This is a genomic window from Tateyamaria armeniaca, assembly GCF_045797845.1.
Classification (GTDB): Bacteria; Pseudomonadota; Alphaproteobacteria; order Rhodobacterales; family Rhodobacteraceae; genus Tateyamaria; species Tateyamaria armeniaca.
Genome location: NZ_JBHDIY010000002.1, coordinates 1,585,836 through 1,642,005 on the forward strand (window position 1 = coordinate 1,585,836; position 56,170 = coordinate 1,642,005).

General features: G+C 60.5%; 53 protein-coding genes, 1 tRNA gene, 1 other RNA gene and 5 pseudogenes (2 of these 60 only partly in view). 37 read left to right on the plus strand and 23 right to left on the minus strand.

Annotated features, from left to right (window positions below):
- Positions 1–440 (minus strand): annotated as a pseudogene (locus ACERZ8_RS07940) (DNA polymerase III subunit gamma/tau) (it extends 1,304 nt beyond the left edge of the window).
- A 152-nt stretch (positions 441–592) separates the two neighbouring features.
- On the opposite strand from ACERZ8_RS07940, the gene ypfJ reads away from it, so the two are divergent.
- Entirely contained in the window at positions 593–1,435 is an 843-nt protein-coding gene (ypfJ, locus tag ACERZ8_RS07945; RefSeq protein WP_407591704.1) for a KPN_02809 family neutral zinc metallopeptidase, read from the plus strand.
- Here the strand turns inward: ypfJ and ACERZ8_RS07950 are convergent.
- A complete protein-coding gene (locus ACERZ8_RS07950) occupies positions 1,432–1,980 on the minus strand; it encodes a TetR/AcrR family transcriptional regulator (protein WP_407591705.1) in 549 nt (182 codons plus the stop codon). The genes ypfJ and ACERZ8_RS07950 overlap by 4 nt on opposite strands.
- An 88-nt stretch (positions 1,981–2,068) precedes the next feature.
- Between ACERZ8_RS07950 and ACERZ8_RS07955 the strand changes: the two genes are divergently transcribed.
- Positions 2,069–2,938: an alpha/beta hydrolase family protein gene (locus tag ACERZ8_RS07955; protein ID WP_407591706.1), complete on the plus strand. Its 870-nt coding sequence runs from the start codon at positions 2,069–2,071 to the stop codon at positions 2,936–2,938.
- Positions 2,939–3,019: 81 nt separating this feature from the next.
- Here the strand turns inward: ACERZ8_RS07955 and ffs are convergent.
- The 3 genes from ffs to ACERZ8_RS07970 all read right to left on the minus strand — a co-directional run bounded on the left by ffs (position 3,020) and on the right by ACERZ8_RS07970 (position 4,962).
- Positions 3,020–3,109: signal recognition particle sRNA small type (ffs, locus tag ACERZ8_RS07960), an RNA gene on the minus strand.
- 120 nt (positions 3,110–3,229) lie between these two features.
- Positions 3,230–3,769 carry a 5'-nucleotidase C-terminal domain-containing protein gene (locus ACERZ8_RS07965; RefSeq protein WP_407591707.1) on the minus strand — a complete coding sequence of 180 codons (540 nt, stop codon included), beginning with the start codon at positions 3,767–3,769 and terminating at the stop codon, positions 3,230–3,232.
- Entirely contained in the window at positions 3,712–4,962 is a 1,251-nt protein-coding gene (locus tag ACERZ8_RS07970) for a metallophosphoesterase (RefSeq protein ID WP_407591708.1), read from the minus strand. The genes ACERZ8_RS07965 and ACERZ8_RS07970 overlap by 58 nt, the downstream gene beginning before the upstream one ends.
- Before the next feature lie 153 nt (positions 4,963–5,115).
- Between ACERZ8_RS07970 and nudC the strand changes: the two genes are divergently transcribed.
- Both nudC and ACERZ8_RS07980 read left to right on the plus strand, forming a co-directional pair.
- Positions 5,116–6,084: an NAD(+) diphosphatase gene (nudC, locus tag ACERZ8_RS07975; RefSeq protein WP_407591709.1), complete on the plus strand. Its 969-nt coding sequence runs from the start codon at positions 5,116–5,118 to the stop codon at positions 6,082–6,084.
- Positions 6,085–6,122: 38 nt separating this feature from the next.
- On the plus strand, positions 6,123–6,590 hold the full coding sequence (locus ACERZ8_RS07980) for an SRPBCC family protein (protein ID WP_407591710.1): 468 nt from the start codon (positions 6,123–6,125) through the stop codon (positions 6,588–6,590).
- 67 nt (positions 6,591–6,657) lie between these two features.
- On the opposite strand, the gene ACERZ8_RS07985 is transcribed toward ACERZ8_RS07980, so the two are convergent.
- Positions 6,658–7,488, minus strand: a complete 831-nt coding sequence (locus tag ACERZ8_RS07985) for a prephenate dehydratase (protein ID WP_407591711.1) — start codon at positions 7,486–7,488, stop codon at positions 6,658–6,660.
- 140 nt (positions 7,489–7,628) lie between these two features.
- Between ACERZ8_RS07985 and ACERZ8_RS07990 the strand changes: the two genes are divergently transcribed.
- From ACERZ8_RS07990 to ACERZ8_RS08010, 5 genes are all read left to right on the plus strand, one after another.
- On the plus strand, positions 7,629–8,138 hold the full coding sequence (locus tag ACERZ8_RS07990) for a c-type cytochrome (protein WP_407591712.1): 510 nt from the start codon (positions 7,629–7,631) through the stop codon (positions 8,136–8,138).
- Positions 8,139–8,331: 193 nt separating this feature from the next.
- Positions 8,332–10,284, plus strand: a complete 1,953-nt coding sequence (locus tag ACERZ8_RS07995; protein WP_407591713.1) for an extracellular solute-binding protein — start codon at positions 8,332–8,334, stop codon at positions 10,282–10,284.
- A gap of 4 nt (positions 10,285–10,288) precedes the next feature.
- Positions 10,289–11,380, plus strand: coding sequence for a microcin C ABC transporter permease YejB (locus tag ACERZ8_RS08000; RefSeq protein WP_407591714.1), 1,092 nt, complete (start codon positions 10,289–10,291; stop codon positions 11,378–11,380).
- Positions 11,380–12,549 carry an ABC transporter permease gene (locus ACERZ8_RS08005; RefSeq protein WP_407591715.1) on the plus strand — a complete coding sequence of 390 codons (1,170 nt, stop codon included), beginning with the start codon at positions 11,380–11,382 and terminating at the stop codon, positions 12,547–12,549. Before ACERZ8_RS08000 ends, ACERZ8_RS08005 begins: the two co-directional genes overlap by 1 nt.
- On the plus strand, positions 12,546–14,126 hold the full coding sequence (locus tag ACERZ8_RS08010; RefSeq protein ID WP_407591716.1) for an ABC transporter ATP-binding protein: 1,581 nt from the start codon (positions 12,546–12,548) through the stop codon (positions 14,124–14,126). The genes ACERZ8_RS08005 and ACERZ8_RS08010 overlap by 4 nt, the downstream gene beginning before the upstream one ends.
- A 47-nt stretch (positions 14,127–14,173) precedes the next feature.
- On the opposite strand, the gene ACERZ8_RS08015 is transcribed toward ACERZ8_RS08010, so the two are convergent.
- Positions 14,174–14,410, minus strand: coding sequence for a DUF6552 family protein (locus ACERZ8_RS08015; protein WP_407591717.1), 237 nt, complete (start codon positions 14,408–14,410; stop codon positions 14,174–14,176).
- A 232-nt stretch (positions 14,411–14,642) separates the two neighbouring features.
- Here ACERZ8_RS08015 and ACERZ8_RS08020 point away from each other — a divergent pair, with 232 nt between their 5' ends.
- Both ACERZ8_RS08020 and ACERZ8_RS08025 read left to right on the plus strand, forming a co-directional pair.
- Positions 14,643–15,518 (plus strand): LysR family transcriptional regulator, encoded by an 876-nt coding sequence (locus tag ACERZ8_RS08020; protein ID WP_407591718.1) that lies wholly within the window; start codon positions 14,643–14,645, stop codon positions 15,516–15,518.
- Between the two features lie 114 nt (positions 15,519–15,632).
- The gene (locus ACERZ8_RS08025) at positions 15,633–16,073 is read left to right on the plus strand and encodes a hypothetical protein (RefSeq protein ID WP_407591719.1); all 441 of its coding nucleotides are present in this window, start codon (positions 15,633–15,635) and stop codon (positions 16,071–16,073) included.
- A gap of 13 nt (positions 16,074–16,086) precedes the next feature.
- On the opposite strand, the pseudogene ACERZ8_RS08030 reads toward ACERZ8_RS08025, so the two are convergent.
- Positions 16,087–17,533, minus strand: a pseudogene (locus ACERZ8_RS08030) (D-alanyl-D-alanine carboxypeptidase family protein).
- Between the two features lie 202 nt (positions 17,534–17,735).
- On the minus strand, positions 17,736–18,434 hold the full coding sequence (locus ACERZ8_RS08035) for an HAD family hydrolase (protein ID WP_407591720.1): 699 nt from the start codon (positions 18,432–18,434) through the stop codon (positions 17,736–17,738).
- A 90-nt stretch (positions 18,435–18,524) separates the two neighbouring features.
- Here ACERZ8_RS08035 and clpS point away from each other — a divergent pair, with 90 nt between their 5' ends.
- The 4 genes from clpS (at position 18,525) to hemF (ending at position 21,618) form a co-directional block, all read left to right on the plus strand.
- Positions 18,525–18,866: an ATP-dependent Clp protease adapter ClpS gene (gene clpS / locus ACERZ8_RS08040; RefSeq protein ID WP_407594212.1), complete on the plus strand. Its 342-nt coding sequence runs from the start codon at positions 18,525–18,527 to the stop codon at positions 18,864–18,866.
- 3 nt (positions 18,867–18,869) lie between these two features.
- Positions 18,870–19,850, plus strand: a complete 981-nt coding sequence (locus tag ACERZ8_RS08045; protein ID WP_407594214.1) for a class I SAM-dependent methyltransferase — start codon at positions 18,870–18,872, stop codon at positions 19,848–19,850.
- Positions 19,851–19,852: 2 nt separating this feature from the next.
- Positions 19,853–20,656 (plus strand): SDR family NAD(P)-dependent oxidoreductase, encoded by an 804-nt coding sequence (locus ACERZ8_RS08050; protein WP_407591721.1) that lies wholly within the window; start codon positions 19,853–19,855, stop codon positions 20,654–20,656.
- Between the two features lie 68 nt (positions 20,657–20,724).
- A complete protein-coding gene (gene hemF / locus ACERZ8_RS08055) occupies positions 20,725–21,618 on the plus strand; it encodes an oxygen-dependent coproporphyrinogen oxidase (RefSeq protein WP_407591722.1) in 894 nt (297 codons plus the stop codon).
- Positions 21,619–21,622: 4 nt separating this feature from the next.
- On the opposite strand, the gene ACERZ8_RS08060 is transcribed toward hemF, so the two are convergent.
- The 3 genes from ACERZ8_RS08060 to hemC all read right to left on the minus strand — a co-directional run bounded on the left by ACERZ8_RS08060 (position 21,623) and on the right by hemC (position 25,338).
- A complete protein-coding gene (locus ACERZ8_RS08060; RefSeq protein ID WP_407591723.1) occupies positions 21,623–23,254 on the minus strand; it encodes a tetratricopeptide repeat protein in 1,632 nt (543 codons plus the stop codon).
- A gap of 73 nt (positions 23,255–23,327) precedes the next feature.
- Positions 23,328–24,266: a fatty acid desaturase family protein gene (locus tag ACERZ8_RS08065; protein ID WP_407591724.1), complete on the minus strand. Its 939-nt coding sequence runs from the start codon at positions 24,264–24,266 to the stop codon at positions 23,328–23,330.
- A gap of 115 nt (positions 24,267–24,381) precedes the next feature.
- A complete protein-coding gene (hemC, locus tag ACERZ8_RS08070; protein WP_407591725.1) occupies positions 24,382–25,338 on the minus strand; it encodes a hydroxymethylbilane synthase in 957 nt (318 codons plus the stop codon).
- A gap of 67 nt (positions 25,339–25,405) precedes the next feature.
- Here hemC and hemE point away from each other — a divergent pair, with 67 nt between their 5' ends.
- Positions 25,406–26,449, plus strand: a complete 1,044-nt coding sequence (hemE, locus tag ACERZ8_RS08075; protein ID WP_407591726.1) for a uroporphyrinogen decarboxylase — start codon at positions 25,406–25,408, stop codon at positions 26,447–26,449.
- Positions 26,450–26,503: 54 nt separating this feature from the next.
- A tRNA-Met gene (locus ACERZ8_RS08080) sits at positions 26,504–26,580 on the plus strand.
- Between the two features lie 209 nt (positions 26,581–26,789).
- On the opposite strand, the gene ACERZ8_RS08085 is transcribed toward ACERZ8_RS08080, so the two are convergent.
- On the minus strand, positions 26,790–27,200 hold the full coding sequence (locus tag ACERZ8_RS08085) for an ACT domain-containing protein (protein WP_407591727.1): 411 nt from the start codon (positions 27,198–27,200) through the stop codon (positions 26,790–26,792).
- 182 nt (positions 27,201–27,382) lie between these two features.
- Here ACERZ8_RS08085 and ACERZ8_RS08090 point away from each other — a divergent pair.
- The 17 genes and pseudogenes from ACERZ8_RS08090 to ACERZ8_RS08170 all read left to right on the plus strand — a co-directional run bounded on the left by ACERZ8_RS08090 (position 27,383) and on the right by ACERZ8_RS08170 (position 45,072).
- A pseudogene (locus ACERZ8_RS08090) lies at positions 27,383–29,796 on the plus strand (GcvT family protein).
- Between the two features lie 115 nt (positions 29,797–29,911).
- Positions 29,912–30,949 (plus strand): TRAP transporter substrate-binding protein, encoded by a 1,038-nt coding sequence (locus ACERZ8_RS08095; RefSeq protein WP_407591728.1) that lies wholly within the window; start codon positions 29,912–29,914, stop codon positions 30,947–30,949.
- 62 nt (positions 30,950–31,011) lie between these two features.
- The gene (locus ACERZ8_RS08100) at positions 31,012–31,569 is read left to right on the plus strand and encodes a TRAP transporter small permease (protein ID WP_407591729.1); all 558 of its coding nucleotides are present in this window, start codon (positions 31,012–31,014) and stop codon (positions 31,567–31,569) included.
- A gap of 40 nt (positions 31,570–31,609) precedes the next feature.
- Positions 31,610–32,929, plus strand: coding sequence for a TRAP transporter large permease (locus ACERZ8_RS08105; RefSeq protein WP_407594216.1), 1,320 nt, complete (start codon positions 31,610–31,612; stop codon positions 32,927–32,929).
- A gap of 121 nt (positions 32,930–33,050) precedes the next feature.
- Positions 33,051–33,765 (plus strand): annotated as a pseudogene (locus tag ACERZ8_RS08110) (crotonase/enoyl-CoA hydratase family protein).
- Positions 33,765–34,226, plus strand: a complete 462-nt coding sequence (locus ACERZ8_RS08115; protein ID WP_407591730.1) for a MarR family winged helix-turn-helix transcriptional regulator — start codon at positions 33,765–33,767, stop codon at positions 34,224–34,226. Before ACERZ8_RS08110 ends, ACERZ8_RS08115 begins: the two are co-directional and overlap by 1 nt.
- Positions 34,223–35,494 carry an AMP-binding protein gene (locus tag ACERZ8_RS08120; protein ID WP_407591731.1) on the plus strand — a complete coding sequence of 424 codons (1,272 nt, stop codon included), beginning with the start codon at positions 34,223–34,225 and terminating at the stop codon, positions 35,492–35,494. Before ACERZ8_RS08115 ends, ACERZ8_RS08120 begins: the two co-directional genes overlap by 4 nt.
- A 31-nt stretch (positions 35,495–35,525) precedes the next feature.
- Complete coding sequence (locus ACERZ8_RS08125) at positions 35,526–35,999, plus strand: hypothetical protein (RefSeq protein ID WP_407591732.1); 474 nt, start codon at positions 35,526–35,528, stop codon at positions 35,997–35,999.
- Positions 35,996–36,868, plus strand: coding sequence for an amidohydrolase family protein (locus ACERZ8_RS08130; protein WP_407591733.1), 873 nt, complete (start codon positions 35,996–35,998; stop codon positions 36,866–36,868). Before ACERZ8_RS08125 ends, ACERZ8_RS08130 begins: the two co-directional genes overlap by 4 nt.
- A gap of 86 nt (positions 36,869–36,954) precedes the next feature.
- Entirely contained in the window at positions 36,955–38,481 is a 1,527-nt protein-coding gene (locus ACERZ8_RS08135) for a benzoate-CoA ligase family protein (protein WP_407591734.1), read from the plus strand.
- Positions 38,481–39,299, plus strand: coding sequence for an alpha/beta fold hydrolase (locus tag ACERZ8_RS08140; protein WP_407591735.1), 819 nt, complete (start codon positions 38,481–38,483; stop codon positions 39,297–39,299). Before ACERZ8_RS08135 ends, ACERZ8_RS08140 begins: the two co-directional genes overlap by 1 nt.
- 107 nt (positions 39,300–39,406) lie before the next feature.
- Positions 39,407–41,065 (plus strand): 2,3-epoxybenzoyl-CoA dihydrolase, encoded by a 1,659-nt coding sequence (gene boxC, locus ACERZ8_RS08145; RefSeq protein ID WP_407591736.1) that lies wholly within the window; start codon positions 39,407–39,409, stop codon positions 41,063–41,065.
- A 39-nt stretch (positions 41,066–41,104) separates the two neighbouring features.
- Positions 41,105–42,553 (plus strand): benzoyl-CoA 2,3-epoxidase subunit BoxB, encoded by a 1,449-nt coding sequence (gene boxB, locus ACERZ8_RS08150; RefSeq protein ID WP_407591737.1) that lies wholly within the window; start codon positions 41,105–41,107, stop codon positions 42,551–42,553.
- 278 nt (positions 42,554–42,831) lie between these two features.
- Positions 42,832–43,221 carry a flavodoxin domain-containing protein gene (locus ACERZ8_RS08155; protein ID WP_407591738.1) on the plus strand — a complete coding sequence of 130 codons (390 nt, stop codon included), beginning with the start codon at positions 42,832–42,834 and terminating at the stop codon, positions 43,219–43,221.
- Position 43,222: 1 nt separating this feature from the next.
- Positions 43,223–43,645, plus strand: coding sequence for an acyl-CoA thioesterase (locus ACERZ8_RS08160; protein WP_407591739.1), 423 nt, complete (start codon positions 43,223–43,225; stop codon positions 43,643–43,645).
- A gap of 93 nt (positions 43,646–43,738) precedes the next feature.
- Positions 43,739–44,599, plus strand: a complete 861-nt coding sequence (locus ACERZ8_RS08165) for a helix-turn-helix transcriptional regulator (protein WP_407591740.1) — start codon at positions 43,739–43,741, stop codon at positions 44,597–44,599.
- Positions 44,596–45,072, plus strand: coding sequence for a 3-hydroxyacyl-CoA dehydrogenase family protein (locus ACERZ8_RS08170; protein WP_407591741.1), 477 nt, complete (start codon positions 44,596–44,598; stop codon positions 45,070–45,072). Before ACERZ8_RS08165 ends, ACERZ8_RS08170 begins: the two co-directional genes overlap by 4 nt.
- Here ACERZ8_RS08170 and ACERZ8_RS08175 read toward each other — a convergent pair.
- The 6 genes from ACERZ8_RS08175 to ACERZ8_RS08200 form a co-directional block, all read right to left on the minus strand.
- A complete protein-coding gene (locus ACERZ8_RS08175; protein WP_407591742.1) occupies positions 45,069–45,557 on the minus strand; it encodes a DUF2165 domain-containing protein in 489 nt (162 codons plus the stop codon). The two genes, ACERZ8_RS08170 and ACERZ8_RS08175, sit on opposite strands and share 4 nt — an antisense overlap.
- Positions 45,558–45,643: 86 nt before the next feature.
- Complete coding sequence (locus ACERZ8_RS08180) at positions 45,644–47,299, minus strand: ABC transporter substrate-binding protein (protein WP_407591743.1); 1,656 nt, start codon at positions 47,297–47,299, stop codon at positions 45,644–45,646.
- A 506-nt stretch (positions 47,300–47,805) separates the two neighbouring features.
- A complete protein-coding gene (locus tag ACERZ8_RS08185; RefSeq protein WP_407591744.1) occupies positions 47,806–49,209 on the minus strand; it encodes an FAD-binding oxidoreductase in 1,404 nt (467 codons plus the stop codon).
- A complete protein-coding gene (locus tag ACERZ8_RS08190; protein ID WP_407591745.1) occupies positions 49,206–50,384 on the minus strand; it encodes an amidohydrolase family protein in 1,179 nt (392 codons plus the stop codon). Before ACERZ8_RS08190 ends, ACERZ8_RS08185 begins: the two co-directional genes overlap by 4 nt.
- Entirely contained in the window at positions 50,381–51,151 is a 771-nt protein-coding gene (locus tag ACERZ8_RS08195; RefSeq protein WP_407591746.1) for a creatininase family protein, read from the minus strand. Before ACERZ8_RS08195 ends, ACERZ8_RS08190 begins: the two co-directional genes overlap by 4 nt.
- Complete coding sequence (locus ACERZ8_RS08200; protein ID WP_407591747.1) at positions 51,148–51,852, minus strand: glutamine amidotransferase-related protein; 705 nt, start codon at positions 51,850–51,852, stop codon at positions 51,148–51,150. Before ACERZ8_RS08200 ends, ACERZ8_RS08195 begins: the two co-directional genes overlap by 4 nt.
- A 113-nt stretch (positions 51,853–51,965) precedes the next feature.
- Between ACERZ8_RS08200 and ACERZ8_RS08205 the strand changes: the two genes are divergently transcribed.
- On the plus strand, positions 51,966–52,355 hold the full coding sequence (locus ACERZ8_RS08205; RefSeq protein WP_407591748.1) for a RidA family protein: 390 nt from the start codon (positions 51,966–51,968) through the stop codon (positions 52,353–52,355).
- Here ACERZ8_RS08205 and ACERZ8_RS08210 read toward each other — a convergent pair.
- The 4 genes and pseudogenes from ACERZ8_RS08210 to hmgA form a co-directional block, all read right to left on the minus strand.
- Complete coding sequence (locus ACERZ8_RS08210) at positions 52,352–52,561, minus strand: hypothetical protein (protein WP_407591749.1); 210 nt, start codon at positions 52,559–52,561, stop codon at positions 52,352–52,354. The two genes, ACERZ8_RS08205 and ACERZ8_RS08210, sit on opposite strands and share 4 nt — an antisense overlap.
- Before the next feature lie 50 nt (positions 52,562–52,611).
- A pseudogene (gene fahA, locus ACERZ8_RS08215) lies at positions 52,612–53,867 on the minus strand (fumarylacetoacetase).
- Between the two features lie 18 nt (positions 53,868–53,885).
- Positions 53,886–54,056 (minus strand): hypothetical protein, encoded by a 171-nt coding sequence (locus ACERZ8_RS08220; RefSeq protein ID WP_407591750.1) that lies wholly within the window; start codon positions 54,054–54,056, stop codon positions 53,886–53,888.
- 156 nt (positions 54,057–54,212) lie between these two features.
- Positions 54,213–55,568, minus strand: coding sequence for a homogentisate 1,2-dioxygenase (gene hmgA / locus ACERZ8_RS08225; protein WP_407591751.1), 1,356 nt, complete (start codon positions 55,566–55,568; stop codon positions 54,213–54,215).
- A 77-nt stretch (positions 55,569–55,645) separates the two neighbouring features.
- Between hmgA and ACERZ8_RS08230 the strand changes: the two genes are divergently transcribed.
- Both ACERZ8_RS08230 and ACERZ8_RS08235 read left to right on the plus strand, forming a co-directional pair.
- Positions 55,646–56,086 carry a MarR family winged helix-turn-helix transcriptional regulator gene (locus tag ACERZ8_RS08230; RefSeq protein WP_407594218.1) on the plus strand — a complete coding sequence of 147 codons (441 nt, stop codon included), beginning with the start codon at positions 55,646–55,648 and terminating at the stop codon, positions 56,084–56,086.
- 78 nt (positions 56,087–56,164) lie between these two features.
- Positions 56,165–56,170, plus strand: partial view of an alpha/beta hydrolase family esterase gene (locus ACERZ8_RS08235; protein ID WP_407591752.1) — the beginning only. Its footprint extends 825 nt past the window's final position; only the first 6 of its 831 coding nucleotides appear in the window; the start codon lies at positions 56,165–56,167; the stop codon falls past the right edge of the window.

The following is a 56,170-nucleotide window of genomic DNA, read 5'->3' on the forward strand; positions in this document are numbered from 1 at the left end:
TTGAAAGCGCTGGTCGACAACATGTGCACTTCGTCGATGATGTAGATCTTGTAGCGGGCCGAAGCCGCGCGATAGTGCACCGAGTCGATGATTTCTCGGATGTCATTGACGGAGGTGTTGGAGGCGGCGTCCATTTCCAGCACGTCGACATGACGCCCTTCCATGATCGCGCGGCAGGGCTCGCACTCCCCACACGGCTCGGTTGTCGGGCCGCCAGTGCCGTCAGGGCCTACGCAGTTCATGCCTTTGGCGATGATCCGTGCAGTTGTGGTTTTGCCCGTCCCGCGAATGCCTGTCATCACAAACGCCTGCGCAATCCGGTCTGCCTGAAACGCGTTTTTCAGGGTGCGCACCATGGCGTCCTGCCCAACCAGATCGGCAAAGGTCTCGGGGCGGTATTTGCGCGCGAGGACTTGGTATTTGGGGGCTGCGTCTGACATGGGCCTCGGGCTGGATTCGGTGTGACCTGCCAAGACTAGGGGGCGGGCGGCGCGGCGTCCACCGCTGGTCGGCGTTCTGGCATTTCATTTTTTGCGCCGATGCAACTATCCTGAGCGGAATGCGTTAACCGCTGACGATCAGGAGAAACCACATGCGCCTGCGCGGGATCACGAGAAGCCGGAACATCGAGGACAGACGCGGACGCCGTGGCCGACGCGGCGGTGCAGTTGGGGGCCTTGGCATCGGGGGTATTCTGGTCGTGCTCGTGATCGGCTGGTTGACGGGTGTGGACGTTATGCCGCTGTTGTCGGGCGGCTCCGCCCCAGCCACCACCAGCCGTCCATTGAGCGAGGCGGACGTGCGTGAGGGCGAGTTAGCCGCCCGTGTTCTGGCCACGACCGAGGCTGTGTGGTCACGCGAGTTTCCCGAGCAGGTTGGCCGCCCATATACCCCGCCTGTCATGGTGCTTTTCTCGGGAACCACATCCAGCCCGTGTGGCGGTGCGTCCGGTGCGACGGGTCCGTTTTACTGCCCTGCGGACAATAAGGCCTATCTCGACACCGCCTTTTTCGACACGATGCGGGACCGGCTTGGGGCGGGGGGCGATTTTGCCGCTGCCTATGTGATTGCCCACGAAGTTGCCCATCATGTGCAAAACCAGTTGGGCGTTCTTGGGCAAGTGCATCAGGCCCGCCAGCGCGCGGGTCAGGCCGAGGCGAACGCCCTGACTGTCCGGAGTGAATTGATGGCAGATTGCCTGTCTGGCATATGGGCGCGCAATGTCGGTGACCTGATGGAGCGGGGCGATCTGGAGGAGGCGCTGAACGCCGCCCGCATGATTGGGGACGATCATCTGCAACGGCAGGCAGGACGTGTGCCGCAACCCCATACCTTTACCCATGGCACGTCAGAACAGCGTGCGCGCTGGTTCGAGCGTGGCTATGATTCGGGCTACATCCGCGATTGCGACACGTTTGCGGCGACGCGGATTTAAAGCTGGCTGGTCAGCGTGCGCAGAACGTCTGAACTGCGCCGTGCCCGTGCCAGCATCCACCCGCCCTGGATCAAAACGAACAGGTGTTCGGCCTTGGTCTTGGCATCGGATTCCGTCAGACCCAGACGCCCGGCGTGGTCCAGCACCTCGGCAATCCACCCTTCGTATATGTGGCTCGCATGGTCCCGCATCTCGGTACTGTCCGGCCCCTCGAACAGTGTGGCCGCAATCGGGCAGGTGTCCCACCCCGTTTTGTCGAACAGTTTCGCGAGCTTAAAACACAGCGTGGTCGCGCCTGCCTCGAAGGTTTCAGCGCCATCAAAGCTGGCCGCGATCAGGCGCAGCATTTCATCCGAGGCCCACGTGGCGGCGGCGATGGCGAGGTCTGATTTCCCGTTCGGAAAGTGGTGGTAAAGCGAGCCCTTGGGGGCCTTCGCATCTGCCAGCACATCTGCCAGCCCGACGCCGTGATAGCCCCGCGTGCGAAACAGCGTGGCAGCGGCGAGGATGAGGCGGTCTTTCGTCGGGCGTGCAGTATTGGACATAAACGCATCTTGACAGGAGTAGACCGATTGGTCCAGCGTGTGAATTAGACCAACTGGTCTAGCCTGCTTCTGTGAAGAGGACCCTGCAATGCTTGATATGAACACAGTGAAACTCGGTGTCACCGAACGCTCCATCATGTTCAAAACGCAGGACGGCGCGGAACTTGTCGGGCGTCTTTACCTGCCGGATGCCCCCCCGATGGCCGCGGTTGTTCTGAACAGCGCGACGGGCGTGCTGCAAACCTTCTACACCCACTTTGCAAGGTGGCTTGCAGCGGAACGAGGTATCGCATGTCTGACCTATGACTACCGGGACATGGGGCGATCCTGGTCGGGACCAATGCGTGCCTCATTGGCGGACATGTCCGATTGGGGAATCCGTGATCAGGTGGCCGCGCGGCGCGTGATGGCACGCACCATTCCGGACACGCACTTGTGGATCATCGGCCATTCGCTTGGGGCCATGCTGCTGCCCAATCAGCCCGAAACTGACACCCTCACGCGGGTGATCGGGGTCGCATCCGGCATGGTCCACTATACAGACCACCCTTGGCCCTACCGCGCATTGGCGATGAATTTCTGGTTCACTGCAGGCCCGTTGGCGACGGCGCTGTGTGGTTATATGCCGGGCAAGCGCCTGCGCTTTGGAGAGGATTTGCCAAGTGAAGTGTTCTGGCAGTGGCGCCGGTGGTGCACCTCGCGCGGCTTCAACGCGGCAGATTTCGGCCCAAAGTTGCCTGCCCCGAACTGGACCAGCCGCGCATCTGTGCGACTGCATGCCTTTACCGATGATGATTTGATTCCACCCCATTGCGTTGAACGTCTGGCGCGCAATTACGGTGGCGCGGCAAAGGTCGTGCGCATTAATCCAAAGGATCATGGGCTGGATACAGTCGGGCACCTCAGTGCGTTTTCGCGAAAAAATCGTGCCCTTTGGCCGGTCTTGCTGGAGGAGTGAAGCGCTTTGCCCGTCTGGCGCCTCTTGCTGAAACACCTTTCGGATCTCGCCAAAAATCAAACATGATTTTTGGTCTTGGGTGAGAGATTGACAACGACCCAAGCGGGGCTCGTTACGGCTGCTTCCTTCCGGATCTGACCGGGTTGGCGAGGCGCCTGCCCGCGCCAACCTCTCGACAAGTGATATAGTCGCCGCACCGTGCGGGTGCAAGCGCCTGATCAGATCAAGACACTGAGCTCAAGAAAACCTGCGCTGTTCTTTCCAATCACGCACGGTTCGTATGCGGCGATCTCATCCAGATGATCGCGCGCATCTGGCGATGTTTCGATAATCACCCGCTCGTTGGTGGACAGAATCAAACCGCCAGACGGACGGAGTCTGATCAAACGCGACAGCGCCATGTGTGACGGCGCGATGCAGGGCTTCGGTCAGATCATGGTCGGTGCGCAGGATGTCCGCATTGCCAGATATCCCCGGGAAGTTGCCGCCGCCCGCGCCGCGATAGCTGGTCATGGAAACCAGAAATTGTTCATCCAGATCGACCGGAGCGTCCTGATACAGCAGTTTTCTGACCCGCTTGGCCGTTGGATTGATGAGGTTGCCGATAGGGTCGAACATCGCCGGTTGGAACGGGTCGATAACCGCCTCGACCCCGTGCAACATATCGAAGTTGAAAGATGGTGCGTCCGGGTTTGCGAGACGCGCGCAACCGTCCTTGGTCGGAGAAAAGAACGTGGCGGCCCGTTCGACCCAGGATATCAGGTCACCCCCGGTCAACACCGCCGCCCAAATGGCGTTGGGATAAGGTGCCAGCATCGCCATATGGCGCATTTGAACCGATCCCGCAGGCACATCGACAAAGTTGCCCGGCCCTGCGCGCCCCCCATTGTCATGGGCGCCACCGAGGCAATCAGGGGAAGGTCCGCCAGGTCCGATCCGGCGACCTGTTCTGCGATGACATTTATCATTGCGCGGGCGATCAGGGCGTCAGACGGGCCGGACATCAGCATGCCGAAATAGGTGTGAAACCCGGAAGTGGTTTGCGCCAAAGTTTGATCCAGTGTCTCTTGCGTTTTGGCAAGGGCGGGGGCGGCGAGGGCGGTGATGGCCGGGACGGGCTGATCCTCTGCCCCGGGCAAGCGCAAGGTCGCGTCATGACCGGCGACGTGCCATCCGACATCAGTCCAGCCCAAGCGCAGGTCGATCTGACCCAGCACTTCTGCCGCGTAACCGGGCATTACGGCCGGGACGCCGTTCAGATCCTTTGGCCCGGCCGTTTTTGGCAAACGCTCGTGGGTGTGACCAAGAATGATGGCATCAATGCCCTCGACCTTGGCGGCGATCTCTGCGCCGAAATTTTCGTCATCCTTTGTGCCACTTGCACCCGCACCACTGTGGCAAAGCATCACGATGATGTCCGCCCCCTGCGCCTGCAACGCAGTGACGGCGCGTCGCGCTGCACTGACACCACCCTCTAATTCGATCAACCCGGTCAGGTAACGGTGATTCCAGATTGCCGTTTGTGGTGGCAAAACCGACGTCACACCAATCACGAGCGGGCGGACCTGTCCGTCGCTACACGTGACTTTTCGCTGGATCAATAACGTCGGAACGACGCCCGCGACGGACCCGGATGCCAAGCTGGCGCAGACCGTGGGTGCATCCATGTGCGCCACGGTGCGTTCCAAAAACGGAACACCAAAATCGAAATCGTGATTCCCCAAACCGATGGCGTCATAGGACAGCGCGTTGACGATATCTGGCCATGGATGGCGCACGTCTGACGCATATGCCGCACAGATTGCACCGACGGGCGTGCCTTGCAAAAAGTCACCGTTGTCAAAGAGCAGGCACGCCCCGTTTGCAGTGTTGCGCGCCGTTTCAATCGTGTGCGCCAGCACATCCATGCCTCTGCCCGCCACGTTCCGGTCACGCAGTGCGTCCCAGCCCGTGATGTGCATATGTACGTCGCTGGTCGCGAGAATGCGCAGGTCGGCAAAAGCATAGGGCGAGTTCATGCTCATATCTGCTCCCATAGGTAGAAAAATGACAACCCCGCACGGCGTCGGATGGCGATTTTCGATGCGTGCTGTGGGGTGCACGCCACCATTGCGCCCTTGCGGCGACCGTGCGAAGCCTGCGCGAAGTTAAGTCACAGGGATTGCGGGGAAAAGGCAATGCGTCACGCCGAAACAGTTACCTTCGGGGGCTCAGCGCTGGATCGTGCCGGCGAAGTGCGTGGGGATGTTGATGCGCTGGCTGCGGCAATGGCTGACCCCGATGCCCGGACCGTCCTGATTTGGCGCGGCAAGCCGCTGATCAACCGCGCCCGTCCCGCCATGCTGATGCGTGTGCGGCTGGACCATCCAGCGCTCGCACAGGCCGACGCGTCCCCGATCTTTCTGGGACGCGAGGACGGGGCGCCGCGTTTTGCGCACGATCTGTCCGGCTGGCAGCCGGAAGATCTGGATGCAAGCCAGCTGGGTGGGTTCCTCGACCCAAGTGAACAGCACCATCCCGCATTTGCGTCAGACGAGGTTTTTGTAGAGTTGCGGCGAGTCATGACGTGGCTGTCTGCGCGCGACGCCGAGATGGCGGCAACGGCCAAGGCGGTGTTCGGCTGGCACACAACTCACATGTTTTGCGCCAAGTGTGGGGCTGCATCAGACGTCAGCATGGGCGGATGGCAACGCACGTGCCCGGCCTGCGGGGCACACCACTTTCCGCGCACCGACCCGGTGGTCATCATGCTGATCACACACGGGAATTCAGTTCTGATGGGCCGTTCCCCAGGGTGGCCGGAGGGGATGTATTCGCTGTTGGCCGGTTTCGTTGAACCCGGCGAAACACTGGAAGCCGCCGTGCGCCGCGAAGTCTTTGAAGAAGCAGGGGTGCGAGTTGGGCCGGTTGATTATCTGTCGAGCCAGCCATGGCCGTTTCCGGCGTCCTTGATGTTTGGCTGTCGGGGTCAGGCAACGAGCCATGACATCACGATCGACCCCGTCGAAATCGAAGCAGCGATGTGGGTCAGCCGCGAAGAAATGATGACCATATTCGCCGGAGAGCATCCAACGATCCTGCCTGCGCGCAAAGGGGCCATTGCGCACTTTTTAATTGAAAACTGGCTTGCGGACACATTGGATTAGACCGACACTGCGCGCAAAATATCAGGCAGGCACCCGCAATGAAATTCTCGGCACGAGAAGATATTTCCGCCCCGATCCAACAAGTATTTGACGACTTGTGCGATTTCGAGACGTTCGAGCGTTTGGCGATGCGCCGCGGCGCGCAGCTGCAACGCACGGATACGTTGACGCGGCCGGGCGTCGGGATGCAATGGCACGTGACATACAGGATGCGTGGGCGCAAACGAGAATTCGATCTGGAACTTGTGGAGTTCGAAGCGCCAAACCAGATGGTGTTTGATGCCAAGTCCTCGGGCATCGATGCCACGTTTTCCGTAGATCTGATCGCGCTGTCGCAAAGCCGGACGCGGATGGCGATTGCGCTGGATATGACGCCGCTCAACCTGTCTGCGCGGCTTTTGATCCAATCGCTGAAACTGGCCAAGTCGAATTTGTCCAAGCGGTTCAAGGACCGCGTGGGGGAATATGCCAAGGGCCTCGAAGACCGGCTTCAGCGAACGGCATGACAACTCTGTGGCGCCGGGCGGCTCTGTTCGGTCCGTTCAGGCCAAATGCCGCCGCTCGCAGACTCCGTCAGTCCCGCTTGGCCGCTGCCGGATACACGCCCAGTATATCCAACCGGTTGGTAAAGAATGACAATTCCTCCAACGCGCGGGCAAGGGCCGGATCGTCTGGATGCCCTTCGACATCCGCGTAAAACTGCGTTGCGGTAAAGGCGCCACCGACCATATAGCTTTCGAGCTTGGTCATGTTCACGCCGTTTGTGGCAAAGCCGCCCATCGCTTTGTAGAGCGCGGCGGGGATGTTGCGCACTTCGAACACGAATGTCGTAATGATGGTGTCGCCGCGCCGCGACATGTCCGCCTTGGGGGACATCAGCAGAAATCGGGTGGTGTTGTGCCCCTGATCCTCGATGTCGCGCGCCAGTATTTCGAGGCCATGAATGTCCGCAGCCACCGCCGACGCAAGCGCTCCAACGCCCATTTCAGCGGACTGCGCGATGGCGGCGGCGGCCCCTGCGCTGTCTGCTGCCGGTTCTGACGTGATCCCGTGTGCGTCCAGAAACGCGCTGGCCTGCGGGATCAGCACAAGATGCGCCCGGACATGGCGGATATCGCTGAGCGTCTGTCCCGGCATTGCCATCAAGGCGATGCGCACGCGTATGAAGGCCTCGTCCACGATGTGCATCCCGCTTTCGGGCAGCAGGCGATGGATGTCGGCGACCCGCCCATAGGTCGTGTTTTCGACGGGCAACATGGCCATATCGGCGCGTCCTTCGCGCACGGCGGTAAAGGCGTCTTCGAACGTGGTGCAAGGCACTGGAATCGCGTCAGGGCGCGCCTTGGCGACGGCCTCGTGACTGTAGGCCCCCAGTTCCCCCTGAAACGCAATTCTGTCTGCCATGGTCTCGTCCTCGTGCGCGGCCCGGTGCGCAGCAGAGGGCCGGCAGGGCGATTGGTCGCGGTATCTATACCTTGCCAGCCGCAAGGGGAAGCCGTAGATACCCGCGGACAACAAAGGCCGACACGGGGAACCGATTCCAAATGTTCGACACGATGACCTTCACCAAAATCGCAGGCAGCTTGTGTGGTGCGCTGCTTATTTTCCTGTTGGGCAAATGGGCCGCTGAGGAACTCTATCATACCGGCGGACATGGCGGTGAGCAGGCCTATGTGATCGACACCGGCGTCGAAGAAGTCGACGAAGACGCCGTCGAAATCCCCTTTGCCGAAGTGTTGGCCAGCGCGGATGCGGGCGCGGGTGCCCGCGTTTTCCGTCAGTGCAGCGCATGTCACAAGCTTGAGGCTGGCGAAAACGGCGTTGGCCCGTACCTGCATGGCATCGTGGGCCGCGATGTGGGTGCCGCCGAAGGATATGCCGCCTATTCCGGTGCCTTGTCCGAAGTCGCCGAAGTCTGGACTGCAGAAAACCTGAACGGCTTTCTTGAAAACCCACGCGGCTGGGCACCCGGGACCTCAATGGGCTACAACGGGCTGCGCAGCGTCGAAGACCGCGCCAACCTGATTGCGTATCTGGACAGCGTTGACGACTGATCGGCAGCGCCGCTTATGATCAAATACAGCCGTTCGCACCCCGCGAGCGGCTTTTTTGTTGCCCGCATGGCCGTCTGCTCACGCACAAGCGCGCGACATCACATATTCTCAAGTTGCATATTGGCAGCGGGCGTCATTAGCTTATGTCACAAAGACAAGACGGCCCTGAATGCCATCAATCGGAGGATCAGCAATGCGCAAGACCCAAAATCAATACAAAGCACAGGCGCGGGCACAGGCAGCACGTGACCGAACGACCCGATGGGGCGCTTTGGGGATTCTGGGACTGATCATCACTTTGGCGCTTGCCAGCATGGTCCGCGCCGACGGGCACGAGACAATCATAAAGTCTCATGGCTTCTCGTTTTACGGCGACTTGAAATATGCCGAGGATTATCCGCATTTTGACTATGTGAACCCCGATGCCCCGAAAGGCGGCGAAATCTCCCTTGGCACAGTGGGCACGTTTGACTCGCTCAATCCCTATTCCCGCAAAGGGCGCGGCGCGGCGCTGTCTTCGGTCATGTATGAAAGCCTTCTGGGCGAAGGCGTGAATGGCGCACCGGCCCCCGCCGACGTCTACGGCGAATATTACGGCCTGCTGGCCGAGCGCCTGGAATATGACGAGGGCAAGAACTGGGTCATCTTCCATATGCGCCCCGAGGCGCGTTTTTCGGATGGAACCCCCGTCACCGCCCATGACATCGAATTCAGCCATAATCTGCTGCTGGATCAGGGCCTGAAATCCTACGGTGATGCCGTGCGCAAACGCATTCCCAAGGTCGAGGTGCTGTCCGATCACAGCATCAAGTTCTACTTCACCGAAGGCATCTCGCGCCGCTCTCTGATCGATCAGGTCGGCTTTGTCCCCGCTTGGTCGAAGAAGTGGTATGAAGAAACCGGCGCGCGGCTGGACGAAAGCCGCCTGACGACTTCGCCGGGTTCAGGCCCGTACATGCTGGACAGCTTTGATGTGAACCGGCGCATCATTTACAAGCGCAACCCCGACTATTGGGGCAATGACCTTCCGCTCAATGTCGGGCGCAACAACTTCGACACCATCCGTATCGAGTATTTCGGAGATGCCGAGGCTGCGTTTCAGGGCTTCCTCGCAGGTGAGTTCACCTATCGCACCGAAAATGACTCAAAGAAGTGGGCCACGGGATACACCTCGCCCAAGGTTGAAAGCGGCGCGATTGTGCAGCGCGAGTTGCGGGACGGCACGCCCGCCACGCCATCTGGCATAATTTTCAACCTCAACAGACCTGTTTTCGCTGACAAACGGGTGCGCGAAGCGGTGTCGCTGGCCTATAATTTCGAATGGACCAATGCGTCCCTGCAATATGGCCTGTTCAAGCCACGCTCGTCCTTCAGTCAGGGCACACCGGTCATGGCCAATGGTGTCCCAGAGGGTGCCGAACTGGAGTTTTTGCAAAGTCTTGGTGACATCGTGCCGCCGGAAATGCTGACCGAAGAGGCGCGCGTGCCGCATACTTCGAGCGAAGAGCGCCTGTTTGATCGGCGCAACGCGCGCAAGGCCATGGCGTTGCTGGACGAGGCTGGTTGGGCCGTCGGTGATGACGGTATTCGCCGCAATGCGGATGGCACGCCGCTCAAGATCAACTTCCTGTTCAATTCCTCGTCGCCGGATACGCTGTCCGGAGCGATGGAAAACTTTGTTTCGAATGTCCAGAAACTGGGGATCGACATCACGCTCGAAAAGGTCGACCCGTCTCAATACACCTCGCGTGAGCGGGATCGGGACTATGATCTGGTCTATGATGCCTATCCCGCCATCTTGGGTGTCGGGACCGGGTTCCGACAGTTCTTTGGCTCTGAAGCATCCGAATTCTCGCTGTTCAACCCCGCAGGTCTGGCCAGCCCAATGGTTGATGCAATCATCGACGCGGCACTTGAGGCGCAAACCCGCGAAGAGGAAACAACCGCCGTCATGGCGCTGGACCGTGCCTTGCGCCACGAGTTGATCATGATCCCGCTTTGGTACAAGCCGAACCACTGGGTCGCCTTCTACGACATGTATGAATTCCCCGATGTCCTGCCGCCCTACGCGCTCGGCCAACTGGATTTCTGGTGGTACAACGAAGAAAAGGCCGCAGCCCTCAAAGCCTCTGGCGCGCTAAGGTAAACTCATGGGCCCCTATATCCTGCGCAGGCTGCTGCTGGTCATCCCGACCTTGCTGGGCATCCTGTTGGTCAACTTCACCCTTACCCAATTTGTGCCCGGCGGCCCGGTCGAACAGGCCATTGCACGCGCGCAAGGCGGCGGGGACGTGTTTGGCGGATTTGCCGGGGGCAACAATGATGCGGGCACGGATGAACTGAACAACTCCTCTGACAGCACCTATGTCGGTGCGCGGGGCCTGCCGCCTGAATTCATCGCAGAGCTGGAGCGTGAATTCGGGTTCGACAAACCACCGGTCCAGCGCTTTCTGAACATGGTCTGGAACTACGCCCGCTTTGATTTTGGCGAAAGCTACTTCCGATCTATCGGGGTCATAGACCTCGTGATCGAAAAGCTGCCCGTTTCGATCACGCTGGGTCTGTGGTCGACGGTCATCGCCTATCTGGTGTCCATTCCGCTCGGCATTGCCAAGGCGGTGCGCGACGGCACCCCGTTTGATACATGGACGTCCGGCGCCATCATTGCGGCCTATGCGATCCCGGGGTTCTTGTTTGCCATTCTGTTGCTGGTTCTGCTGGCGGGCGGCAGTTACTGGCAGATTTTCCCGCTGCGGGGCCTGACATCTGACAACTGGGAAGATCTGGGAACACTGGCCAAGATTGGCGATTATTTCTGGCACATTACGCTGCCTGTTCTGGCGGGCACCATCGGCGCCTTTGCCACGCTGACCCTCCTGACCAAGAACAGCTTTCTCGACGAGATCAAAAAGCTGTACGTGATGACCGCCCGCGCCAAGGGACTGTCGGAAAAACGCGTGCTTTACGGGCATGTGTTCCGCAACGCCATGCTGATCGTGATCGCGGGCTTTCCGGCGGTCTTTATCGGCGTCTTCTTTGGCGGATCACTGATCATCGAAACCATCTTTTCGCTGGACGGCTTGGGCCGTCTCGGGTTCGAAGCGGCAGTGGCGCGCGACTATCCGATCGTGTTCGGGACGCTCTACATCTTTGGCCTCATGGGGCTGCTGGTCGGCATCATCTCAGACCTGATGTATGTGCTGGTCGATCCCCGCATCGACTTTGAGCGGAGAGAAGGCTGATGGCTGTGCAAGAGGCAGAGCTGGACGTGCCCGTCGTGGTGCCGCCGCGCAAGCGCAGCCTGTTCAAGCTGTCACCCCTCAATCAGCGTCGCTGGCGGAACTTCAAAAAGAACCGTCGCGCGTTTTGGTCCCTGTGGATTTTCTCGATCCTGTTCGGGGCCTCCCTGTTTGCCGAATTCCTCGCCTATGACAAACCCATCGTGGTGCGCTACCAGAACGAACTCTATTTCCCGATCTGGAACTTTTATGCGGAAACGGATTTCGGCGGTGATTTCCAGACCGAAGCAAGCTACCGCGATCCCGAAGTTGAATGTCTGATCGTGTCGGGTGGTCTGGATGTATGTTTTGACGACCCCGAGGGCGTCATCGCGGATGCGCAGGACGGCGAAGTTAACGGCGAGGCAATCACCAAAGGCTGGACGATCTGGCCTCTTATTCCCTACAGCTATGACACAGCTGTCGACCGCCCCGGCGCGGCCCCTCTGGCCCCGAACGAAGAGAATCTATTGGGCACGGACGGGACAAAGCGGGATGTGCTTGCGCGCGTGATCCATGGTTTCCGGTTGTCTGTGCTGTTCACGCTGTTGGTGACCGGGGCATCGGCGGTTATCGGTGTGATTGCGGGCGCTGTGCAGGGCTATTTCGGCGGGCGCACGGACCTGATCTTTCAGCGGATCATCGAAATCTGGTCATCGACGCCCAGCCTTTATGTGATCATCATCATGTTCGCCATTCTGGGACGAAGTTTCTGGCTGCTGGTCTTCTTGCTGGTGCTGTTTGGCTGGACGGGTCTTGTGGGCGTGGTGCGCGCGGAATTCCTGCGTGCGCGCAACCTTGAATACGTCCGCGCCGCGCGTGCCCTAGGGGTCGGCAACCTGACCATCATGTTCCGCCATATGCTGCCCAACGCGATGGTGGCGACGCTGACCATGCTGCCCTTCATCATCACCGGCACGATTTCATCGCTGGCCGTGCTCGACTTCCTTGGCTTTGGTCTGCCGTCCTCGGCCCCTTCCTTGGGCGAGTTGACCTTGCAGGCCAAGCAGAACCTGCAGGCCCCATGGCTCGCCTTCACAGCCTTCACCGTGTTTGCGATCATGCTCAGCCTGCTGATCTTTATCTTCGAAGGCATCCGCGATGCGTTCGATCCACGAAAGACGTTTTCTTGACTGCTCTATTGACCGTAACAGACCTGTCCGTTGGCTTTCGTCAGGATGGTCAGCTGACACAAGCGGTGCGCAATATCTCCTTCTCGGTTGACCGGGGCGAGACTGTTGCGCTGGTGGGTGAATCCGGGTCGGGCAAATCCGTCTCGGCCCTGTCGACCGTGTCGCTGCTGGGTGACAGTGCCGAGGTTTCGGGGTCGGTGACCTATGACGGCCAACAGATGATCGGTGCCGATGAACGGCTGCTGCGCAAAGTGCGTGGCAACGACATCTCGTTCATCTTTCAGGAGCCGATGACTTCGCTCAACCCGCTCCACACCATCGAAAAGCAGTTGGGCGAAAGCCTTGCCCTGCATCAGGGCATCGCGGGGCAAGAGGCGCGCGCGCGCATTTTGGAACTTATGGACAAGGTCGGCATCCGTGACGCCGAAAGCCGTCTGGGTGCCTATCCTCACCAGCTATCCGGCGGACAACGCCAGCGCGTGATGATCGCGATGGCGCTTGCCAACCAGCCAGACATCCTGATCGCGGACGAACCGACCACGGCGCTGGACGTGACCATTCAGGCGCAAATCCTCGACTTGCTTGGTGAGTTGAAAAAGACCGAAAACATGGGGTTGTTGTTCATCACCCATGACCTTGGGATCGTGCGTCGCATCGCCGACCGCGTCTGCGTGATGCAAAATGGTGAGATCGTGGAAACAGGCCCAACGGCCGAGATTTTCGCCAATCCACAGCATCCTTACACCCAAAAATTGCTGTCCGCCGAACCCACGGGACAACCCGCACCAGTGCCCGTCGATGCGACCCTGATTGCAGAGACGCAAAACCTCAAAGTGTGGTTTCCGATCACGGCAGGGCTGCTGCGTCGGACTGTTGGGCATGTGAAGGCCGTCAATGACGCGACCTTTCAGATACGGGCTGGCGAAACTGTCGGCATCGTGGGCGAAAGTGGCTCTGGCAAGACCACACTGGCGCTCGCCATCATGCGCCTGATCGCCTCGGAGGGCGGGATCGTCTATATGGGGCAGGACATTCGCGGCTGGAAAGTGCGCGAGTTGCGGCGGCTGCGCAAGGACATGCAGATCGTGTTCCAGGACCCCTATGGCTCTCTGTCGCCGCGGATGACAGCCGCCCAGATCATTTCCGAAGGGTTGGCGATCCACGGTGTGGAAGGCGGCAGGCCCGAGCGGGAAGTCGTGGCCGAAGTGATGGCTGAAGTCGGCCTTGATCCCCTGACAATGGACCGGTACCCGCACGAATTTTCCGGCGGACAGCGCCAGCGTATCGCGATTGCGCGCGCGATGGTGCTGCGCCCCAAGCTGGTCGTGCTGGACGAACCGACATCCGCCCTTGATATGACTGTGCAGGTTCAGATCGTGGAGCTGCTGCGCGGACTGCAGCAGAAATACGGACTGGCCTTTTTGTTCATCAGTCACGACCTGAAGGTCGTCCGCGCAATGTCCCACAAGGTGCTTGTGATGAAGCAGGGCGATGTGGTCGAACAAGGCAGCGCCGACGATCTGTTTGAGCGTCCGCAGTCGGACTATACGCGGACATTGCTGCAAGCCACACATTAGGACAGGCACTGGTTGACAGATGTCAGCAGTGTCCTGCCCGTTGCAGGTCAGGGTGCCAGCAACCCGATCAGCATTGCAGCGGCCGCCACGATGTGGATCAGCATGATGGCCCGGTCATTCCAGCGCAGCCCGACGATGAACCAGCCCACCAGACCAATGACAAAGAAGTAGAGGTTGAGGGGGTGAGCGCCCATCGCAGTGGCGCCGTAGCCAAAGATCTGTGCGATGGACGCGCCCCATTTGATTGTGCCGGTGATGTCCGGCAAAGACCGCGCGCGGATCACAGCCGTTCCAGATCAACACATGTGGTGCGCGGTGCTTGCCACCATTTGCGTTTCCGGACATCTGTCACAGGGGTGCAGCGGGGCTTGGACCGGGTCGCAGTCATGAAAGTAGTAGCGTAAATATTCAGCATAGTGCACCTCTTGGGGTTGGTGTTCTGATGCATTCAATATTGATCGAAACGCGGATTCATGCGAGTCAAAGAGAATGCACTTATGTAAGCTGAAATAACATATGGATTGGCGTGAACTTCCTCCGCTGGCCGCATTGCGCGCTTTTGCGGCCTTTGTCGACACGGGCAGTGTCGTTGCTGCGGGCGATGCGCTGTCAGTCAGCCATGCCGCTGTCAGCCAGCAATTACGCGGGCTGGAAAGCTACCTGGGTGTCAGTCTGCTGGACCGTTCCGGTCGTGCGTTGCGCCTGACGAGCGACGGTGAAATTCTTGCGCAGGGATGTGCCGACGGGTTCGGTCAGATCGCCCGCGCCGTTGCATTGGTCAGTGGGGCCGAAGCGTCGCGCCCGCTCCATATCTCGCCCACGCCCAGCTTTGCCGCCGCATGGCTGATGCCGCGCCTGCCCGAGTTTCGCGCGGCCCATCCGGGGCAGAACATCGTGCTCGACCCCACCCCTGAAATTGTCACGCTTGCCCCCGGGGGCGTCGATCTGTCGATCCGCTACGGGAATGGGGACTGGTCGGGATTGGACAGTGAATTGCTGCTGCAATCCGCGATGGTCGTCGTTGCCGCACCGTCGCTGATCGAAGGGTTGGACACTTCGGAACCCGCAAACCTCAGTGCCCTGCCGTGGCTGGAGGAGGTGGGCACCACGGAAAGCACACGTTGGCTTGATGCGCGCGGCGTTGCGCGCGGTATGCGCGGCAGTCTGACCCAAGTGCCCGGCAATCTGCTGCTGGACGGTGCGCGTGACGGGCTGGGCGTTGCCGTTACCGTGCGCCATTTTGTCGAAGCCGACATTCAGTCGGGACGCCTGTGTGTCCTGCACGAAGACGCCACACCCGGCACCGGTTATCACCTTGTCACGCGACAAGGCATTCAGCGCCCCCCGCTGAAATCCTTCCTCAGCTGGATTCGAAAAGCGGCACGGCGATAGGGGTGCCGCGCCCTGATGCGCACCGACCGATTTCGACAATACAGCCGTTTCGTGCTATCCTTGCAGCATTGAACAAACCCATTTGCGCGAAACCAATAGGAAGGAGCCAGGATAGTGCCCGATCTGATTCCGGCGGCCGCCAAGAAAAAGATGGAAGGGGCTTGCAAGAAATTTGCCAAGAAAGTCGGCAAGGCGGTTAAGTCCATCGACGACAAGGGCAAGATAGAAAAAGCGATCAAAGAAAAGTGCAAGAAAGAGATCGGCTCGATCGACAAGACGGTCGTGAAATTCTTTGCCGATCAGCTCAAGAAAGAGCTGGCCAAGAAGAACAAGAAGATCGACGGCGAAACGCCCATTCCCAAGATAGACAAGAAATGGGTGCCCAAACCGCCCGGGTCCGGCGTGCCGTCCCTGACGATCCCCATCACTGAATTTGTCCTCGACCCAAAACATGACGTGAAGGGCAAGTTTTCGATCAAGGTCTGGGCGGACCCGCGCGAATTCGAGAAGAAAGACAAGGGCGTGATGGTGAACTTCACGCTGGTGAACTGGTAGTCCGTCGGGCCGCTCAGGACGGCCCGATCATAAAGCAGGTCACATTGCGTGCTTGCAAACGGCGGCAGGCAAGGTCCGCGCTGTCGCGTGTCATGCCCATGAAATTGGCGTCAAATCCAGTGGGCCGCCGCACGACTTTGCGCAACGAACCGTCAAGCGTCGACATTTCCGCCAAGGCGGTCTGCAACAACACTTTTTCCGCCTTGTAGCGGCTGGTGTATCGCCCGATGTTTACACCCCAGTGCCGCCCGCCAGAGGTCGAGACGCGGGTAACCACCTCAGGCTCCACGCTGGCAAGCACGACGTTCTTGGGCCGCGCATTGGGCCGTTTGACCGGTGGCACAATGGTGCCGGACGGCTGCGCCGTTGCGACCACATTGACCGTTTCAGTTGTTTGCGCCGCTTCGAGTGCTGTTTGGATGTCATCGGGCAGAACGCTCGATTCCACAGTCGCCGTGGCGACCAGAACGGGCGCATCTGATCCGGGCCGCATCTTGGGGCGCGCGGATGTTTTGACTGCCCCGCTCAGGCGGATGATCTTGCCTGCGGCGCGTGGCCCGGTTTTGCTGCCTGCGACTACGACAGGTTCATCCCCGGGCACATAGGCCGGTTTGTTGGGGCGACGCAGCGGCGCGCGGCTGGGTGCGCGGCGGAACCCAAGGTCAAGCAGTTCAGCGATCTTGGCGTTGCGTGCCGGCGTCGATGTTCCGCCAAAAACAGTTGCGATGATGCGCTCTTGCCCACGCTCGGCGGAGGACACAAGGTTGAACCCGGCTGCGCGGGTGTACCCTGTCTTGATCCCGTCGGCACCCCTGTAGGCGCCGAGAAAACGGCGGTTCGTGTTGGACACCTGGCGCATACCTGCGTCAGTCGAGATGCGCGAGAACAGGTTATAATACTGCGGATAGTCGTAGATCATGTGCCGCCCCATGGTCGACATGTCCCGCGCGGTCGACAGATGCCCGCTTTCAGTCAGACCATGCGCGTTCTTGAACGTGGTCCGTGTCATACCCAGCGACGCAGCCGTCCGGTTCATACGGCGGGCAAAGGCGGCCTCGGAGCCCGAGATCGCTTCGCCGATGGCGGTGGCGGCATCGTTGGCCGATTTCACCGCGGCGGCGCGCACCAGAAAGCGCAGTTTGATCTTTTGGCCCTTACGCAGGCCAAGTTTGGAGGGGTTCGGCGGCGGCATTGCCTGAAATGGTCACGACCGTGTCCATGCTGATCTCGCCACGCTCGACCGCTTGGAACGCGATATAAAGCGTCATCATCTTTGTCAGCGAGGCAGGGTGCAGGCGCGTGTCGGCATTGCGCGAATGCAGAACCTCGCCGGTGCGCGCGTCCATGACGAACGCGGCATACGGAGCGGCAATGGCTGACAGTGGCACAGTTGCCAACATCCAGACTGCCAAGAATACAAAAAGCCCTAAACGGGCCGGCGCTGTGTGCCGAACCTTCACGATGAACCTGCCTATGTCTGCCTCATGGCCGCCGATTATTCGACTGACCTTTTTGTTATTGGCGACACGCTAGCACGGTTCCGATTTTCGATAAAGTGTTGATGCTGTTAACCATTTGATTTTTCTGCATTGCAACAATCGCACATGTTGGGAGGCCGCGGGTTCGCCCCCCTAGATCGGCGATTGTGGCGGGAATGTGGCGTCAGCGCACCGCGTTCAGGAAGTCGGGCAAGGCACCGAGGTCGGGCAGTTCGGCATAGCGGGGGTGGCTTTGCGGTGCCTCTGCTGCTTCGAAATCCCATGCCAGATCGTGGGGGACAAAGACGCCGAATCCGCCTGCCTCAATCATCGGGCGCACGTCGGATTTCATCGAATTCCCGATCATCATACCTGTGCTGGCACCTCCAAACGCGTCAAAAATGCGCGTGTAAACATGCGGTTGCTTGTCCGATACGATCTCCACCCCGTCGAACATGTCGCCCAGACCGGATTGCGCCAGCTTGCGTTCCTGGTGCAGCAGGTCGCCCTTGGTAATCAGCAGGACCGGCCCAAAGGATTTCGCGGCCCTAACTGCGTCGGCGGCATGGGGCAGCAAATCGATGGGATGTTGCAGCATGTCCTGCCCCGCCGCGATCAGATCGGCGATGACGTGCCCCGGCACACGCTGGTCGGTAACCTCAAGCGCGGTTTCGATCATGGACAGCACGAACCCCTTGATGCCAAACCCATAATGCCCAAGGTTGCGCCGCTCGGCAGCCATCAGCACGGCGTCCAGATCAGAGGCGTCCGTGTGGGGTGCGAGCAGTTCGGCAAACCGCTCTTGCGTCAGTTTGAAAAACCGTTCGTTGTGCCAGAGGGTGTCGTCTGCATCAAAGCCAATGCACCGGATTGTGTCAGACATATCCAAAGGCCCTCTTTTCTAACGCCCATTCTGCGTTATATAGACGACCCACAACACCACCACAGGATTCTAGGTTTGATGAGGACGCAGATGCATCCCAACGTGCATATGATGGCAGGTCCACAAGACGATGACAGCGATACCGTTGTCATCACTGACGTCAAACCCAAGACGAAGCGGCCACCTTTGTACAAGGTGCTGCTGCTGAATGACGACTATACCCCGATGGAATTCGTGGTCCATGTTCTCGAACGCTTCTTTGGTCTCAACCACGCGCAGGCGTTCGAGATCATGCTGACGGTCCACAAGAAGGGCCTCGCGGTTGTCGGTGTGTTCAGCCACGAGATTGCCGAGACCAAGGTGGCCCAGGTCATGGACTATGCCCGCCGCCATCAGCACCCCCTGCAATGCACAATGGAAAAAGAAGAGTAAGTGATCGCTGATCGCCTGCCTCTTGCGCTCGAAGCGGTCACGCTGCCGGGCGACGGTCTGATTGCCGTGCTCCATCCGCGCGAGGGGGCCGACCTGTCGGCGTTGCCAAAGCATCGTGTCCTGGTCGTTTCGCCCATGGCGACGGTGTGTGCCGGGTTTGCTGCCCAAGGGTATCAGGTGCTTCCGGAACTGCCCAAGGATACGCGATTTGCCGCCTCGGTCGTTTGTCTGACGCGTGCGCGGGCCGAAGCGCAGGCGTTGCTTGCCGCCGCAATGGCGCGCACCGATGGCCCCGTGATCGTAGACGGGCAAAAGACGGATGGTGCGGATTCGATGCTCAAGGCTTTGCGGGCCCGTGTCGATGTCAGCGCGCCGATTTCCAAAGCCCATGGCAAGATTTACTGGGCGGAGGGCGGGGCGGATTTCGCAGACTGGGCCGGGGGGCCTGAACTGCAGCCCGGCGGGTTCTGGACTGCGCCGGGTGTGTTTTCCGCAGACGGAGTCGATCCGGCATCCGAATTGCTGGTGCAGGCCTTGCCCGAGGTGATGGTGGGCACTGTTGCCGATCTGGGGGCCGGGTGGGGATACCTGTCGGCTTACATCCTGACCCGCGACGTCAAAGCGGTGCATCTGGTTGAGGCGCACGATATGGCCCTGCAATGCGCGCGGCACAACGTGACCGACACGCGGGCGCAGTTTCACTGGGCCGATGCGACGACGTGGACACCACCAGAGCAAATTGATGCAGTGGTGATGAACCCGCCGTTTCATGCAGGCCGCACCGCCGATCCGTCACTTGGCCGCGCCTTCATCGCGGCGGCGGCGCGGGTACTGAAACCGCATGGCGCGCTGTGGATGGTGGCCAATCGCCACCTGCCTTACGAAGACGCGCTGGAACAAGCCTTTACCAAAGTAGTTGATCTGGACGGCGATGCGCGGTTCAAACTGGTGCGGGCCGAACGACCCAAGCGCAAACGGGGATAACAATGTCATTTTCCATCAGCGGCAAGACCGCCATTGTGACCGGAGCCGCCAATGGCATCGGACTGGCCATCGCGCGGCAATTTGCGGATCGCGGGGCCAACGTGATGTGCGCGGACATGGATGAAAAGCGGCTGGCCGAAGAGTTGGGCGATATGCCGGACGATGCCAACATCCGCTATTTTGCCGGTGATCTGCGCCAACGCCTGACCATCGCCAATCTGATTTCGGCAACCATAGATGCCTTTGATCAGATCGACATCCTCGTCAACGCCTCGCGGCAAGTGATGGAAACCGACGCGCTTGACCCTGATGACAAGTCGGTCGACGACCTCTTTCAGCAGAACGTCATGACTGCGCTGCGTCTGACGCAGCAGGTCGCGCGCCGGATGATCAAGCAGAACGAGGGGAGCGAAAGTGAGGGCAGCAAAGGGTCCATCATCAACCTCAGCTCGATTGCCGCACATCAGACACGGCCTGAATTGTTGGGGTATTCCATCGCTTCAGCAGGTCTTGAACAGATGACCAAGTCGATGGCGCTGGCACTTGCGCCCTCCGGCATTCGCGTGAATGCAGTCGCGTTCGGGTCCGTGATGTCGGCGTCGCTCAAGTCTTCGATTGGCAACCACCCGGATTGGCGCGACGAGATCGAGTTGCACACGCCGCTGCACCGGATCGCAAGTCCCAATGAGTTGGTGGATGCGGTGCAGTTCTTTGCCTCGGACGGGTCGGGTTTCGTGACCGGCGACGTGATGACGGTGGATGGCGGGCGCAGTCTCTTGGATGCGGTCGAGGCACCCGCACACTAGGTGCTTTTGCCCTTGGCCACCGGGTCGGGCTTGGGCTAGAAAACTGTCAACCTGACAGGACAGTGCCCATGACAGAACAGTTCGACACCCAGAAAACCCGCGCCTCTGCATGGTTTCGCCAATTGCGTGACGATATCGTCGCCGCGTTCGAAGGGCTGGAAGCCAGCCATGAGGTCGGCCCACTCGCCGACGCGCAACCGGGCGCGTTTGAGGTGAGTGAGACCAAGCGGACCTCGGATGATGGGTCGGATGCAGGCGGAGGCCTGATGAGCGTGATGCGCGGCGGCCGGGTCTTTGAAAAGGTCGGCGTCAATATCTCGACCGTTTATGGCACTCTTGGCGAACGCGCGCAGATGGCCATGGCCGCGCGCAAGGGCATTCCCGGGATGAAGGATGACCCGCGGTTCTGGGCGTCTGGCATCAGCCTTGTGGCACATATGCAGAACCCGCACGCTCCGGCGGTGCACATGAACACCCGCATGTTCTGGACGCCCCATGCGTGGTGGTTTGGCGGTGGATCAGACCTCAACCCATGCATCGAATATGCCGAGGACACCGCCCATTTCCACGACCAGCAGCGCGTCCACCTCGACCCGCATGGGGCGGATCTGTACCCAAAGCTCAAGGCTTGGGCGGATGAGTATTTCTATGTCCCGCACCGGGGCCGCGCGCGCGGTGTCGGCGGCATCTTTATGGATGATCATTGCACCGGGGATTGGGAGGCGGATTTTGCACTGACGCAGGACATTGGCCGCGCGTTCCTGCCCGCCTACCTGCCGCTCGTCGAAAAGCGCCGGATGCAGGATTGGGACGACACGGACAAGGATGCGCAACTGGTCCATCGCGGACTTTATGCGGAATACAATCTTGTCTACGACCGGGGCACCAAGTTCGGCCTGGAAACCGGACATGATGCCAACGCCGTGCTGATGAGCCTGCCGCCGCTTGCCAAATGGGTGTGACCTATCAGGCTGCCGCGGCCCGGCACAGGCAACTGGCGCGGATCGGGATGTCGGCACGGGCAATCGCCTGATCCAGCTGCGCCTTGATATGGGCGCGCTCCACCGTTTCACCGCGGCGTTGCAGGCATTCGTGCAGCCCGTGCAGGGCCCAGACGTTGCGCGGGTGCTGGCTGGGCCTTGGCAGTTTGCCATCCAGTCCCAGATCGGCGCGATAGACGGCCTCCGCCTCTGCGTAATCTCCGGCCTCCATCAACAGTGCCCCCAGCGCATGGCGGGTGGGTTGGGGCCATGACCACGGTTCTTCATACAAAAGACCGTCATCGCATTTCACGGCGGCGCGCAGATGATCCAGCCCCTCGGCAGTGCGCCCGGCCTTGAAGGCGATCTCGCCTCGCATCATCCGCTCGGCCACCGCCAGAACATCGCGCGCCGCGTTCTGGAACAGGTACCGGTCTTCGGGGACAGCAGCATATGCGGCATCAAACGCAGCACCTGCCGCTTCGGCTTCGTCGTGCCGCCCCAGATTGGCCAGGGCGACAGCGCGCGCATACAGGATCAGCGCGTTCGTCGTGGTATAAAGCGCCTTGTCCTCGGGCAGTTCCAGCTCAAGGATGTCTGACCACATGCCAAAGCGTATATAGACGTGCGGCAGGGCGGCTACGAAGGTCTCGAAAAGGTCGGGATAGACGCGGACGACCTCGTCCGGCACTTCATCCCGCAGGCGTTGGGCTGCATCAATCGCTGCACCCCGCTGGCCCAGAAACATCGCGCCATAAAGGGCGAAGTGGAGGTTGTGGATGCGATAGAGCGCATAGAAATTCGCAGCGCCCGCATGGGATTTGAACCTGTCGTCAACCTTTGCGGCGGCCAGATTGCGCGACAATACGTTTTCATAATCGCCACAGAGAACATCAATGTGGGTCCCCATGTGAACGAGGTGCCCTGCATCCGGCACCAATCCGGTCAGGCGATCCCCATGGCGCAGTGCCAATTCGGGATGTGGCGACATTTCCATCAGGTGAATGTACATGTGCAACAGCCCCGGATGGTCCCATGCCTGCGGGCTCTCAAAAGCGCGTTCAAGGACGGCCTGGGCCTCAAGTGTTGATGCTTCGGGGTTGGGTATCCCTTTCCAGAAATCCCACAAACGCCACGGCGTGCGGTTCATCAGCGCTTCGGCATAGACAAATGTGACATCAAGGTCGTCGGGATAGGCATCGTAGACCGGCTTCATCGCGGCCGCGAAACTGTCGTTGAACGGTTGATAGTCTTCGATGGCAGGGTCGGTGGGATAGCGCGAGGCGAGCACCTGCAGCAGGGCGCGCTCTGTCTCACTGGCGCTGTCCAAGGCCAGTCCGGCGCTCAGTGCGGCATGGGCGCGGGCCAGTGCGGGTGCCTTTTCTTCGGGGGAAAACACCTCCCACGGTTTGTTGTAATTCGGGCCGATGGCATAGGCGATGCCCCAATGGGCCAGCGCGCAAGCGGGGTCAGTGGCAAGGGCGTGATCAAAGCAGACAATCGCCTCTTCATGGTTGTAGGCGAACAGCCAAACCAGCCCACGGTCGAACCATATCTGTGCATCTGGAACTGTGCTGGCGGGGCGCGAATACGTGCCAAGATCGAAATAAGCAGTCACTGAAAACCTCCCTTGGAAAATGAAAAGCCTGATCAGGCTACACGCTGATGCGCGATACTAAACGCCCTTTTGTTCAGCGCCAGCCCGCCTCGGCCAGCGCGGCGCGATAACTCGATGCGACATTCATCCTGTCACCCAGACCGCGCTTGACCAGCGCGTCATGCAACCGCGGCAGACGCCAGCAGGGCACATGCATGACCATATGATGTTCGAGATGATAGTTCACCCAATAGGGCGCGACGAAAGTCTTCGCGAGCGGCCCGGCATATGTGGTGCGCACGTTGCGCAGCGGGTCCTCGGACATTTCGGTTGCGCCGTGTTCAGCGATATTGCGCACCCGCAGGACGAACTGAAACCATGTGAGGTAGGGCACGATCCAGAAGGCGATACCCCACCACCAGTCTCCGATAAGGCTGATCACCAGCGCGATCCCGAAAAAGACCGGAAACGCCGTATAGATCGTATTGGATTTGAAGGCCTGAGCCGCATCGCTCTTGGCAGCCTCAATCGCGTCGTCATCGCCTGCGAGGCGGATGAACATCATGATCTGGCTGCGCAGCTGTTTGATCCCGGTCTGCCCGGTCAGGTCGCGGATAAATTTGCGTTTCAAGGACGCGCGCATGGTGGGAAAGTTCTGGCTGAGCACCAGATCGGGGTCGTTGTCTGTTTGCGTGAAACGGTGGTGGGTGAGGTGGTAGTGCCGATAGGCCGCAAGGTCCGCCATGATCGGCCAGCCACACAGCCACGTGCCGACAAATTCATTCAATGCGCGTGTTTTGAACAGCGCGTTATGGGCCGCCTCATGCATGAGGATGGCAAGACCAAGCTGGCGCGAACCGATAAGCAGGACGGCGAGCAACGCGGTCAACGGGTTCGGCCAGATGGCAAAGAGTGCAATCGCACCCCCGATCACGCCCCAGCAATGCAGTATCAGCAGCGCGCCAGCAACGTCGGACCGCGCCGCCAAGGGTCTGATGTCGCTTGGATCAAGATATGCTTTGCCCGGAGTCATCGCTCGCTCCTCCACTCTCATCGTGGAAGCTGGGGGTGCGGTGCGTCAAGGGCAACGCTGCGTCCAAGGCGATGACCTGATGCCCCGACACATTTCGCGCAACATGCAAGCTGCATCAGTGCCAGTCGAAAAACCCCGCGCCCGCGCGTTTCAGCAACGTGTTCGCAAGTGCTGTGCCCATGTCTGGTCCATCCGTGATGGCGCCGGACAGTGTGTCAGACAGCGCCTCCGACCCATCGGGGCGCAGGACTTCACCTGTCAACGTCAGAGTTGTCCCGTCCAATGTCGCGAGCCCGGCAATTGGGGTTTCACACGAACCATCCAGCGTCAGAAGAAACTGGCGTTCGCAGGCTAGGCGCTGCCCGGTCTCACCATCGTGGATCGCGGCAAGCATCTCGGCGGTGTTGTTGTCGTCCGTACGGCGTTCGATGCCGATGGCCCCTTGGGCAATTGCGGGCAGCATGTCGGTGGTGGCCACGGGTGTTGCAGGCACATCTTTCATCTCAAGCCGGTTGAGGCCCGCACAGGCAAGAAAGGTGCAGGACGCAACGCCCTCGGTCAGCTTTTTCAACCGGGTCTGCACGTTGCCGCGAAACTCGACCACGTTGAGGTCGGGGCGTTTGTTCAGCAACTGGGCACGGCGACGCAAGGACGACGTGCCGACGATTGCGCCTTGGGGCAGTTCGGTCAGGTGCGACAGGTTTGGCGAGACAAACGCATCGCGCACGTCCTCGCGCGGCAGGTAAGTGTCGAGGATCAGACCATCCGGCTGCACAGTTGGCATGTCCTTCATCGAATGCACCGCGATGTCGATTTTTCCGGACAACAGGTCTTCTTCGATTTCGCGGGTGAACAGGCCCTTGTTCCCGATTTCCTTGAGCGGGCGATCAGCCGCAATCATCGACCGATCATCGCCGGTGACCTTGATCACGATGATCTCGAACGCGTCCAACGGTAGGTCAAATGCGGCCGCGAGACGCGCGCGGGTTTCGTGGGCCTGGGCCATCGCCAGAGGTGAGCCGCGCGTGCCGATCTTCAGCGGCGCGGTTGTGTTGGGAAGTCGCACTGTCATGGGTTTATCTTTTAGGTGTGTCAACTTATCCTGACAACTGGAAACGACGGGACAAAGGCTGGCGGCGATGAAAGATGCGGTTCAATCCAAGACGATACTGAGGGCCCTTGCCGGAGAGGCCTTGCCGACTCCGCCCATCTGGATGATGCGCCAGGCGGGTCGCTATCTGCCCGAATACAAGGCCACGCGGGCGCAGGCCGGGGATTTCCTGTCGCTGTGTTATAATCCCGAACTGGCCGCCGAAGTCACGTTGCAGCCCATTCGCCGCTACGGGTTTGATGCCGCGATTCTGTTTGCTGACATTTTGTTGGTACCGCAGGCGCTGGGCGCCGATCTTTGGTTTGTGACGGGCGAGGGGCCGCGCCTGTCAACCATCACGCAGCAGTCGGATTTCGACGCGCTCAAGCCTGTGGATGCCATTCATGACACGCTGAACCCAATCTATGAAACGGTGAAAATCCTGCGCCGTGAATTGCCCGAAGAAACCACGCTGATCGGCTTTGCCGGTGCGCCGTGGACGGTTGCGACCTACATGATTGCGGGTCAGGGTACACCGGATCAGGGGCCTGCCCATGCGCTGCGCGAAGGCAATGTGGAGCTGTTTGAGGCGCTGCTGGCGCGGATCACGGCGGCCACGATTGAGTACCTGTCGGCCCAGATCGAGGCGGGGGCCGAGGTGGTCAAGATATTTGACAGCTGGGCCGGGTCGCTGAAAGGCGATGCCTTCGAGAAATATGCCGTGGTGCCCTGCGCCGAGATCACGGCGGCGATCAAGGCCCGCCATCCGGGCATTCCAATCATCGGTTTCCCGCGCGAGGCGGGGGATGGGTATATCGGGTTCCACGCCAAGACGGGCGTGGATTGCGTGGCGCTCGACAATTCCGTGTCTGCGGATTGGGCAGCCAAACATGTGCAGGTCGACGGCTGTGTGCAGGGCAATCTTGCCTCGTCCCATATGGTGACGGGCGGGCAGGCCTTGGTGGACGAGACGCGCGCCATCGTGAAAGCGCTGTCGGGCGGGCCGCATATCTTCAACCTCGGTCATGGGATCACGCCGGATGCGGACCCGGAAAACGTTACGCTGATGATCGAGACGGTGCGCGGGGGCTGAAGCCGGATTTCGGCCTTGACGAGTCGCGGGGGCTGACATAGGTCACGCCTCCATGGCGCGGTAGCTCAGTTGGTTAGAGCGATCGACTCATAATCGATAGGTCGGGAGTTCAAGTCTCCCCCACGCCACCATCGCACCCCCTTTGGTTCCGGTTGACAGGTCCCGGTGAGCGGAGGGCCCGACGGACGCGCGTCCGCTTTCGCGTCCACTCTGCGTCGGGAGGTCAAGTCTCCCCCATGCCACCATTTCCTTTTCATCACCATTGAAACAGTGTCCCACGCTGGGACGCGTCTTGGGCTACGTCTTTTCAAGGGGTTACAGAGGCGGATTTACCTTTTGTTCATTTCTGCGCTGCTGCAAGCTGGCACTTCTGCAGCGCGGCCAGAGCCGCTTTGGCATCCGTTTCGGGCACAAACACATGGTCGTGGTGATAGGCGGCCACCACGTTGCAGGAGATGCCCGCATCCGTCAGGGCCTGCGCCACGGCAGCCGTCAGGCCGATCCCTTCGAGGTCGGAAAACACGCTCAATGTGATCAGGCGCATTGCGCGCGCGCTGTCATGGCCCTGCGCGGCTGCCACGCAGGCGGGAAGGATCAGTGTCACCCCCTCGACCTCGCGGATCATGGCAAAGGCATCGTCCATGAGCGTGGCGACGCGCTCAGGATCAGGTTCGAAACAATAGACCCATGACCCTTGCGTCAGTTGAGGTGTCATGGCCGCAATCATGGCAGTGGTGTCTTTGACTGTCATGACCGCATCAGACGCAGCACGCACGGGCCATGTCAAACGCGCAGCACCTCCTGCGCAATTGCGCCTGACTTTGATGTCAGCAAATGCATGTTTTCAGAACGCTGAAGGTGCGGGGCGGTGATTGACCCGGACGGTCTGTTCTTCATTCTTGCCGAGAACACCCAAATTCCCGAGGTAAGCCGATGAAAACCCAGACACGTGCCGTTGTGATCGGCGGCGGCATTGCCGGTTGTTCGACCCTGTATCACCTGACCCAAGAAGGGTGGAGCGATGTTGTGCTGGTTGAACGGGACGAGTTGACCAGCGGCACCACATGGCATTCCGCCGCGCAGGTGACGAATTTTGGTATGACGCAGACGATGGTGGGCCTCAAAAGCCACTCGATCAAACTGTACCAAGAGCTGCGCGACGATCCCGATTACCCCGTGCAGTACAATCACGGGGATGGCGGCATTCGGTTGGCAAATACAGAAGCGCAGATGGATGGCTATCGCCATTTTGCGTCGATGGCGCGCGGCATGGGGGTGGAGTTCGAGGTGATCGACGCCGACGAGTGCGCGCGCCGCCATCCGCTGATTTCGACCGAGAACCTGTTGGGGGGCTTTGGGATGGCAATGATGGGGACATTGACCCCGCATCCTTGTGTCAGGCGCTGGCGCGCCGTGCCCGCAAGGCCGGGGCGGAGGTGTACCGTCAGACAAACGTGACCGGGCTGACCCAGCACAAGGATGACAGCTGGACCGTGCATACCAGCAAGGGCGACATTGCCTGTGAGGTGGTCATCAACGCCTGTGGTTACCGCGTGAATGAAGTTGGCGCGATGATGGGGGTGCATCACCCCGTGGCGTCCATGGAGCATCAGTACTTCGTCACCGACGAGATCCCCGACATTGTCGCCGCAGGCCACCGCATGCCGCTGCTGCGTTGTCCGATCAGCGACTATTATTGTCGGCAGGAAAAGAACGGGCTGCTGCTGGGCTTTTATGAACAGGACTGCAGGACGTGGGGGATGGACGGGATCAGCCCGGACTTTTCCAATGATCTGTGCCCCGATGATCTGGACCGGATCACGGATGTGCTGGAAGGCGCGTTTGAGCGGATGCCTGCATTGATGGAAGTGGGCATCAAGAACGTGGTGAACGGGCCGATCACCTACACGATTGATGGTGCGCCGCTGGTTGGCCCGATCCCGGGCAAACGCAATGCGTTTTGCATCATCGGATTGCGCGCTGGGCTGGGCGAGGGGGGTGGCCATGGCTGGCTGTTGGCGCAGCAGATCGTGCATGGCGAGGCGTGTTTTGACACGTGGGTGATCGACCCGCGGCGGTTCACGGGACATGGCAACGTCGAGTTGACGGCGCTGAAGGCCATTGAGGATTATCAGAACGAGTTTCGCTTTCATTTCCCGCATGAACATCGCCCCGCCGGTCGCCCGATCAAGACGACTCCGCTGACCCCGGTACTGGCGGCAGAGGGGGCCGAGTTCACGGTTGTGAACGGGTGGGAACGGGCGGAGTATTTCAAGCCCTCGCCCGATTTCGAGGTCACCCATGGGTTTCATTTCGATGAAGCGTTTGAGGTGGTGGCCGGTGAGGTGGCCGCCGTGCAGACGGGTGTGGGTCTGGCTGAGGTCAACGGATTCAACCGGATCGAAGTGGCGGGGCCGGATGCCCATGCGTTTCTTGATCACATGATCTGTGGGCGGGTGAGCCAGAAACCCGGCAAGGTCGGCCTTGGCTATCTGCTGAACGATCACGGCTGCATCAAAGCCGAAGCGACGGTGGCGAACATCCCCGGCGGGCCGGTCTGGTTCGGGTCAGCGGCGGCGGCGGAATGGCATGACCTGGACTGGTTGACTGCCCACGCGGACGGGTTTGACGTGACGCTGCGGTCGCTCACCAATGATCACACGATCCTTGTTCTGGCAGGCCCCAAGGCGCGCGATGTGCTGGCCGCGTGCAGCCGGGGTGATTGGTCAAGGGAGGCGTTTCCATGGCTGTCGGTGCGCCGTGCGTTCATCGGGATTGCACCGGCGGTGGTGATGTCGGTCAGTTTTTCGGGCGAGTTGGCCTATGAAATCCATGTGCCCAACGCACAGCTTTATGCCGCATACCTCGCGTTGCGCAGCGCCGGTGAGGCCCATGGCCTGCGCCTGTTCGGCGCGCGGGCGGTGGAATCGATGCGGATGGAAAAAGGGTATCTGCATTGGAAAGCGGATCTGATCACCGAATTCGATCCGTTCGAGACGGGGCTGGACCGGTTTGTGAAGATGGACAAGGATTTTGTCGGCAAGGCGGCACTGGAGGCGCGGCGCGCCAAGGGGCCTGGCGCAAAGCTGGTCAGTTTGCAGGTCCACTCCACAACCACGCCTGCCCATCCCGGGGCGTCCGTGATGCTGGGGGGCGCCGTTGTGGGCACGGTGACGTCGGGCGATTGGGGGCATCGGCTGGGCATGAACATCGCCTATGCGTTTGTGCGCCCCGATCAGGCAGAGATCGGCACCGAACTGAGCATCGACATGCTTGGCCAGTTGGTGCAAGCGCAGGTGATCGCCCCGGGCGGCTATGATCCGCAGACGACCCTGCCACGGGGATGAGGGACAAGCCGAAAGTTACAAAGGCGCGTGACAGGTCTGGCTGCGTTGCATAACAATTCCCCCGAACGAACGAGTCAGGCGCTGAATGCCCGACCGGACCTAGGGAGGAAATCATATGTCTATCACTCGCAAATCATTCCTGAACATGGTGGGGGCCGCGGCCCTTGCGATGGGTGTAGGGGGGGCCGCGCAGGCGCAGGAGGTGACGTTGTCGCTGCACCAGTTCCTGCCCGCACAGGCCAATGTGCCCAAGCTGATCCTTGATGTCTGGGCAGACAATGTCGAAGCCGCAAGCGACGGCCGCATCAAGATCGACCGCTTTCCGTCCATGCAGTTGGGTGGCCGTCCGCCAGAGTTGATGGATCAGGCCATTGACGGGGTTGCGGACATCGTCTGGACCGTGGTCGGCTATACACCCGGGCGCTATCCCAGCACTGAAGTGTTTGAGCTGCCCTTTATGATGACAGACGCACGGGCGATGTCGTCGGCCTATTGGCAGATGTTTGAAAAGCACATGAAGGACACGGAATTCAAGGACGTCCATATCCTTGGTACATGGGTGCACGGCCCCGGCATGCTGCACGTGAACAAGGAAGTGAAGACGCCTGCCGACATGGAAGGCATGAAAATCCGTGGCGGGTCGCGCACCGTGAACATTCTGCTGGAAAAGATGGGCGCAACCCCTGTGGGCATGCCTGTGCCAGCGGTGCCGGAGGGGCTGAGCAAGGGCGTGATCGACGGCACCACGATCCCGTGGGAAGTCACCGCGGCGCTGAAAGTGCCTGAGCTTGTCGGCCACCATACCGAGTTCGAGGGCAACGCCCTTTACACGCTGACCTTCGTGCTGGCGATGAACAAGGATCGCTACGAAGGCCTGCCTGCCGATCTGCAGAAGGTGATCGACGACAATTCGGGTCTTGAGTTCAGCATCTTTGCGGGCGGCACACAGGCGGATTCAGACGGACCGGCACGTGCGCTGGCGGTGGACAACGGCAACAACATCGTCACGGTTTCGGGCGCCGATCTGGATGCATGGAAAGAGGTGTCCCAGCCGATCTTTGACGAATGGGTCGCCGATATGGAAAGCAAGGGCATCGACGGTCAGGCCCTGATCGACGAAGCCCGCGCATTGATGGACGCCTATGAGGGCTGAGCCATTTGCGGGGTCACAGCACAGTGCTGTGGCCCCGTTTTCTCTCTTGAAATGAGGCGTTTATGCACCGTGTGGTGAAATGGCTGTCGCGTGCGTCGGCGGTGATCGGTGGGATCGTGCTGGTCATTCTGATCGTGCTGACGACGCTGTCGATCGTAGGGCGCGAACTGTCCAAGCTGGGCCATGCGCTGGGCGAAAGCTGGTTCGGGCAGATGCTCATCGCCAGTGGCATCGACGAGATCAACGGCAGCTATGAGTTGACCGAAGCCGGCGTTGCCTTTGCCATCTTTGCCTTTTTCCCGGTGTGCCAGTTCTACGGACAGCACGCGACGGTGGATGTGTTCACCTCGGCCCTGCCGCGCCGGTCATTGGCATGGCTGCGCGCCTTTTGGGAGGTCGTGCTGGCCGCCATCATCGTCTTTATCAGCCTGCGTCTCTACGAAGGGATGCTGCGCTATCTCGGAAACGGCGAAACCACGCTGTTTCTGCAGTTTCCCGTCTGGTGGTCCTATGCGGCGAGTGTGGGGGCTGCCGCCATCGCAAGCCTGACTGCCATTTATTGCGCATGGGCGCGGATCGCCGAGGCCGCGACCGGCCGCCCGATCCTGCCCGAAGGTTAAGCGCATGGAGTGGATCCGCGACATTGTCCAGTTTGTGGGCCTGAGCCGCCTCGAACTGGGGTTCTGGTCCTTTCCAATCCTGCTGGGCTTGATTTTCCTGCGCGCGCCCATCGGCCTTGCCATGTTCCTGTGCGGCCTGCTGGGCTGGATCTTTGCGATGAACGGCAACCCGACGCCCATTCTGGCAAAGCTGAAGTCAGAGACCTACACCACCTTTTCCAACTATTCGCTGACCATCATCCCGATGTTCCTGCTGATGGGGCAATTCGCGACCCTGTCCGGCATGTCGAGCGCGCTTTTCAAGGCCGCCGAAAGCTTTCTGGGCCACCGCCGGGGCGGTGTCGCGATGGCGTCTGTCGGGGCCTGCGCGGGGTTTGGCGCGATCTGTGGGTCGTCTTTGGCCACCGCCGCCACGATGAGCCGCGTCGCACTGCCGGAGTTGAAACGCTACGGCTATTCGGGCGGGTTTTCGACGGCGACTTTGGCCGCTGGCGGCACGCTGGGCATCCTGATCCCGCCCTCGGTCATCCTTGTGATCTATGCGATCATCACCGAACAGAACATTGCCAAGCTGTTTCTGGCCGCCTTTATCCCCGGCATTCTGGCGGCCATCGGTTATGTCATCACCATCTCGATCTATGTGCGCCTTTATCCCGGGTCTGCCGGGACGCGCCCGGCGGTTCCCATGCGCGAACGCTGGAAGGCGCTGGCGGAAACCTGGCCCGTTCTGGTGATCTTTGTCGTGGTTGTCGGCGGCATCTATGCCGGGTGGTTCACCCCGACCGAAGGGGCGGCCATCGGCGCGGCGGGCACAGGGCTGGTGGCGCTTGTGGGCGGGAACCTGTCATGGCGCATTCTGGGCGAGGCACTGATCGGGACGGCAAAAACAACCGCCATGATCTTTTTCATCGTATTGGGTGCGGCGCTTTACAACAATTTCCTCGCGCTGTCGGGCGCGCCGCAATACCTCGCGGATTTCGTACTCGGGCAGGACTACAGCCCGTTTTTCGTGCTGTCGGTCATCCTTGTCTTTTACCTGATCTTTGGCTGCGTGATGGACAGCCTGTCGATGATCCTGCTGACAGTTCCGATCTTTTTCCCCGTCATCTCGGGCCTCGATTTCGGAATGACGCCCGAACATGTGGCGATCTGGTTTGGTATTCTCGTGCTGATCGTGGTCGAGGTCGGGCTGATCACACCGCCCGTGGGCATGAACCTGTTCATCATCAACGCAATGGACCGCGAAACGCCGATGACCGAGACCTATAAGGCCGTCATGTTCTTTGTCGGGTCGGACATCGTGCGGGTCATTCTGCTCGTCGCCTTTCCGGTCATCACGCTCTTCCTGATCCCGGCCTGAGGTCGGCGGGCTTGCGCGGTTTTGGCAGATCGTGCCTAGATAGTTATGCGGCATAACAAAAGGAACGGGCATGGGTGATACCCTGAAGATCGACGTTGACGGGGCGATTGCCGTTCTGACGATGAACCGCCACTGGCAAGCGCAACGCCATGTCCGATGGTTTGCTGGCCGAGATCGATGCATTCTTTGTCGCCCCGCCCGAAGGTGTGCGCGTGGCGGTGCTGCATGGTGCGGGTGGCCATTATTGCGCCGGTCTGGACCTGAGCGAGCACGTGGCGCGCGATGCCGAAGGAACGCTGCACCATTCGCGGGGCTGGCATGCGGTCATGGACCGCGTGCAATCCTCGGGCCTGCCTGTGGTGTCGGCATTGACGGGGGCCGTGATCGGCGGCGGGCTGGAACTGGCCACCTCGACCCATGTGCGCATCGCGGAACCAGACTGCATCTTTCAACTGCCCGAGGGGCGGCGCGGCATCTTTGTGGGTGGCGGCGCGACAGTGCGCGTGGGCCGTATCCTTGGCGCGGACCGGATGACCGAAATGATGCTGACCGGCCGCAAATACGGCACGGACGATGCAGTCGCGATGGGGCTGGCGCATTATGCTGTGGGTGCGGGCGAGGCGCTGCCGCGCGCGATGGAGATTGCTGGGCAGATTGCGGGCAACGCGCCCCTCAGCAATTACATGATGATCCAAGGCATTGCGCGCATTCATGACATGGGGCGCAGTGACGGTCTGTTTGTTGAGTCCTTGTGTGCAGCACTTGCCCAGACCAGCCCGGATGCAGTCGAAGGGTTGGCCGCCTTCCTTGAAAAACGCGCGCCGAGGTTTCGCTGATGGCGCGCCCCGATGCCATTGCGGACGGTGCAGAGGTGTCCGACGCCGCCTTGCGCGATTTTGTCGGGTATCAGATGAAGCGCGCGTTCAACGTGCTGCAGGCCGACCTCACCCGCACGTTGGAGCCGTTCGGGCTGCGGATGCTGACCTATTCGGCGCTGGCCCTGATCGTGCAGAACCCTGGCCTGCGGCCCAGCCAATTGGCGACGGCACTCGCGGTCGAACGGGCCAATGTCGTGGTCTATGTGGACCAGCTTGAGGAAGCAGGGTGGGTCATTCGCGCCCCTTCGCCTGAGGATCGCCGCGCTTATGCGTTGCAGTGCACACTGGCCGGGCGGCGGGTCTATGCGCGCGCCGAGGCTGCGGTCAAAGCACATGATGCCCGCATGTTGCACGGCCTGACCCGCGACGAGGTCGGGACGTTGCGCAAGGCATTTGCGCTGATCGAGGGGCGGGCATGACCGAGCATCTGGGGCTGCTTCCGCACAAGGTGCGCCGCGAGGATCGTGCGGATGGCAGCATTCTGCTGCATTCGGGATATCCTCTGGGTCCGGTGGATCGATCAACCGGTGTGTGGCTGGACCGCTGGGCGAACGCGACGCCTGACACGGTGTTTCTGGCAGAACGGTCGGGGGCCGGGTGGCGCTCAGTCACCTATGCCGAGGCGCGGGATCAGGTGCGCGCGCTTGCGGCTGGATTGCTGGCGCGTGGGCTGAGCGGCCCCATTCTGATCCTGTCTGGAAATTCGGTGGATCACGCGCTTTTGTCGTTGGCCGCGCAATATGTGGGCCTCGTCGCGGTGCCCGTGGCCGAACAGTACAGCCTGATCCCTGATGCGCACGGGCGGTTGAAATACGTGGCTGACCTGATCAAACCGGGGCTGGTCTACGCCGCAGATGGTGACGCCTACGCGGATGCATTGCGGTTGTTTGACTGCCCTGTGGTGTGCTCCGACGTTGGACAGAGCGGTGCGATGCCGCTTGCCAGCCTGATGCAAGGGCGCGCGGATGTGGACGCGGCGCACAAGGCCGTCGGGCCGGATACCATCGCGAAGCTGTTGCTGACCTCGGGGTCGACATCTGATCCCAAGGCGGTTGAGACAACACATGGGATGATGACGACCAATCAGGCGCAGATTCGTGATGCGTTGCCTTTCATTGAGGCGCGTCCGCCCGTTCTGGTCGATTGGCTGCCGTGGAACCACGTGTTTGGCGGATCGCACAACTTCAACCTTGCTTTGGCCAATGGTGGCACGCTCAATATTGACGATGGCAAACCGCTGCCTGCGCTGTTCCCGCGCACGCTCGAAAACCTTGGATTGGTGGCGGGTACGATATCGTTCAACGTGCCTTTCGGCTTTGCGCAACTGGCACAGGCGCTTGAGGCCGACACGGCGCTGCGGGAGACTTACTTCCGCGACCTCGACATGATCTTCTACGCAGGTGCATCCCTGCCGCAAGAGACGTGGTCCAAACTGGAACGTATGGCGCTGGACACGGCAGGTCGCATGCCTCTGATCACCTCAAGCTGGGGCCTGACCGAAACAGCGCCCGCAACTTTTCTGCAGCACGAACCGGCCAAAGGGGCAGGCATTGTCGGAGTGCCGCTGCCCGGTGTCACGGCCAAGTTGCTGGATGACGGAACAGGCCGGATGGAGGTGCGGGTGAAAGGCCCGAACATCTTTGAGCGGTATCACGGAGAATCCGGAGAAAACGGAAGAAGCCTTTGATGAAGAGAGGTTTTTCCGAACTGGAGATGCTATGCGCTTTGTCGATTCGGAGGTGATGGAGCGCGGATTGCAGTTTGACGGACGCTTGAGCGAAGATTTCAAACTGAGCACCGGGACATGGGTTCATGCAGCGCAACTGCGTTTGGAGATGTTGACCTGTCTTGGCCCGTTCGCGCAGGACGTTGTGGTGTGCGGGCATGGGCGGGACGAAGTTGGTATCTTGATCGTTCCGGGACCGGAAGCGCGGGATGGCACAAACGAAAACGGGGCGCTGCGCAGCACTGGCGCTGAGCGCATACGAGAGCGTATGCATGACATCGCATCCGTGACAACCGGGTCCGCCCGTACTGTGGTGCGCGCCCTTGTTCTGGCTGACCCGTTGGACATGGGCGCAGGCGAAGTCACGGCAAAGGGCAATATCAATTTTGCCCGGTTGCTGGAACGTCGCGCGGACCTTGTGGAGCGCCTTTATGATGACACTGACCCGGCGAGTATCGTGATATGATTGATCTGGACACCATCCGCGCCATCGACATCCACACCCATGCCGAAGAGCCATGCGGTTGCCACGGCGACGACGGCTATGACCATTTGCAATCAACCATGGCGGAGTACTTTCGCGCACCGTGGAAGCATCCACCGACTGTTCCCGAGACGGCCGCGCATTACCGCGCCCAGAACATCGCCGCGGTGATCTTTCCCGTCGATGCAGAGCGGGAAACGGGCTATCGCCGCTATGCCAATGAAGAAGTGGCCGAGATCGCAGCAGAGAATGCGGACGTTCTGATCCCCTTTGCCAGTATTGACCCTTGGAAGGGCAAGATGGGCGTGCGCGAAGCGCGGCGACTGATGCGTGATTTCGGCATCAAGGGGTTCAAGTTTCACCCGACTATGCAAGGGTTTTACCCCAACGACCGCATGGCCTATGCGCTTTATGAGGCCATCGAGGCGGAAGGCGGTATCGCGCTGTTCCATACGGGCCAGACTGGTGTTGGATCGGGGATGCCGGGCGGCAACGGGATGCGCCTCAAATACTCCAACCCGATGTATATGGACGATGTGGCAGTGGATTTTCCGGACCTGCGGATCATCCTCGCCCACCCGTCTTTCCCCTGGCAGGAAGAGGCCCTTGCCGTCGCGCAGCACAAGCCGAATGTCTACATTGATCTGTCCGGCTGGTCGCCGAAGTATTTTCCCGAGATCCTTGTGCGCTACTGCAACTCGATCCTGAAAAAGAAAGTGCTGTTCGGGTCGGACTGGCCGATGATCGCGCCGGAACGCTGGCTGAATGACTTTGAGGGCATCGATATCAAAGACGCGGTGCGCCCCGATATCCTGAAACAAAATGCGGCGCGCCTGCTGGGATTGCAGTAAATTGCGCATCATGTATGGCTTCATTGCGGCGGGATGTCGCAGGTCGCAGTATAACGCATGAACCCCGCGCCTTTGGGAGGAGACGCATGAGCAACGCTGCCAGCTATTTCGTGGACCGTCATGTGGATGAAGGGCGCGCGTTGAAAGTTGCCTTTCGCGAGGCCGAAACCGGGCGCACGCTGACCTATGGCGCGTTGTCGGACGCATCCGGGCGCGCGGCCACAGCGCTCACCACCCATGGCATTGCCCGCGAGGAACGCATGGCGATGCTGGTGCTGGATCAGATCGAATTCCCGATCCTGTTCTGGGGTGCTCTCAAGGCGGGTGTCATCCCGGTCCCGCTGAACACGTTGCTGGCCACCCCGGTCTACGACGCCATTCTGCGCGACAGCCGTGCCACGATGCTGGTGGTGTCCGAGCAGTTGTTCGATGTGGTCGCCCCCGTGCTGGCCGACAATCCATACTTGCGCAGTGTTGTCGTGATTGGCGAGGCGCAGGCGGATACGCTGGATTACGCATCGTTCATGTCGCTGGGCGCGGAACCGTTGCCAGCGTTTGAGGCCAGCGACGATGAGACCGCATTCTGGCTGTATTCCTCGGGTTCGACCGGGCAGCCCAAGGGCGTGCATCACGTGCATTCGGCACTGCGCGCGACGGCGGACACTTACGGGCTTGGCGTTCTTGGTGTGCGTGAGGATGATGTTGTGTTTTCCGCCGCGAAGTTCTTTTTCGCTTACGGTCTGGGCAATTCCATGACTTTTCCGATGTCGGTCGGGGCCACGGTCGTGATCTTTGGCGGGCGCCCGACCCCGGAAGGCATCGTGCAGATCATTGCGGATGAGCGGCCGACGGTTTTCTGTGGCGTGCCAACGCTTTATGCTGCGATGGTGGCGCATATGCAGACCAATGGGGCACCTGACGCGCCGCTGCGCGTATGTATCTCGGCGGGCGAGGCGTTGCCTGAATCCGTCGGCACCAAGTGGCACGCGCTGACGGGTGTCGACATTCTGGACGGCGTTGGATCAACCGAGATGCTGCACATCTTTCTCAGCAACGCGCCGGGCGATGTGGTCTATGGCACCTCCGGCGTGCCGGTGCCGGGATATGACGTGCGCCTTGTGGACGAGGCGGGGGTCGAGGTGGGCGTGGACGAAGTGGGTGAGCTGCTGGTGAACGGCGCATCGGCTGCTGCGGGGTACTGGAACAAGCGCGACAAGACACGCGAAACATTCGAAGGTGTATGGACGCGCACTGGTGACAAGTACGAACGCCGCGCGGACGGGCGGTTTGTGTACTGCGGGCGCACCGATGATATGTTCAAGGTGTCGGGCATCTGGGTCAGCCCGTTCGAGGTGGAGCAGGCCATTGCAAGCCACCCGTCAGTCCTTGAATGCGCTGTGGTCGCCAAGCGGGACGAGGATGATCTGGACAAGCCCAAGGCCTTTGTCGTGATGCAGGGCGACCGCCCCGACGATCTGGAAGGCGTGCTGAAAGAGCATGTGAAAGACCGCATCGGCAAGTGGAAATACCCGCGCTGGATCGAATGCGTGGACAGCCTGCCCAAGACGGCGACGGGCAAGATTCAACGGTTCAAGCTGCGGGAGGATGCGTGATGGTGTGGGGTGCAGGGGTCGTCAAGATTGCAGGCCATTCGCTTGAGTATGGGTGCTGGGGGCCAGAGCCGAGCGAGGCGCCAACGATCGTCTTGCTGCACGAGGGGTTGGGCAGCGTCGGGTTGTGGCGCACATGGCCTGCGCTGTTGGCCGAGCAGACAGGCATGGGTGTGCTGGCCTATTCCCGCGCGGGATATGGCCGGTCAACGCCGGATACCCTGCCGCGCCCACTCGACTACATGGAGCGGGAGGCGCGTGATGTGCTGGGCCCGCTGCTGGATGCGCTGGAGGTCCAATCCTGTGTCCTCCTGGGCCATTCGGATGGTGCGACGATTGCAGGCATCTATGCCGGGTCGGTGTCAGATATGCGCGTGCGGGGTCTGATCCTTTTGGCGCCCCATTTCTTTGCCGAAGCAAAGGGCATAGAGGCGATCCACGCAGCAGGTCGTGCCTATGCCGATGGCGACCTCAGGGACAAGCTGGCGCGCCATCATGACACCCCGGATGTCGCGTTTCACGGCTGGCACGATGCCTGGATTGACCCCGGTTTTGCTAACTGGAACGTGGCGGATGCAATTGATCATTGGCGTGTGCCGTCTCTGACCATTCAGGGCACAGCAGACCCATACGGCACTTTTGCGCAGGTGCACGAGGTCGAAGAACGCACCTATGCCCCGGCGGAGGTACTGGTGCTGGATGGATGCGGACACGCGCCGCATCAGGAGCGGGAGGCAGAGGTCACCGCAGAAATCGTTGCCTTTTGCGCGCGCCTCCAGCAGTTCGAAAATGCGGATGTGCACATCCCCGAAAGTGCATAAACAGCAATAAAGTGCATATATTTGGATTTCTGTGCCGCAATCCGCACTGACGCGTGGGAATGATGTAAGATACTGCGTAATCGCGCGAGAAAGAGCAGCCCTGATTTATGACCAAGATCATCGACTTTCAAACTGACCCGTCCAGATATCGCCACTGGCGCGTGGACTATGATGGCCCTGTCGCCAATCTGTTCATGGATGTGGACGAGGATGGTGGGTTGTTCGATGGCTATCAGCTCAAGCTGAACTCCTACGATCTGGGTGTGGACATTGAACTGGCTGACGTGGTGCAGCGGATGCGGTTCGAGCATCCCGAGGTAAAAGTCGTTGTGATGCAGTCGGCCAAGGACAAAGTGTTCTGTGCAGGGGCCAATATCCGGATGTTGGGGGGCGCTGCACATGCGCACAAAGTCAACTTTTGCAAATTCACCAACGAGACGCGCAACACCTACGAGGCCGCCGAAGCGGACAGTGGCCAAAAATACATCGCGGCGATCAAAGGGGCCTGTGCGGGCGGCGGCTATGAACTGGCGCTGGCGTGCAATCACATCATGCTCACCGATGATTCCTCGTCCTCGGTCGCGCTGCCGGAGGTGCCTTTGCTTGCCGTGTTGCCCGGCACTGGTGGTCTGACCCGCGTCACTGACAAGCGCCATGTGCGCCGCGATCTGGCGGATGTCTTCTGCTCGACCGAAGAAGGTGTGAAGGGCAAGCGGGCCGTGCAGTGGAAGCTGGTGGACGAGGCGGTTCCGAATTCCAAGTTTGATGCTGTTGTGGCCGAGCGCGCGCAGGAATTTGCCGCCACCTCGTCCAAGGCAGATGTGGAACAGGGCATTGCCCTCGGCCCGCTTGACAAGACAATGGCGGATGATGGGTCGGTGACTTATTCGCTGATCGAGGTTGTGGTTGAACGTGACGCACGTCGCGCGACAATCACGTTGAACGGCCCACGGGATGCTGCACCTGCTGATATGGACGCCTTTCAGGTGCAGGGCGATCAGGCCTATATGCTGCGCCTCGCGCGCGAGTTGGACGACGCGATCCTGCATCTGCGCCTGAACGAAGTCGAATTGGGGTTACTGGTGTTCCGCACGCAAGGCGATCCGGAACAGGTCTTGGCGCATGAAGCACTGCTGCTGGAAAACGCGGACCACTGGCTGGCCAATGAAGTTCTGAAATACTGGAAACGGGTGCTGAAGCGGGTCGATGTGACCTCGCGATCTATGGTTGCGCTGGTTGAGCATGGCAGTTGTTTTGCCGGTGTTCTGGCGGAACTGCTGTGGTCGGTCGATCGCAGCTATATGATGGAAGATGAGTTTGAGGGCGACAATCGCCCCGTTGCCACAGTGACCCTGAGCGCTGGCAATTTCGGTGCCTATCCGATGGGCAATGACCTGACGCGGCTGGAAACGCGGTTTTATGGTGGTGATGGAGTCGATCACATTCAGGAACGTATGGATGAGCCTTTGGAGGCTGAAGAGGCCGACGAACTGGGTCTGGTCACGGTGATCCTTGATGACATTGATTGGGAGGACGAAATCCGCATCTTTATGGAAGAGCGCGCGTCGTTCAGCCCGGATGCGATGACCGGGATGGAGGCCAACTTGCGCTTTGCCGGACCCGAGACGATGGAGACGCGCATTTTTGGCCGTCTGACTGCGTGGCAGAACTGGATATTCAACCGCCCCAATGCCGTGGGGGCCGAAGGTGCGCTGCAACGCTATGGCACTGGTGTACGCGGAAATTACGACATGGAACGTGTGTGAGGCGCGGACGCCCGCCGCCCGCAACAGAGGAGATGAAAGATGGACTTGGTTAACGTCAGCTACGATTCACAGATCCCCAACAATGTGGGGCTGTCGCAGGACCGTAAGGTGCTGAAAGCGCTGGAAAAATGGCACCCCGGTTACATCAACTGGTGGAACCATCTGATCCCGCAGAATTTTCAGGAAAGCATGGTCTATCTGCGCACAGCAGTCAGCGTGGACCCGAAGGGATGGGCCAAATTCGACTATGTGAAGATGCCAGAATACCGTTGGGGCGTGCTGCTGGCCCCGGCGGTGGAGGATCGCCGCATCCCGATGGGCGAGCACAAGGGAGAGCTTGCCTGGCAGGAGGTGCCGGGCGAATATCGCAATATGCTGAAACGGCTGATCGTGATTCAGGGCGATACCGAACCGGGATCGGTCGAACAGCAGAAATTCCTCGGCCTGACTGCGCCGTCGCTATACGACATGCGCAACCTGTTTCAGGTGAATGTCGAAGAGGGGCGGCACCTTTGGGCGATGGTCTATCTGCTGCAGAAATACTTCGGCAAGGACGGGCGCGAAGAGGCCGATGACATGCTTGTCCGCTCATCCGGCTCCGAAGAAGCGCCGCGCATGTTGGGTGCCTTCAACGAGGAAACGCCGGACTGGCTGTCCTTTTTCATGTTCACCTATTTCACCGACCGTGATGGCAAGATGCAGCTTGAAAGCCTTGCGCAATCCGGGTTCGATCCGCTGTCGCGCACCTGCCGGTTCATGCTGACCGAAGAGGCGCACCATATGTTTGTTGGCGAGACCGGCGTGGGGCGCACCATTCAGGCGACGCTTGAGGCCATGCAGGCCAACGGCATCGATGATCCTTACGACATCGACAAGATCCGCGATCTGGGGGTCATCGACCTGCCCACGATCCAGAAAAAGCTGAACCTGCATTATACTCTTTCCCTGGATCTATTTGGGCAGGAGGTCAGCACGAACGCCGCCAACGCGTTCAATGCGGGCATCAAGGGGCGCTATCTGGAGCAGCGGATCGAGGATGATCACAAGCTGCAAAACGACACCTACAAGGTCGCCAGCATCAAGGACGGGCAGATCGTGACCGAGGATGTGCCTGCCCTCACGGCCATCAACATGCGCCTGCGCGACGATTACGTGCGCGATGCAAGCGGGGGGCTGCGCCGTTGGAACAAGCAAATTCAGCGCACAGGCATCGAATTCGAGCTGAAGCTGCCGCACGAAGGGTTCCATCGCAAGATTGGCATCTTTGCCAACCAGCCCATCACGCCCGAGGGTGCGTTCATCAGCGCCGAGGAATGGGCCGCGCGCGAGGCTGAATGGTTGCCGACAAAGGCCGACGGCGACTTCATCCAGTCGCTCATGAAGCCGTGCTTTGAACCCGGAAAGTATGCAAGCTGGATCGCCCCGCCCCGTGTCGGCATCGACAACAAGCCGGGTGATTTCGAATACGTCAAACTGCACATGGCCTGAGGGAGGACACCATGCAGATCAACCGTTCGACTTTGCCTGCAAGCACGCACCAAACCCGCGCGTTTTGTGCGCTTGAATGCGATGGATGTAGAGGGATGTGTTTGTCGCTCTACATGATGTTAACGCGGGACGAGCAGGATGAGATGTGCCGCCAGTATCGGCGCGGCGCCACGCCCGTCACGCGGCATTGAGGAAAAGGATCAGGATGAAAGTAGGACTGTATTACGGGTCAGAGACCGGCAATTCCGAGATGCTGTGCGAGGACATCGAGATCGGAATTGGGGGCGGACTATGACTGCCACATCTCAAGCCTTGCAGATGTGGACCCGGGCGCGCTGTCCAAGGACACGTTCTACATCTTTGTGACGTCGACCTATGGCAACGGCGATCTGCCCTCGACCGCGCTGCCGTTCGAAGAGGCGATGCAAGAGCAGACCCCGGACCTGACCGGCGTGCGCTTTGCGATCTTTGGCCTTGGCGATCAGGTGTTTTCCGAGACGTTCAACCACGGATCGATGAAGCTGATGCAGATGCTGCTGGACCGCAAGGCCGAGATGGTTGGCGAACGCGGTCTGCACGATGCGTCCGGCTTTGATATGCCCGAGGACGTGGCGTTGCCATGGGTGAGTGGCATCATCGAACAATTGCAGGCGGCCAAAGCTGCCTGACGTGCTTGACCCGTTCATTCACGAAATCCGCGTCACGTGGGGCGATTGCGACCCGGCCCGCATCGCCTACACCGCGCGCCTGCCGTGGTTTGCGCTGGATGCGATCAATGCGTGGTGGGAGGCGCATCTGGGCGGCGATGGCTGGTATCAGCTGGAACTGGACCGCAACATCGGCACGCCCTTTGTTCATCTGAGCATGGACTTTCGCGCCCCCGTCACCCCGCGACACCGTCTGATGTGCGAAGTGTGGCCCAGCCGGCTGGGCGAGACGTCCATCACCTTTTCAATGCTGGCGCGTCAGGATGGAACCGTTTGTTTTGAAGGAACGTTTACCTGTGTGTTCGTCATTGCGGATCAATTCAAAAGCCAGCGTCCGCCCGCTGACCTGCGCGAAATCATCGCACCCCTGGTGCGCAGCGTCTGACAGCCTTGAAGCCCGGTTTTGGCGGGCTAAACCCTTCTTGAACCACTTGTAAAACAGTACATGACATCACCCAAACCTATTCCGTGCGCTTCGGTGCCACTTATTTCCCGACTTGCGACGCGCGTGCGGGCCGCTCGTCAGGACATGGGCCTGCCCCGGCGCGAATTGTCCGAACGCTCAGGCGTGTCGCCGCGTTACCTCGCGCAGCTTGAGGCCGGTGAAGGCAATATATCGGTCCTGCTGCTGCACCGTGTGGCCACTGCCCTGAACATGAAGATCGAGGATTTGCTGTCCGAAGAGGCACCGTTCGACGCCGATGTGACGCGTGTTGCACAGCTGTATGATCAGGCGCCGGTTGCTGTGCAGGGCCGCGTGCGCGCCCTGCTTGCGCCTGAGAACCCGGCCACATTGCGGGCGCAGCGCATCTGCCTTGTGGGTTTGCGCGGGGCGGGCAAGTCGACGCTGGGCCGGTTGGCTGCTGACAAGTTGAAGATCCCCTTTGTCGAGTTGAATGACGAGATTGAGGCCGAGGCAGGTATGCCCTTGGGCGAGGTCATGGCCCTGTACGGGCAGGATGGTTACCGCGCGATGGAGGCGCAGGCAATCACGCGGGTGGTCGAGCGTCACGACAAGCTGATCCTCGCGGTTGCCGGTGGCATCGTGGCGGAAACCGCAACCTTTGCCCAAGTTCTTGAGCGTTTTCACACGATCTGGATTCGCACCAGCCCGGCCGAGCATATGGCCCGCGTGCGCGCGCAGGGTGACCTGCGCCCGATGGAGGGCAACCCGGCGGCGATGGATCAGCTCAAGACCTTTCTGACCACTCGCGCGCCGCTTTATGAGCGTGCATTGGCGCAGGTCGATACGAGCACAAAGCCGGTGCAGACATCCGTCAATGAACTGCTGACCACCATTGCGACCAACCGGTTTCTGGACAGCATCGGCACCCGATGAGCCACGCAATCGCACCGCTGCAAGACGCGTTCTGGCAGGCTTGTGAGCAGATGCTGATGGATCACACGAACCCGTGGGAACTGGACGAGGCGCTGGTGGCGTGGGGCTACGGCCTTGGGCCATGCGAGGCGCAGGACCTTGTCGGGCTGGATGTGGTTTTGGGTGCACGCGCGGGGTCGACCCCAGCACCAATCCTTGGCCGCATGGTCGCCGAGGGGCGGTTGGGCAAGAAGGCCGGTTGGGGATACTACCGCTATCCCGGTGGCGGCGGTGCCGTGATCGACCCCTTGATCGAGGATCTGATCCGCGAAGAGGCGCATTTCGCCAAGCGCGTGCGCGATGAACTCGAAGGGACCGACCTGGTGGCACGGTTGCACGACATTATGCGCGCGGCCCTGCTGGCCGATCCTGCCAGTACCATCGCTCTGCTGCATTTCCCCAAGGATAGGCTTGCAGAGCTTTCTGCCGCCTAGCCGACGGCAAGCAGGATCAGCGTACCGATCCCCCAAAGCGTCATCTGGTAGTGGGTGTTCTGTGCCCCTTCGTGGCAGAACCAGTAGCAGAAATGATTGCCCACGATCAGAAACCCGGCCCAAACGGCGGTGAACAGCATCGTACCGATCATGGCGATGCTGCGTCCGGTATCGGCGCTGGCGGCGCCTGCAAGGCCCATGATCAGCGCGACCACCCCGATCCACAGGATCAGCGCGGCGACGGATTCTGCGGTGACCACCAGACGGAACGCGAATTGCTGAGTGCGCCGGTTGGTGATGGCGCGATGCGCGATGGGTGCGTAAGCCTCGGGGTACTCGGCCTTGAGCCGGGCCATCTCCATCACTTCGGCGGTGTAGGTTTCGTTGACGGAAGGGTAGAGGACGTTGTCGCGCACGCCCAATGTCAGCCACGCCGCGATCAGCGATGTGCACAGGGTCTGTGCTGCCAGAACTGTGGTTTCCATTTTCGTGCTCTTGCTTGCCGCGTCACTCAAAAGAATGGGGCCGCCCGAAACAGGCGGCCCCGATCATGTTCACCGTGCCGTCTGGATCAGGTCCAGGCGATTTGCTCGGGGCGGATTTCGAACGAGATGTGGTGATTGCCGCCAACCAGACCTTCTTTGGTGTGGTTGTAGAGCGAGCGCCAGTACGGCTGGATCGTCACCGCATCGTTCTGCAGGATGGCCTGACCTTCGGCCATCAGGGCACGGCGTGCCTCGACGTCGGCTGTGGCCAGTGCCTTTTCCAGAACGGCATCAAAGTCGGGGTTGGAATAGCCGAATTCGTTCCATGCTTCGCCAGAACGATAGGCCAGCGCCCAGATCTGAACGCCAAGCGGGCGGTGGTTCCAGTTGGTCGAGCTGAACGAATACTTGGTCCAGTCGTTCCAGAAGGTCGAACCGGGCAGGATTGTCCGTTTGACGTTGAACCCTGCATCCCGCAGTTGGGCCGCCACCGCGTCGGTGGTGTCCTTGCGCCAAGCATCGTCGATCGAGAACAGCTCGTGCTCGAAATCCATCATTCCGGCTTCTTCCATCAGCGCGCGTGCGCCTTCCGGATCGACCGTGCGTGCTGGCAGTTCGGCATATTCGGGGTGCATCGGACCAACGTGGTGGTTTTCCGCAGGTATGCCGCGCCCGGCATAGCCGAGTTCCAGCAGAACCGAGTTGTCCACGGCCATGTTGATCGCCTGACGCACGCGGGCATCCGCATAGGGCTGCTTGCCATCGACTTCGGCCAGTTGGTTGGGACGGATCACGATGGTTGCCGCGGTCACGATTTCGTTGTTCACCCAGCCGTCGAGCGTGTCGAAGATGTCGATGAATTCGCCTTCGATCGAGTAGGTCATGTCGATCTCTTCGGCTTCGGCGGCGGCCACGAAGGCGGACGGGTCGGTGCCGTAGTCGATGTATTCGACGCGGTCCATATAGGCGCCATTGCCTTCGTTCCACCATGTGTGGTTCTCGTTGCGCACAAGAACCGCCTTAACGCCGACTTCGAGCGATTCAGGCAGGTAGGGGCCTGTGCCGATGGGGCTGTCGATGCTGTCAAGCGACGTGTCCGGGTGGACGATGGCCGCAGGATAGTCGGCCATGCCCGGGATCAGCGACACGTCGGACGCTGGCAGGTTCAGTTTGACTGTGTGGCTGTCCACGACTTCGATAGCACCTTCGATGGCCTTGTCGGTGTCGGGATCGATCAAGGTCCCAAAGCGGCCCGCCATCGAGTTGCCTTCAACCGCCTTGTCGCACCATGCCGTGATGTTGCGCGCCACGTCTTCGGCGGTAAAGTCGTCGCCGTTGTTCCACTTGACGCCCTGACGGACATTCAGCGTGTAAACGGTCGCGTCGTCATTGATTTCCCAGCTTTCGAGCAGTTTGCCGGTGAACGTGCCGTCGTTTTCGTAGTGCACGAGGTATTCCTGCCAGCCGCGCGAGAAGTTCGCGATTTGCGACCAGTCATATGTGCGGGGGTCTTTCAGGCCACGGACTTCCTGCTGGATGCGGACGGTGCCGCCCATCTGGTGTCCGGCCGCCTGCGCGGGTGTCGGCAGACCAAGCATCGCGTAAGCGGTCGCGGTGGTGGCGCCGAACGCGCTGGCGATGGCCAGAAACTCGCGGCGGTTCACCGGATCAGTGCCGACCTTGGCAGCCGAATCCACCACGGATTTCGGCAGCGGTTTGCCGGTACGTGTAAAGAATGTCATTTTCTTCCTCTCTGTTGGCGGCGCAAATTCTTGTTCGCGCCTTTACCCAGCGGGTGAGTGCCCGCCGATTGGTGTTGCAGTTTCCCTGCATTACTCCGAACGCCCCATTTCTTGGGGGACGGGCGGATTTCAAACGATCAGGCGGATGGCGTCAACCCCATCACCCCCCGTCGCGGTTACACAATTACTCGATAAGACATGGGGTTCTTTGTGATTCCACGCCGTCCCAGGGTGCAAAACCGGCCTTTGGGCCCTTATACGCGTCTTCGCGACCTGTCATTGGAGGCTTTGAACGCAGTGACCCGGTTCGGTCTACGCGATCTGTATCACCCACCGCCCGGTCAGAAGGGTGGCCAGTTGGATGAACAGTGCTGGAATACGGAACAGTAGGAAGCTTGATCCTTGAGCGCATAAATACGGGTGCGTATGGAGTTGCATCCACCATTCCCTGATCGACATTGAGGACGACGACCCCGAAGCGGTTGGAAAGCGGTGTCCTGTGCATCTCAGGCCCTGCCCAGCGCTTCGATCTCGTCGGCGTCCAGATGGGCCACATCTGCCCAGAACCGTGATTTGGCGGCGTTCAACAGACCCTTGGGGTCCATTCGTTTCTTCCACGCCAGGTGGGTGTAGTCGGGTTTCAGCCCGCCGCCTTCGACGTTCCACGTGTGTGCATCGTAGACAGGAAAGCCGTTGGCCTCGTAAATCGCATTGATCTCGGCAAGCCGTTCTGCGCTCGAAAACCAGATGATCGGCAGATCGAAGGTGACGATATCGCCCCCGACCCGCGCGAATTCATGGTGCATCCAGACGTCATCGCCCAATTTCGGACGCAAGGCTTTGATCGCCTGCGGGTCCGGTGGAATGGGGCAGCCGACTTGCTGATAGGTCGCCGTGCGGTCCGCTTTCAGCACTTGCAGCGTGGTGTGATTGTAACTGAAATCATACACATGAGGCAGGCCCGCCCCTTCGCGTTCACTGTCCGTCATCATCAAATCAACATGGCCGCCATGGGTTTCGATCAGGGTGCGAAAGGCGTCGCGATCCTCGGTCGGGATCATCGAGACCAACAGGTGTTTGTCAGGTCGAATGTGCCCTTCCAGTTTCGGGCAATAGGCGCAGATGCGCGCGTCGACTGTGGTCAGCAGCTTGCGGGCGATATCGGTGGACTGCGCGATGGCGAGGCCCGTGGCATAAGTGCCCTCGTAACTGTCAAAAGTCGCAATGCACCCCACCCAGTCATGCCTTGGGACCGTGCGCAGGGTCACGTCGGTGATCACGCCGTTCAATCCCCAGGCGTGGTGGATATGCAGCGCGTCTGCGCCATCAAAGCGGCGGTTTTGCGGTCTATCCTCAACCGTCATGACGCCCAGCGAGATGATGTTGCCCGGATCGCGCAGGGCACCGTTGGCAATCGATCCGATCCCCGCGCTGCCCCCGGCGACAAACCCGCCCACAGTTGCGATGTCCTGCGTCGAGGGGAACATGGCCATTTCCTGCCCCGAAGCTGCGAGTGCCACATTGATATCGGCCATCAGCGCGCCGGCCTCTGAGCGTACCCAGCCCTCGCCGATCTCCAGCACTTTGTTCATGGCCGTGGTGTCGATGATCAACCCACCATCCATCGGGACGGACTGGCCGTAATTCCCCGTGCCGCCGCCACGCAGGACAATGGGGGCATTGTGGGCATAGGCGACGCTCAGCACGTGCGCCAACTCATCCGCCGAGGCGGGTCGCGCCACCAGATCGCCGAAACAGCGTTTGAGTTCAGCGTTGAGGATGGGGGAATACCAGAAGAAATCGCGGCTGCGCTTCTTGATTAGTACCGGTTCGGTGATGGTTTCAACCGGGGCCAATGCTGCGGCAAAGGCGGCCCAGTCGATGTCGGTCTTTCCGGACAAGGACGTCATGTCAGCGTCTCCGTGGCGGGGCGCAAGCCTGTGCGCCCCGATATGAGGGTGGCGGTATGGATGACCGCGCAGGTCAGCAGGTCGGACAATCTGGCACCGTCCACCGTCACTGGCGTGCGCCCAAGGGCGGCGGATGCGTCAGTGGTGATGGTGTTCAACCAGTCCCCCAAGGGCGGGTCCAGATGTGCGGTGACACAGGCCAGAGCGAGGGCGGCGCGTGGGTCATGTGCGCCCAGCGGGCAGAACGCGTCCGCCACATTGTCCGAACCAACGACCACTTTGACGCCTGCCGCGCGCAACTCGCGCAGCCGGGTGATACCCCGCCGGTCGGGCGTGCCGTCAGTGCGCCCCTGAAGGTACAGGTTGGTGATAGGCAAGGTGCAAATGGTGATGTTCGCGCGTGCGCATTTGTCGGCGATGCGCATGACCGCATCCGGGGTGCGGTCCATCAGGCTGACGGCGTGGCCACACAGAATTGGCCCGTCAAAGCCGCGGGCGAGGGCAGTGTCTGCAATCGCCTCCAGCCCGTTGAAATCCCCCAACCCCTCGTCCACATGGAAGTCCAGCATCAGCCCGCGCTGCGTGGCGACATCGAAAATCTGGTCAAGCCCGGCCTGCATCTTGTCGTGATCGAGTACGAATGCTCCGGCCACCCCGCCTGATGCAGATAGTGTCGCACCAACGGCGTTCGCGAACGTTGGGTCGGCCCATTGCGTGATGCCGGTCAAGGCAGCCAGTTGCAGGTCCGGCGCGTCCTGCGCACACTCTTGCAGCACTGACCAACTGAGTGGTGGGGCAGCTTTGTCGCCCCAGTCCACATGGCTGCGGATAACGCGACAGCCATTGGCGTGCGCTTCGGTCAACCCTTGGTGCGTGCGGGCGCGCAGATCATCTTCGGTCCAGTTTGCCTTGTCCTTGGTCTGCCGCTCGATTGCGGTGCGCAGATCGCCACCCACCTGGCCCAGACGCGCAATCGTGTGACACTTGTCGAGGTGGCAATGGGGTTCGACGAGGTGCGGGATGACCATCTGCGTTGCGTCGCCATTGGTTCGCCCTAGGGCGACGAGGCGATTGTCGCGGACAACAGGGGTGCCGCGCAGGCAGTCACCTTGCGGCGTGCCGCCAAAGCGCGACGGATCAGCGACAAGGGCGGTTGGCACTAGAATATCCGTCATTCGGGTGCGCCCGTCTCAAAACTGGCGAAGTCTTCGAGCCAGCGGCCAAACACGTGTGCCGCAGTGTCAAGCAGGGCGCGCCCTTTGTCAGAAGTTGCCGCCGCTGCGTTGCCCAGCGCACCGTCGCTGTTCAGATCGTCGATGATCCAGCCCGGGCGCGCGGGCTGTCCGGTCAGCCCGGTCTGGTGGCCTGCCGCCTCCCACTCCTGCATTCGGGTGGTGAAGTTCTGTGCCTGCTCCATCGCGACGAGGTCGGCGCGGGCCGCAAGCATTGCACTGGTTTCGATGTCGCCTGCATGAAGGTCATGAGCCAGTGCGGTTGGGTCAAAATCGCTGATGTCCGCAAAGGCGAACCAACTTGTATGTGCCGTGATCAACCCGTGATCTATGCGCGCGGCGCGCGCTGCAATTTCGAGTACGGCGGTATTGCCCCCATGTCCGTTGAAATAGACCAGCCGTTTCACGCCGGCCCGCGCCACGGATGCCGCGATGTCGCGCAGCACGGCGAGCAGGGTTTCCGCGCTGAAGGCCAATGTGCCTGCATGCGCTGTATGTTCGTCGCTTTTTGTGATGGTGAGCGTGGGCAGCTGAAGCGCGTGCCCGGTTGTGTGGGTGCGGGTCAGCACGGCTTCGCTCAGGGTGGTGTCCACGCAGAAGGGAAGGTGCGGCCCGTGTTGTTCTGTCGCCCCGAGGGGCAGGATGGCAATAGTGTCGGGCGGGAGTGTGTCGAGGTCGCCGCGTTTCAGTTCTGACCAAAGCGGGATCATGTTGCACCTGCAAAATATCGGTCGAGGAAGGACGTGAACCATGCGCCTTGTGCCGCATCATGTTCCAGCATCAGCGCAGCCTGTTCTTCGCGCTGTTGCACACCGGGTTCTGTGTAGCGCCCCCAGCCCTCTCCGCGTGCCTGCCAGCGCTGAAACCCGGGAATCGTCTGTTCGGGGTGGAACTGGAATCCCATGACTTTGTCACCACAGGCGAAGGCCTGATTTTCAAACAGCGGGCTGCGGGCAAGGTGGCGCGCGCCTTTGGGCAGGTCAAAGGTGTGGAAATGGGCCTGCGCGAAGTGCATCGGTTTGGGAAAGACATCTGTGCCGTCCTTGGTTGGCGACACCTCGTACCAGCCAAACTCATGATTGCCGTGTTCAGGTGCCCCAGCCCATGCGCCAAGGTGATGCGCGATCATCTGCGCGCCTTGGCACAGGCCGAGCAGTGGCACGTCCGCCTTCATCGCCGCGTCGATCATGCGGTATTCTTCCAACAGGAACGGATGCAGATCGGTGTCAGAGGCGTTGTAGTTGCCGCCGTAGATCACGACCCCGGCAAGGTCGTCGCTCACCTCGCCCAGTATGTCGCCTTTCCAAGGGCGGCGTGCATCAAGCCGGACGCCGCGCGCGCCGCACCACGTCGTTATCCTGTCGTCCATGGGACCATCCCCGTGGCGCACGCATAGCAGTCGCTTGTCCATGTCTTTCCCTTTCGGTGGAAAGTGGATGTGAGCGGCCCTTGAGATGCGAAATCTGTGCCAGAGATGTGCACGCAGGCTTTCAAATATTTCGCAACTGCGCAAGGGTTGAGAGTATGAAAAGCCTGAACCCGGATAGTATCGCCCCACCCTTTGCCCGCTATTCGCACGGGATCGAGGTACCGCCGGGCTGGCGGATGGTGCGCACGTCAGGGCAGTTGGGACTGGATCGTGACGGTTCTGTTCCGGAAGACTGCAAAGCGCAGGCGGCGATCTGTTTTGCCAATATCACCGCAATTCTGGCCGAGGCCGGGATGGGGCCGGGCGATGTCTGCCATGTCGGCGCCTATGTGACAGACCGTGCGCATATGCCCGGATACATGGCCGCGCGCGATGCGTTTCTGGCGGAGAATGCGGTTTTGCCAAGTTCAACACTGGTGATCGTGTCGGGCTTTACCCGCCCGGAATTCGTGGTCGAAGTCGAAGTGTGGGCCGCGGCGCCCTAGCTGTGATCGCCTTTCAGCAATTTCCACAATGTCCAACCGCAGGTGCCGCCAAAGAACAGGACCGCGATGCCAATCGCCTCCCATCCGCCGGGACCAGTTGGCAGACCGCGATAGAGAAGCGCGGCGCATACCATCACAAGACCCGCCAGTGAAAAGCAAAGGCGAAAGATCAGGTCAGATCGCGTGGGTCCGTGTTTGTTGGTCATGGGTGCGCTGTATTGCGGGCTCTGTCTGTTGCCAGTCCGTGGTGAGGGATCTATCGCTCATAAGGATCGGCGAGCGCGGGGAGGATGGTGCCGACACAGGTGCCAAAGCCGATCTTGTACCCGTCACCCGACGCATGGCCTGCGAGGGTGAGCGTATCGCCATCCTCAAGAAATGTCCGCGTCTCGCCACTGTCGAGGCTGAGCGGTTCCTTCCCCCCCAACTGAGTTCCAGCAGGCTGCCACGCTCTGCCTTGGTCGGTCCGGAGATGGTGCCGGAGCCAAGCAGGTCGCCCGCATTCATCGGGCAGCCCGAGGTTGAATGGTGCGCAAGCTGCTGGGCGGAGGAATAGTACATCTCCTTGAAGTTGGTTTGTGCAATGGTCGTAGCCGGTTTGCCGGATGGCGCAAGTGTCACGCTGAGATCGATGTCATAAAGCATCGGTCCTGTATCCTTGAGGTGGTCGAGCAGTTCGAATTCCCGTTCGGGCGTTGCCGTGCGGAATGGTTCGAGGGCTGCCTTGGTCACGATCCAGGGGCTGATCGAGGTGGCCGTTGCCTTGGCTTGAAACGGGCCGAGGGGCTGATATTCCCACGCCTGAATGTCGCGCGCGGACCAGTCGTTGAGCAGGACATAGCCGAAGATGGCAGCGTCGGCCTCGTCCACGGTGATCGGGTGATCAGATGACGTGCCGACAATTGCGCCGATCTCAAGTTCCAGATCGAAACGGCGCGATGGCAGGAAGGCGGGCCTGTCGTGATCGGGCGATTTCAGCTGACCCCAAGGGCGGCGCACATCAGTGCCCGACACCACCACGGACGATGCGCGCCCGTTATACCCAATCGGGATATGCAGCCAATTGGGCGGCAGTGCGTTTTCGGCCCCACGAAACATGGTGCCCACATTGGTGGCGTGATGGCGCCCTGCGTAAAAGTCGGTGAACTCGGACACGACAAGGGGCAGGTGCAATGTGGCCTCGGCCATGGGCACCATCAGCGGTTCGACCAAGGCGCGGTTGCGTGCACCTTCGCCCAACAGATCCGCAAGCCGGTTGCGCAGCGCGGCCCAGACCGCGGGTCCCTGCTCCATCAACTCGTTCCAGAAAGGCACATCGAACAGCGGTTCATCCGTAAGGTCGATCACGCCGTTTTCTTCGGCGGCCTGCATATCAAGGATCATGTCCCCGATGGCCACACCGCAGCGGGCATCCAGAGTGGGCGTTGAAAACACCCCGTACGGCAGATTGTTCAGGGGGAAATCAGTGCCAGCGGAATTGGCGCTGGCGACCCAGGATCGTTTAAGAGGCATGAAGGACTTTCGTTTTGTCTACCACCAGCCGGACCCGCTGGACGGCGGTTCCTGACCGGGATTCATTTTCTGTTCATCGCGCGGGGCGCGCCATTGGCGGGTGATCGTGGGCAGTTGCCATATCGTAAAGGCCGCAAGCACAATCAGACACCAGCCCAGCCAAGAGATCGAGGAGAGAAACGTCAGCATCTGTCTGGTCATCCTCCACTAGGGCAGCCGGTGTTCGGGGGTCATGTTTCGTCGTCGTTCCCGTTCTTTCGCTTGTTCTGAAACCAGCGCAGCACGACGAAGAACAGGATGAAGAAAACCGCCCACGACAGCAGGTCCATGAGGTATTCAGGCATCCTATTTCCGACCCGGCGTGCCGTCGAACTTCTTTTCGATGTCCGACCAGCAGTCGATGTAGTCGTCCTGAAGCGGTGCGTCGTCTGCGGCGAACCGGGTCAGGTGTTGGGGAAAGCGGGTTTCGAACATGAAGGACATTGTATTGTCTAATTTCTCCGCTTCAAGCTTTGCGTTGCTGGCTCTTTCAAACGCGGTTTTGTCGGGCCCGTGCGGCAGCATCATGTTGTGCAGGCTCATCCCGCCGGGGACGAAGCCCTTGGGCTTGGCGTCGTATTGCCCATAGATGTTGCCCATCAGCTCGGACATGATGTTCTTGTGATACCATGGCGGGCGGAACGTATCCTCGGCGACCATCCAGCGTTCGCGGAACAGCACGAAATCGATATTGGCCGTCCCCGGTTGCCCCGACGGTGCCGTGAGCACGGTAAAGATCGACGGATCGGGGTGGTCAAACAGGATCGCTCCCACCGGGCAGTAGGTCTTGAGGTCGTATTTCAGCGGCGCGTAGTTGCCGTGCCATCCGACCACATCAAGAGGCGAGTGTCCGATCTGTGTTTCATGAAACTGGCCACACCACTTGATTGTGAGGGTCGAGGGTGCCTCGCGATCCTCAAACGCGGCCACGGGGGCCTTGAAGTCGCGCGGGTTGGCCATGCAGTTGGCCCCGATGGGACCGCGCCCGGGCAGTTCGAATTTCTGGCCGTAATTCTCGCAGACAAAGCCGCGACAGGGCCCTTCGAGCACTTCGACACGGTAGACGAGGCCGCGCGGGAGGATCGCAATTTCCTGAGGGGCCACGTCGATGATGCCAAGTTCGGTGCAAAAACGCAGGCGGCCTTCCTGGGGCACGACCAGCAATTCGCTGTCAGCCGAGTAGAAGTAGGCATCCTTCATCGACGCAGTCACCAGATAGATATGGCTGGCCATACCCACTTGGGTGTTGACGTCACCGGCAGTCGTCATGGTGCGCATGCCGGTGAGCCAAGTGAGGTCCGCGTCGGAATGGGGCACCGGATCCCAGCGGTACTGTCCAAGGCTGGTCACATCCTCGATCACATGGGGCGCGGAGACCCAGTGGGGCAGGTCGATCCGCGCATAGCGCCCCGAATGCTTGACCGAGGGGCGGATGCGGTAACACCACGTCCGCTCGGGGCGTTCATGGGTAAAGGCGGTGCCACTGAGTTGTTCGCCATAGAGGCCGTAATTGCATTTCTGCGGTGAATTCATGCCTTCGGGCAGCGCGCCGGGCAGGGCCTCTGTTTCGAAATCATTGCCGAAACCGGGCATGTAGCCTGCCGTGATCCCTGCGCCCGACGGGGCTTGGATCATCGAATGCGGATCGGTCTGACGGTTCATAACGCGGCTCCCCGGCGTGGCTTGTGGAATGGTCGCACCTGTAATAGTTGTTTTTGTAACTAACAAGCGGTGTGATGATGCGCGACAATCAGGATTTCGATGTGCGGGAGTTTCTGCCCTACCTGCTCAATCAGGCGGCAGAGGCGGCGAGCCTTGAATTCCAGAACGTCTACAAGGACCGCTATGGGATGCTGCGCAACGAATGGCGGGTGCTGTTTCACCTCGGGATTTACGGGCGCATGACGGCGAGTGAGATTGGCGCCCGCGCGCAGATGCACAAGACCAAGATCAGCCGCGCAGTACAGCGGCTGGCCGAGCGACGCTACCTTGTGCGCAAGCGCGACAGCACGGATCGCCGGGTCGAGCATCTCGACCTCACGCCGCTAGGCCGCAAGGTTTACGCAGACCTGCGCACCACGGCGCGGGACTATGACGCCGCCCTTGTCGAGGGCTTGAGCAAGGCGGACGTCGCCCGCCTGCGCGCGCAATTGGTGCAGTTGGCCGCGCGGCGGGGCTGACGCCTCTTGGGATTGTGATTTGCCAGCGCGGACGTGGCGGCACAGGCTTGGCCGGTTAAGTTGCCAAAGGATGTCCGAATGCGC

Bases quoted from the DNA above. Each gene is read 5' to 3' on its own strand.
- ACERZ8_RS08000 (WP_407591714.1), top strand. From the start codon at position 10,289: ATGGGCCCCTATATCCTGCGCAGGCTGCTGCTGGTCATCCCGACCTTG.
- ACERZ8_RS08050 (WP_407591721.1), top strand. From the start codon at position 19,853: ATGTCATTTTCCATCAGCGGCAAGACCGCCATTGTGACCGGAGCCGCC.
- ACERZ8_RS08100 (WP_407591729.1), top strand. From the start codon at position 31,012: ATGCACCGTGTGGTGAAATGGCTGTCGCGTGCGTCGGCGGTGATCGGT.
- boxB (WP_407591737.1), top strand. From the start codon at position 41,105: ATGGACTTGGTTAACGTCAGCTACGATTCACAGATCCCCAACAATGTG.
- ACERZ8_RS08115 (WP_407591730.1), top strand. From the start codon at position 33,765: ATGGCGCGCCCCGATGCCATTGCGGACGGTGCAGAGGTGTCCGACGCC.
- ACERZ8_RS08035 (WP_407591720.1), bottom strand. From the start codon at position 18,434: ATGTCTGACACAATCCGGTGCATTGGCTTTGATGCAGACGACACCCTC.
- ACERZ8_RS07955 (WP_407591706.1), top strand. From the start codon at position 2,069: ATGCTTGATATGAACACAGTGAAACTCGGTGTCACCGAACGCTCCATC.
- ypfJ (WP_407591704.1), top strand. From the start codon at position 593: ATGCGCCTGCGCGGGATCACGAGAAGCCGGAACATCGAGGACAGACGC.
- ACERZ8_RS08200 (WP_407591747.1), bottom strand. From the start codon at position 51,852: ATGGACAAGCGACTGCTATGCGTGCGCCACGGGGATGGTCCCATGGAC.
- ACERZ8_RS08130 (WP_407591733.1), top strand. From the start codon at position 35,996: ATGATTGATCTGGACACCATCCGCGCCATCGACATCCACACCCATGCC.
- boxC (WP_407591736.1), top strand. From the start codon at position 39,407: ATGACCAAGATCATCGACTTTCAAACTGACCCGTCCAGATATCGCCAC.
- ACERZ8_RS08185 (WP_407591744.1), bottom strand. From the start codon at position 49,209: ATGACGTCCTTGTCCGGAAAGACCGACATCGACTGGGCCGCCTTTGCC.
- ACERZ8_RS08230 (WP_407594218.1), top strand. From the start codon at position 55,646: ATGCGCGACAATCAGGATTTCGATGTGCGGGAGTTTCTGCCCTACCTG.
- ACERZ8_RS08095 (WP_407591728.1), top strand. From the start codon at position 29,912: ATGTCTATCACTCGCAAATCATTCCTGAACATGGTGGGGGCCGCGGCC.
- ACERZ8_RS08220 (WP_407591750.1), bottom strand. From the start codon at position 54,056: ATGCTGACGTTTCTCTCCTCGATCTCTTGGCTGGGCTGGTGTCTGATT.
- hemF (WP_407591722.1), top strand. From the start codon at position 20,725: ATGACAGAACAGTTCGACACCCAGAAAACCCGCGCCTCTGCATGGTTT.
- ACERZ8_RS08210 (WP_407591749.1), bottom strand. From the start codon at position 52,561: ATGACCAACAAACACGGACCCACGCGATCTGACCTGATCTTTCGCCTT.
- ACERZ8_RS08190 (WP_407591745.1), bottom strand. From the start codon at position 50,384: ATGACGGATATTCTAGTGCCAACCGCCCTTGTCGCTGATCCGTCGCGC.
- ACERZ8_RS08195 (WP_407591746.1), bottom strand. From the start codon at position 51,151: ATGATCCCGCTTTGGTCAGAACTGAAACGCGGCGACCTCGACACACTC.
- ACERZ8_RS08085 (WP_407591727.1), bottom strand. From the start codon at position 27,200: ATGACAGTCAAAGACACCACTGCCATGATTGCGGCCATGACACCTCAA.
- nudC (WP_407591709.1), top strand. From the start codon at position 5,116: ATGCGTCACGCCGAAACAGTTACCTTCGGGGGCTCAGCGCTGGATCGT.
- ACERZ8_RS08180 (WP_407591743.1), bottom strand. From the start codon at position 47,299: ATGACATTCTTTACACGTACCGGCAAACCGCTGCCGAAATCCGTGGTG.
- ACERZ8_RS07970 (WP_407591708.1), bottom strand. From the start codon at position 4,962: ATGAGCATGAACTCGCCCTATGCTTTTGCCGACCTGCGCATTCTCGCG.
- hemC (WP_407591725.1), bottom strand. From the start codon at position 25,338: ATGACAGTGCGACTTCCCAACACAACCGCGCCGCTGAAGATCGGCACG.
- ACERZ8_RS08205 (WP_407591748.1), top strand. From the start codon at position 51,966: ATGAAAAGCCTGAACCCGGATAGTATCGCCCCACCCTTTGCCCGCTAT.
- hmgA (WP_407591751.1), bottom strand. From the start codon at position 55,568: ATGAACCGTCAGACCGATCCGCATTCGATGATCCAAGCCCCGTCGGGC.
- ACERZ8_RS07965 (WP_407591707.1), bottom strand. From the start codon at position 3,769: ATGCGCCATATGGCGATGCTGGCACCTTATCCCAACGCCATTTGGGCG.
- ACERZ8_RS08065 (WP_407591724.1), bottom strand. From the start codon at position 24,266: ATGACTCCGGGCAAAGCATATCTTGATCCAAGCGACATCAGACCCTTG.
- ACERZ8_RS08020 (WP_407591718.1), top strand. From the start codon at position 14,643: ATGGATTGGCGTGAACTTCCTCCGCTGGCCGCATTGCGCGCTTTTGCG.
- hemE (WP_407591726.1), top strand. From the start codon at position 25,406: ATGAAAGATGCGGTTCAATCCAAGACGATACTGAGGGCCCTTGCCGGA.
- ACERZ8_RS08140 (WP_407591735.1), top strand. From the start codon at position 38,481: ATGGTGTGGGGTGCAGGGGTCGTCAAGATTGCAGGCCATTCGCTTGAG.
- ACERZ8_RS08120 (WP_407591731.1), top strand. From the start codon at position 34,223: ATGACCGAGCATCTGGGGCTGCTTCCGCACAAGGTGCGCCGCGAGGAT.
- ACERZ8_RS08175 (WP_407591742.1), bottom strand. From the start codon at position 45,557: ATGGAAACCACAGTTCTGGCAGCACAGACCCTGTGCACATCGCTGATC.
- ACERZ8_RS07985 (WP_407591711.1), bottom strand. From the start codon at position 7,488: ATGGCAGACAGAATTGCGTTTCAGGGGGAACTGGGGGCCTACAGTCAC.
- ACERZ8_RS07950 (WP_407591705.1), bottom strand. From the start codon at position 1,980: ATGTCCAATACTGCACGCCCGACGAAAGACCGCCTCATCCTCGCCGCT.
- ACERZ8_RS08005 (WP_407591715.1), top strand. From the start codon at position 11,380: ATGGCTGTGCAAGAGGCAGAGCTGGACGTGCCCGTCGTGGTGCCGCCG.
- ACERZ8_RS08135 (WP_407591734.1), top strand. From the start codon at position 36,955: ATGAGCAACGCTGCCAGCTATTTCGTGGACCGTCATGTGGATGAAGGG.
- ACERZ8_RS07980 (WP_407591710.1), top strand. From the start codon at position 6,123: ATGAAATTCTCGGCACGAGAAGATATTTCCGCCCCGATCCAACAAGTA.
- ACERZ8_RS07990 (WP_407591712.1), top strand. From the start codon at position 7,629: ATGTTCGACACGATGACCTTCACCAAAATCGCAGGCAGCTTGTGTGGT.
- ACERZ8_RS07995 (WP_407591713.1), top strand. From the start codon at position 8,332: ATGCGCAAGACCCAAAATCAATACAAAGCACAGGCGCGGGCACAGGCA.
- ACERZ8_RS08125 (WP_407591732.1), top strand. From the start codon at position 35,526: ATGCGCTTTGTCGATTCGGAGGTGATGGAGCGCGGATTGCAGTTTGAC.
- clpS (WP_407594212.1), top strand. From the start codon at position 18,525: ATGCATCCCAACGTGCATATGATGGCAGGTCCACAAGACGATGACAGC.
- ACERZ8_RS08170 (WP_407591741.1), top strand. From the start codon at position 44,596: ATGAGCCACGCAATCGCACCGCTGCAAGACGCGTTCTGGCAGGCTTGT.